Origin of the sequence: Microtetraspora glauca, assembly GCF_040656155.1 — a bacterium.
GTDB lineage: Bacteria > Actinomycetota > Actinomycetes > Streptosporangiales > Streptosporangiaceae > Microtetraspora > Microtetraspora glauca.
Genome location: NZ_JBFALK010000011.1, coordinates 57,672 through 102,715 on the forward strand (window position 1 = coordinate 57,672; position 45,044 = coordinate 102,715).

The 45,044-nt window shown below is 67.1% G+C and carries 41 protein-coding genes, 1 pseudogene and 2 CRISPR repeat arrays (1 of these 44 only partly in view); of the genes and pseudogenes, 17 read left to right on the forward strand and 25 right to left on the reverse strand.

Features of this window, described 5'->3' with window-relative positions; all coding sequences use genetic code 11:
• From AB0I59_RS20570 to AB0I59_RS20590, 4 genes are all read left to right on the forward strand, one after another.
• Positions 1–5,224: the final stretch of a DNRLRE domain-containing protein gene (locus tag AB0I59_RS20570; protein WP_358134955.1), read on the forward strand. The gene continues 5,894 nt to the left of window position 1, outside the view; only the last 5,224 of its 11,118 coding nucleotides appear in the window; its start codon lies off the left edge, out of view; its stop codon occupies positions 5,222–5,224.
• A 28-nt stretch (positions 5,225–5,252) separates the two neighbouring features.
• Positions 5,253–5,783, forward strand: a complete 531-nt coding sequence (locus tag AB0I59_RS20575) for a hypothetical protein (RefSeq protein ID WP_358134958.1) — start codon at positions 5,253–5,255, stop codon at positions 5,781–5,783.
• Positions 5,784–6,355: 572 nt separating this feature from the next.
• Complete coding sequence (locus tag AB0I59_RS20585; protein ID WP_358134961.1) at positions 6,356–6,577, forward strand: hypothetical protein; 222 nt, start codon at positions 6,356–6,358, stop codon at positions 6,575–6,577.
• Between the two features lie 133 nt (positions 6,578–6,710).
• A complete protein-coding gene (locus tag AB0I59_RS20590; protein ID WP_082777438.1) occupies positions 6,711–6,917 on the forward strand; it encodes a hypothetical protein in 207 nt (68 codons plus the stop codon).
• A 22-nt stretch (positions 6,918–6,939) separates the two neighbouring features.
• Here AB0I59_RS20590 and AB0I59_RS20595 read toward each other — a convergent pair whose 3' ends face one another.
• From AB0I59_RS20595 to AB0I59_RS20605, 3 genes are all read right to left on the reverse strand, one after another.
• Positions 6,940–7,932 (reverse strand): phosphotransferase family protein, encoded by a 993-nt coding sequence (locus AB0I59_RS20595; protein ID WP_061259764.1) that lies wholly within the window; start codon positions 7,930–7,932, stop codon positions 6,940–6,942.
• On the reverse strand, positions 7,932–10,484 hold the full coding sequence (locus AB0I59_RS20600; protein ID WP_358134964.1) for a tetratricopeptide repeat protein: 2,553 nt from the start codon (positions 10,482–10,484) through the stop codon (positions 7,932–7,934). The genes AB0I59_RS20595 and AB0I59_RS20600 overlap by 1 nt, the downstream gene beginning before the upstream one ends.
• 95 nt (positions 10,485–10,579) lie before the next feature.
• The gene (locus tag AB0I59_RS20605; protein WP_061259762.1) at positions 10,580–11,119 is read right to left on the reverse strand and encodes a flavoprotein; all 540 of its coding nucleotides are present in this window, start codon (positions 11,117–11,119) and stop codon (positions 10,580–10,582) included.
• Positions 11,120–11,231: 112 nt separating this feature from the next.
• On the opposite strand from AB0I59_RS20605, the gene AB0I59_RS20610 reads away from it, so the two are divergent.
• The 5 genes from AB0I59_RS20610 to AB0I59_RS20630 all read left to right on the forward strand — a co-directional run bounded on the left by AB0I59_RS20610 (position 11,232) and on the right by AB0I59_RS20630 (position 15,247).
• The gene (locus tag AB0I59_RS20610) at positions 11,232–12,482 is read left to right on the forward strand and encodes a helix-turn-helix domain-containing protein (RefSeq protein ID WP_061259761.1); all 1,251 of its coding nucleotides are present in this window, start codon (positions 11,232–11,234) and stop codon (positions 12,480–12,482) included.
• 58 nt (positions 12,483–12,540) lie between these two features.
• The gene (locus AB0I59_RS20615; protein WP_061259760.1) at positions 12,541–12,894 is read left to right on the forward strand and encodes a hypothetical protein; all 354 of its coding nucleotides are present in this window, start codon (positions 12,541–12,543) and stop codon (positions 12,892–12,894) included.
• Positions 12,891–13,250: a hypothetical protein gene (locus AB0I59_RS20620; protein WP_358134969.1), complete on the forward strand. Its 360-nt coding sequence runs from the start codon at positions 12,891–12,893 to the stop codon at positions 13,248–13,250. Before AB0I59_RS20615 ends, AB0I59_RS20620 begins: the two co-directional genes overlap by 4 nt.
• 41 nt (positions 13,251–13,291) lie before the next feature.
• Positions 13,292–14,041, forward strand: a complete 750-nt coding sequence (locus tag AB0I59_RS20625; RefSeq protein WP_061259759.1) for a hypothetical protein — start codon at positions 13,292–13,294, stop codon at positions 14,039–14,041.
• Positions 14,042–14,191: 150 nt separating this feature from the next.
• Positions 14,192–15,247: a hypothetical protein gene (locus AB0I59_RS20630; protein WP_061259758.1), complete on the forward strand. Its 1,056-nt coding sequence runs from the start codon at positions 14,192–14,194 to the stop codon at positions 15,245–15,247.
• 194 nt (positions 15,248–15,441) lie between these two features.
• Here the strand turns inward: AB0I59_RS20630 and AB0I59_RS20635 are convergent, their stop codons facing one another.
• Entirely contained in the window at positions 15,442–16,959 is a 1,518-nt protein-coding gene (locus tag AB0I59_RS20635; RefSeq protein ID WP_061259757.1) for a carboxylesterase/lipase family protein, read from the reverse strand.
• 338 nt (positions 16,960–17,297) lie between these two features.
• Positions 17,298–17,633: a helix-turn-helix domain-containing protein gene (locus AB0I59_RS20640; RefSeq protein WP_061259756.1), complete on the reverse strand. Its 336-nt coding sequence runs from the start codon at positions 17,631–17,633 to the stop codon at positions 17,298–17,300.
• A gap of 123 nt (positions 17,634–17,756) precedes the next feature.
• Between AB0I59_RS20640 and AB0I59_RS20645 the strand changes: the two genes are divergently transcribed.
• Complete coding sequence (locus tag AB0I59_RS20645; protein WP_061259755.1) at positions 17,757–18,071, forward strand: hypothetical protein; 315 nt, start codon at positions 17,757–17,759, stop codon at positions 18,069–18,071.
• Between the two features lie 138 nt (positions 18,072–18,209).
• Here the strand turns inward: AB0I59_RS20645 and AB0I59_RS20650 are convergent, their stop codons facing one another.
• Positions 18,210–18,464, reverse strand: coding sequence for a hypothetical protein (locus tag AB0I59_RS20650; RefSeq protein WP_358134974.1), 255 nt, complete (start codon positions 18,462–18,464; stop codon positions 18,210–18,212).
• A gap of 6 nt (positions 18,465–18,470) precedes the next feature.
• Here AB0I59_RS20650 and AB0I59_RS20655 point away from each other — a divergent pair, with 6 nt between their 5' ends.
• Positions 18,471–18,917: a hypothetical protein gene (locus AB0I59_RS20655; protein ID WP_358134977.1), complete on the forward strand. Its 447-nt coding sequence runs from the start codon at positions 18,471–18,473 to the stop codon at positions 18,915–18,917.
• A gap of 141 nt (positions 18,918–19,058) precedes the next feature.
• Entirely contained in the window at positions 19,059–19,598 is a 540-nt protein-coding gene (locus AB0I59_RS20660) for a GNAT family N-acetyltransferase (RefSeq protein ID WP_061259753.1), read from the forward strand.
• Positions 19,599–19,652: 54 nt separating this feature from the next.
• Here the strand turns inward: AB0I59_RS20660 and AB0I59_RS20665 are convergent, their stop codons facing one another.
• From AB0I59_RS20665 to AB0I59_RS20705, 9 genes are all read right to left on the reverse strand, one after another.
• Entirely contained in the window at positions 19,653–21,158 is a 1,506-nt protein-coding gene (locus tag AB0I59_RS20665) for a hypothetical protein (RefSeq protein WP_061259752.1), read from the reverse strand.
• Positions 21,155–21,583, reverse strand: a complete 429-nt coding sequence (locus AB0I59_RS20670) for a hypothetical protein (RefSeq protein ID WP_061259751.1) — start codon at positions 21,581–21,583, stop codon at positions 21,155–21,157. The genes AB0I59_RS20665 and AB0I59_RS20670 overlap by 4 nt, the downstream gene beginning before the upstream one ends.
• 78 nt (positions 21,584–21,661) lie before the next feature.
• Positions 21,662–22,039, reverse strand: a complete 378-nt coding sequence (locus AB0I59_RS20675; protein WP_082777437.1) for a DUF4913 domain-containing protein — start codon at positions 22,037–22,039, stop codon at positions 21,662–21,664.
• On the reverse strand, positions 22,036–23,664 hold the full coding sequence (locus AB0I59_RS20680) for a type IV secretory system conjugative DNA transfer family protein (protein ID WP_358134982.1): 1,629 nt from the start codon (positions 23,662–23,664) through the stop codon (positions 22,036–22,038). Before AB0I59_RS20680 ends, AB0I59_RS20675 begins: the two co-directional genes overlap by 4 nt.
• 101 nt (positions 23,665–23,765) lie before the next feature.
• Positions 23,766–25,145: a putative type IV secretion/conjugal transfer ATPase gene (locus tag AB0I59_RS20685; protein ID WP_358134985.1), complete on the reverse strand. Its 1,380-nt coding sequence runs from the start codon at positions 25,143–25,145 to the stop codon at positions 23,766–23,768.
• Positions 25,142–26,590: an SCO6880 family protein gene (locus AB0I59_RS20690; protein ID WP_061259748.1), complete on the reverse strand. Its 1,449-nt coding sequence runs from the start codon at positions 26,588–26,590 to the stop codon at positions 25,142–25,144. Before AB0I59_RS20690 ends, AB0I59_RS20685 begins: the two co-directional genes overlap by 4 nt.
• Positions 26,587–27,831 carry a hypothetical protein gene (locus tag AB0I59_RS20695; RefSeq protein WP_061259747.1) on the reverse strand — a complete coding sequence of 415 codons (1,245 nt, stop codon included), beginning with the start codon at positions 27,829–27,831 and terminating at the stop codon, positions 26,587–26,589. Before AB0I59_RS20695 ends, AB0I59_RS20690 begins: the two co-directional genes overlap by 4 nt.
• 6 nt (positions 27,832–27,837) lie before the next feature.
• Positions 27,838–28,449, reverse strand: coding sequence for a DUF8175 domain-containg protein (locus AB0I59_RS20700; RefSeq protein WP_358134989.1), 612 nt, complete (start codon positions 28,447–28,449; stop codon positions 27,838–27,840).
• Complete coding sequence (locus tag AB0I59_RS20705) at positions 28,446–28,736, reverse strand: hypothetical protein (protein ID WP_285705294.1); 291 nt, start codon at positions 28,734–28,736, stop codon at positions 28,446–28,448. Before AB0I59_RS20705 ends, AB0I59_RS20700 begins: the two co-directional genes overlap by 4 nt.
• Positions 28,737–28,913: 177 nt before the next feature.
• Between AB0I59_RS20705 and AB0I59_RS20710 the strand changes: the two genes are divergently transcribed.
• From AB0I59_RS20710 to AB0I59_RS20725, 4 genes are all read left to right on the forward strand, one after another.
• On the forward strand, positions 28,914–29,192 hold the full coding sequence (locus tag AB0I59_RS20710; RefSeq protein ID WP_061259744.1) for a helix-turn-helix domain-containing protein: 279 nt from the start codon (positions 28,914–28,916) through the stop codon (positions 29,190–29,192).
• Positions 29,193–29,207: 15 nt separating this feature from the next.
• Positions 29,208–30,116, forward strand: coding sequence for a C40 family peptidase (locus AB0I59_RS20715; RefSeq protein ID WP_358134992.1), 909 nt, complete (start codon positions 29,208–29,210; stop codon positions 30,114–30,116).
• The gene (locus AB0I59_RS20720) at positions 30,113–30,334 is read left to right on the forward strand and encodes a helix-turn-helix domain-containing protein (protein ID WP_061259742.1); all 222 of its coding nucleotides are present in this window, start codon (positions 30,113–30,115) and stop codon (positions 30,332–30,334) included. The genes AB0I59_RS20715 and AB0I59_RS20720 overlap by 4 nt, the downstream gene beginning before the upstream one ends.
• Before the next feature lie 241 nt (positions 30,335–30,575).
• Positions 30,576–31,511 (forward strand): DNA-processing protein DprA, encoded by a 936-nt coding sequence (locus AB0I59_RS20725; protein WP_082777435.1) that lies wholly within the window; start codon positions 30,576–30,578, stop codon positions 31,509–31,511.
• Between the two features lie 1,018 nt (positions 31,512–32,529).
• Here the strand turns inward: AB0I59_RS20725 and AB0I59_RS20730 are convergent.
• A complete protein-coding gene (locus AB0I59_RS20730; RefSeq protein WP_358135310.1) occupies positions 32,530–33,021 on the reverse strand; it encodes a hypothetical protein in 492 nt (163 codons plus the stop codon).
• A 265-nt stretch (positions 33,022–33,286) separates the two neighbouring features.
• Positions 33,287–33,526: pseudogene (locus AB0I59_RS42115) on the reverse strand (methyltransferase domain-containing protein); the annotation flags it as partial.
• On the opposite strand from AB0I59_RS42115, the gene AB0I59_RS42120 reads away from it, so the two are divergent.
• Complete coding sequence (locus tag AB0I59_RS42120) at positions 33,440–34,042, forward strand: hypothetical protein (RefSeq protein WP_435831031.1); 603 nt, start codon at positions 33,440–33,442, stop codon at positions 34,040–34,042. The pseudogene AB0I59_RS42115 and the gene AB0I59_RS42120 sit on opposite strands and share 87 nt — an antisense overlap.
• A 114-nt stretch (positions 34,043–34,156) precedes the next feature.
• A CRISPR array of direct repeats spans positions 34,157–35,365; the repeat unit is 30 nt; unit sequence GTTGCGACCCCTCGTAGGGGCGATGAGGAC.
• 130 nt (positions 35,366–35,495) lie between these two features.
• On the opposite strand, the gene cas2 is transcribed toward AB0I59_RS42120, so the two are convergent.
• From cas2 to AB0I59_RS20775, 8 genes are read right to left on the reverse strand one after another with little or no spacing between them, the layout of a single operon-like run.
• Positions 35,496–35,759 (reverse strand): CRISPR-associated endonuclease Cas2, encoded by a 264-nt coding sequence (cas2, locus tag AB0I59_RS20740; protein WP_061259739.1) that lies wholly within the window; start codon positions 35,757–35,759, stop codon positions 35,496–35,498.
• Positions 35,760–35,765: 6 nt separating this feature from the next.
• Positions 35,766–36,746: a CRISPR-associated endonuclease Cas1 gene (gene cas1 / locus AB0I59_RS20745; protein ID WP_061259738.1), complete on the reverse strand. Its 981-nt coding sequence runs from the start codon at positions 36,744–36,746 to the stop codon at positions 35,766–35,768.
• The gene (locus AB0I59_RS20750; RefSeq protein ID WP_061259737.1) at positions 36,747–37,244 is read right to left on the reverse strand and encodes a CRISPR-associated protein Cas4; all 498 of its coding nucleotides are present in this window, start codon (positions 37,242–37,244) and stop codon (positions 36,747–36,749) included.
• Positions 37,241–39,577 (reverse strand): CRISPR-associated helicase/endonuclease Cas3, encoded by a 2,337-nt coding sequence (locus AB0I59_RS20755; protein WP_061259736.1) that lies wholly within the window; start codon positions 39,575–39,577, stop codon positions 37,241–37,243. Before AB0I59_RS20755 ends, AB0I59_RS20750 begins: the two co-directional genes overlap by 4 nt.
• Before the next feature lies 1 nt (position 39,578).
• Positions 39,579–40,244 carry a CRISPR-associated protein Cas5 gene (gene cas5 / locus AB0I59_RS20760; protein ID WP_061259735.1) on the reverse strand — a complete coding sequence of 222 codons (666 nt, stop codon included), beginning with the start codon at positions 40,242–40,244 and terminating at the stop codon, positions 39,579–39,581.
• Positions 40,241–41,284, reverse strand: coding sequence for a type I-B CRISPR-associated protein Cas7/Cst2/DevR (gene cas7i, locus AB0I59_RS20765; RefSeq protein ID WP_358135000.1), 1,044 nt, complete (start codon positions 41,282–41,284; stop codon positions 40,241–40,243). The genes cas5 and cas7i overlap by 4 nt, the downstream gene beginning before the upstream one ends.
• Entirely contained in the window at positions 41,277–42,710 is a 1,434-nt protein-coding gene (locus AB0I59_RS20770) for a hypothetical protein (RefSeq protein WP_061259733.1), read from the reverse strand. The genes cas7i and AB0I59_RS20770 overlap by 8 nt, the downstream gene beginning before the upstream one ends.
• Complete coding sequence (locus AB0I59_RS20775) at positions 42,707–43,435, reverse strand: CRISPR-associated endoribonuclease Cas6 (RefSeq protein WP_061259732.1); 729 nt, start codon at positions 43,433–43,435, stop codon at positions 42,707–42,709. Before AB0I59_RS20775 ends, AB0I59_RS20770 begins: the two co-directional genes overlap by 4 nt.
• Before the next feature lie 295 nt (positions 43,436–43,730).
• Positions 43,731–45,008: direct repeats of the CRISPR family, unit length 30 nt; unit sequence GTCCTCATCGCCCCTACGAGGGGTCGCAAC.
• The last annotated feature ends 36 nt before the right edge of the window (positions 45,009–45,044 follow it).

Here is a 45,044-nt window from a genome sequence, read left to right on the forward strand (position 1 = left end):
GGTCCGCTGGCGGACCCGGGCCGTGGCGGAGGGCACGAACACCTCGGCCTGGTCGGCGTGGCAGACCTTCACCGTGGACGCGCCCAAACCGGTGGTCAGCCAGCAGCAGGTCACCCCCTCGCAACTGGTCGACGGCAATCTGGTGACCCCCAGCTTGACGCCGGCGCTGGCCGTGATGGTCACCGATCCTGCTGGTGCACCGCTACGCGCCGAGTTTGAGGTCGAGCACGACCCGGCCGACACCGCGCACGGCAGCGGGAGCATCTGGACCGGATCGGTGGACAACGCCGCCTCCGGCACCAAGGCCTCCGTGACGGTACCCGCGGACAAACTGTCCGATGGGTGGAAGGTCCGCTGGCGCGCCCGCGCGACCAATACCGGCCAGTCGCTCTCATCGCCGTGGTCGGCGTGGCAGACCTTCACGGTCGACGTGCCCAAGCCCACGGTCGGGCAGCTCCAGGCCGTTCCCTCGACTCAGGTCGGAGGAGAGACGGTCACCTCAACGCTGACCCCCGAGCTGCGCGCCACCGTCACCGAGCCGGGCGGAGCCAGTGTGCGGGCCGAGTTCGAGGTGGAGCACGACCCGGCAGCTCCCGGCGGGCAGGGCTCCGGCCAGATCTGGACCGGCAATGTCGACAACGTCGCCTCCGGCAGCCAGGCCACGATCTCCGTACCGGCAGGGAAGCTGACCGACGGGTGGAAGGTCCGCTGGCGGGCGCGCGCGGTCAACACCGCGACGACGACAGCCTCGGCCTGGTCGGACTGGCAGAATCTGACAGTCACGCTCGCCCCGAGCGGCGACGAGCCGGGAATCGACCTGCTGCAGGTCACCCCCAGCACCGTGCAAGACGGCGTCACGGTCACCTCTTCGGTGACGCCGTCCCTTGCGGGCCGGGTGGTCAACCCGGCGGGCGGAATGCTGCGCGCCGAGTTCGAGGTCGAGCACGATCCGGCCGACACCGCGCATGGGACCGGCAGCATCTGGACCGGTGCGGTAGACGATGTCGCCGCCAACAACCAGGCCGTTGTGGCCATCCCTGCCGGCAAGCTCTCGGACGGCTGGAAGGTGCGGTGGCGTGCTAGGGCCGTGGCTGGCGCGACCACTTCGGGCTGGAGTGACTGGCAGTCGCTGACTGTAGACGTGCCGGACCCGGGTGTCTCCCAGGTGCACGTCACCCCGGCCAAGGTCATCGATGGAAACACGATCACAAGCACGCTTACGCCGACGCTGCACGCCACGCTCACCGATCCCAGCGGCGGCACGCTGCGCGGTGAGTTCGAGGTCGAGCACGATCCGGCCGACACCGCGCATGGGACCGGCAGCATATGGACCGGCGCGGTAGACAACGTCGCTTCCGGCGGGGACGGCACGGTGATTCTTCCTGCCGGGAGGCTCTCCGATGGCTGGAAGCTGCGCTGGAGGGTCAGAGCCGTCGCTTCCGGGGGTACGTCCGCGTGGTCGGGCTGGCAGACATTCGGCGTGGACCTGCCAGACCCGGAGTTGGGTGCCCTGGAAGTCATCCCCTCCGAGGTCGTCGATGGGGTCAGGGTGAGCTCCACCTTGACGCCGCAGCTGCTGGTCCACGTCACCGACCCGGCAGGGGGAGCGCTACGGGCCGAGTTCGAGGTGGAGCACGACCCGGCCGACATCACGCACGGCACGGGGGCCATCTGGTCCGGCGCAGTCGACAACGTGGCGTCCGGGACCAAGGCGGCGATCGTAGTGCCTGCCGGGAAACTGGCCAATGGCTGGAAGGTCCGCTGGAGGGTCAGGGCCGTCGGTTCCGGGGGAACGTCCGCGTGGTCAGGCTGGCAGGCGCTGACCGTGACCGACGTCCCGCAGGTTCCCACCATCGAGAATCCCCGAACCCAGCCTGCGTCAGGTGGTGTAACCATGACGCTGACACCGGCACTGATGGCAAAGGTGACCCTGCCCCAGGGCGGACAACTCGGTGCCGAGTTCGAAGTGGAGCATGACCCCACCGACACCCAGCACGGCAGCGGACAGATCTGGACTACAGCCGTCGAGGGTGTCACCTCGGGCGCCAACGCCGCGGTCACCATCCCAGACGGGAAGCTGAGCGACGGATGGAAGATCCGCTGGCGGGCGCGTGCGGTCAAGGGCTCGAACCGCTCGGACTGGACGCCGTGGCAGGTTGTGACCGTCGCCGCCCCTGACTTTCACAGCACGACATACGAGTACGACCTCAAGGGCCAGTTGATCAAGCAGACCGATGCGAACGGCAACGTGCGCACCTTCACCTACGACCTGCTCGGCCGGAAACTGACGACACATGACCCAGACGCCGGTGACGGTCAGATCAGCTATGACGAGGCCGGGCGGGTGACCTGGTCAACTGACGGACGCGGGCAGAAGATCTCCTACACCTACGATGATCTCGATCGTAGGACCGCCCAGTGGGCTGGCGAGGCCAGCTCTGGCACCAAGCTCGCCGAATGGGTGTATGACACTCTGGCCAAGGGAGAAGTGACCTCAGCCACCCGATTCACGGGCGGCAAGGCGTACACCACCAGGGTGACCGGCTACGACGCCATGACGCGGCCGACCGGGTCCACGCTGTCCATTCCCTCAGTCACCGGTGAAGAGGCACTGGCCGGCGACTACACCTTTACCAGCGAGTACAACACCGCCGGCATCCAGTACCAGATCGGCATGCCGGCCGCGGCCGGTCTCCCGAGTGAGACAGTCACCTCGAGCTTCACCGACCTCGGCTACGGGTTCGGGCTGACCTCCAACCTTGGCGGCGGGACCACCTACGTCAAGAGCACCAGCTACTCGGCGACCGGGCTGCTCAACGGCCGCTCATACGGCCCCAATGAGCAGGTCAAGCGGAGCATGTTGTGGGACATCACCACTGGTCGGCTGATGAATGTCACCACCCTGGCCAAGGCTGACACCGCGACTCCCGTCACAGCGCAGAACGACGAATTCTCCTACAACATCGACGACACCATCAATCGAATTCTTGACAAGACGTCCGCGGTGAGTGGCGGCACCCCTGGCCAGGCCGAGTGCTTCACCTATGACGGGCTGCACCGGTTGTCGGCCGCCTGGACCACCACCGCCGAATCGTGCGGCACCAGCGCGGCTTCAGGTGACGGCCTGGGCATCGACCCGTACGCCCATTACTACACCTACGACGCGGTCGGCAACCTCCTCACGCTCACTGATGACGGTCAGACCTCGACCTACCGCTACGCATCGGCGGGTGCTGCTTCCGTACGGCCGAATGCGGTGACCTCCATCGATCGACCGGGTGGAAGCGACACCTACAGCTACGACGACTCAGGTCAGATGACCGGCCGGATCGTCGCAGGGAAGGATGCCACCCTCCAGTGGGACGAACTCGGCCAGCTCACCAAGGCAACTGTCGATGGCAGCGACACCACCATGGTGTACGACGCGGACGGCAACCGCTTGATCCGTCGTGACGGCGCCAAGACCGTTCTCTATCTAGGCTCTATGGAGCTTGAGCTGGCGGCGGGAACGCTCACGGCCAAGCGCTACTACACCGCACCGGACGGCTCCGTGGTCGCTATGCGCAGCGGCAGCGGCTCTGGTGGCCTCACTTGGCTCGCCTCCGGCCTCCATGGTTCCGAACAGATCGCGGTGAACGATGCCGACGGGCAGGTCAGCCGGGAACGCTATCTCCCCTTTGGGCGGCGTCGTGGAGCGGACGACCTGCCGTTCACGGATCGAGGATTCCTCGGGAAGGTCGAGGATGACTCGACCGGTCTGAGTTACCTCTCCGCCCGTTATTACGACTCCTCTATCGGCAAATTCATCTCTACTGACCCGCTTATGGCCGTTATGGTCCCCCAGATGGCCAACCCGTACAGCTATGCGGCCAACAATCCAATCGGTATGTCGGACCCGACAGGTCTCATGCCCGAAGATTACGGGCGCGGCCAAAACGGCGGAGTCAAGGGCTGGCGAGAAGACACTGCCGCTGCCAAGGCCGGACGCAAAATTCGCCCCCACGACCACTACAAGCCAGTGGGGAAGCATTCGGCAACTAAGCCAAAGCGGCGTGCCAACGCAGCGGGTAACTTCGCCGGCGGTGCCTTCAAGGCAGGGTGGAGTATGCTTTGCATTCTTTGCCAGGCAATTCTGGGTGATCTTAACGATCGCGGCGTTGGCCCCACGTGGGATGGGCTTGCTGATAAGCCTTTGGAGGAGGCTGGTGTCGACAGCGGATCGGGCTGGTATCAAGCGGGCTACTGGGGCACGACTATTGGTTCGTCTTTCATCGGAGGGGGTGCTGCAGCAGGCGCAAAGGCCGCAGGGGCAGGCATAAAGGCTGCAGGGGCAGGTATAAAAGCCGCAGGGCGAGGCATAAAGGCCGCAGCAGGCAGATTGTTCGGTCGGGGATGCCCGGGCAATAGCTTCACGCCTGACACCGAGGTCGTGATGGCGGACGGTGCTGGCAAGCCGATCGAAGAGGTCGAAGTCGGAGACGAGGTGATCGCCACCGATCCGGAGACCGGCGAGACGGCGGTCAAGCCTGTGATGGCATTGATCACAGGTGAGGGTGACAAACATTTAGTCCAAATCACGGTTGACACAGACGGTGATCAGGGTGACAAATCCGGCCTAGTCATCGCTACCGATGGACACCCTTTCTGGGTAGCCGAACTGGGTCAGTGGGTCGACGCCAAACATCTCGACCCCGGCATGTGGCTCCGCACGTCCGCTGGCACCTACGTTCAGGTTGAATCGATCAAGAAATGGACCGCTCACCACCAGCGTGTCCACAACCTCACGATCGCCGACCTCCACACGTATTACGTGCTAACTGGGGCCGCGCCGGTCCTGGTCCACAACTGCAATGGTGCCGAAATAGCCCTCAAATACAAGAACGGTTGGACAGCTGAACAAATGGCAGCTGCTGATGCGAAAGTTGCCGCGCTGAACCATCAGGCCAATAATGGAGGACTCTTCGTGACGGACGCCGCTTCGGCACGCGGCTCGACCAGTGCAGCTGACCTGTGGCGGGGGGCGGGTAAAAATATCCCCGAGAACGCGGACATTGACCATCTCGTCGATCTGCAACTGGGTGGGGCGGACAATGTTAGTAATCTGTGGCCGCTAGACTTCTCTGTGAACAGAAGCCTTGGCCCGCAGATTGATCGTCAAATCAAGAGGCTGGGACTAAGGATCGGTGATCAGGTCTGTAAGGTAACAATCGCCCCTAGGTGTTAGAAACGTAGATTTGGTAGGGTGATTTGTAATGACGGAACGCGAAATATCACGTTTGGTGCGGACTAATGCGGGAATGTGTGCGCTTTGGCGGCCCGAATCATTCGAATTCGAAGAATTTGAGGAGTGGGAAGATTGGGCTACGGACAATCGTAATCTCGTTGATTCGATGATTTCTGGGGATTTCGTCCCGATAAATGTCGGCGGTGATGGTGTGTTTCAGGTTTCCGTTCGCTGGGGCGAGAACGTTCGACTCGCGGAAGATGAGCACCGATGCCTTCTTGTCTCATCTGATCCTTACCTGCTCTTGTCCGAGGGCTGGTTTGTGGTAGGCGGGCTGGAAGATGTGGGAGACGTTGCTTTTAGCTCGGCCAACAGGGTCTATTTGCCTCGGGGCCGGTATGCGGTCAGAGTCCATCTGATCGACTGGAAGATCGATCCAGCTTCAGTGGATGCCGGAGGACAGCCTACGCAGGCAGCCCTGCCCGACTTCGTAATCCTGATCGCATCAGAATCGGGTGGGCCTTACCGAACTAAAGTGCAGACCTTTGAGAGAAGGTAGCAACAACATTCGGCGAGCAGCGCGGAGCCGTGTTCGTCAGGGCTGGGAGGGTGTCTGGCGGCGATTTAATGGTTTCAGTGGCGCTCCGGCCAGGTATGAAGTGCTTCGATTGGCGTTTTCTCAGCGTGATCTACTCGGACAGTAGGGCTTTCCTGGGCAGAAACGATCACACGCGGGCAGACACGCGGACGAACAGAGGGCGCCGGAAACAGGCGTGGAGCCTTCGGTAGAAGAGGTCTCACCACAAGATCGTCCGTCTACCAGAAGGCTCCACGTGATCACCTATCCTGCCATGCTCGGGGAACCAAGAAGTGCACCAGGGCGCTGACCTGCTGGTTTCAAGCCGTCTTCGTCGTCGCCTGGTTCCGGCAGCGCCCCAACCTAGCCCTGCACGGCAAGGCGTTCGGCCTCTCCCAGGCCACCGCCTACCGATACTTGCACGAGGCCATCGACGTCCTGGCGGATCAGGCACCCGACCTGCACTCCGCCCTTCACCGTGCCGCCGGCGAAGGACTGCCGCACCTCATCCTGGACGGAAAAGTCTTCGACGCCACCGATGCTGCATCAAGACCATGAAAGGCGCACAGATCGACGCCTGGTATGCCGGGAAGACCTCCGATTTCGGCGGCAACGTTCAGGCGCTGTTCGCCCCAGACGGGTTCCCGCTGTGGACCTCCGATGTGGAACCCGGCGGCGTCCCGGACATCGACGCCGCCCGCACACACGTCCTACCCCTACGCCCAAACCATGCCGATCCTCGCGATCCCGGCTACCAATGCTCGCTAGGTGTCTGAGCGAGCCGACCCTATCCGCCTGGCGCGCCGCGCGACTGCAGGCCCGCGCACAAGCCGGCATCAACGTCGCCGACCCACCCACCATCTTGCGCCACATCTTCGACGCGATCATCTTCCTTGAGAGGATCGAGTCATGGCAGCCAAGTCCCCCTATCCCGCAGAGCTGCGTAAGCGCACGGTGCGGATCGTCGCCGAGGTCCGCCCGGACCACCCGACCGAGTGGGCCGCGATCAACGCGATCAACGCGGTCGCCGCGAAGCTCGGCATCGGCACCGCCGCTGACCTGTCCGACAGAAACCACTCCAACCTGGCGAGACGCGTAACCGACAATCAATCATGAACTACGCTTTTCGGACGCCCTCTCAGATTCTTTCTTCCGGCCGGATAAGGGCTTCGACGTGGACAGTGCTGACGGGCTTGGTCCAGTGCCAGACTTCTCCGGCCGCGTTGAGCTTGCCGGTGAGCTTGCCGATTAGGTGGTGCTCTTCGGCTGGGCTGAGTCGTTTCCCTGCGATGAGCTGGGTGTACCGCACGGTGTCGACGATGGCCGACTTCACGCGCTCGTGTGCCAGGTAGATGTCGAGGTCACGTTCCCAGCCCTGCGTATATCGTGGCGGCATGGCGCTCACCCAGCCGTCGAGCACGGCCTGGCGCTCGTCGTCGTAGTAGCTCATCTTGTGGAAGTGGACGGCGAGCTCGTAGACGGGGTCGCCCCACAGGGCGAGTTCCCAATCGAGGAAAACCACATGTCCGTCGCGAAGGATCATGTTCTTGCGGTGGACGTCTGCGTGGACCAGCACGAACGGCCGTGGCGTGAGTTCCGACCAACGCGCGAGCACCGGGGCCAACGGGTCGTCAGGGATGCCAAGCGCGGCGAACAACGAGCGATAGGGCTGGCGAAAGGTGTCGTAGACCCGTTCCGTCACGTCGGACAGCTGTCTCGCGAACGCGGGTGTGTCGGCATCGGCCGGCCACGACGGTGGCAACCCCGGCAGCCGCTCCAGCGGGACCTCGGCGAGCTGGGCGAACAGCTTGACCACGTCACGCAATACGGCAGGTGGGACGCGGCTACCACGTGGGGCGATGTCGTCGAGGACGTCTCCGGCGATGAACTCGTGCACCTGGAAAGGCGGTTCGGGCGAGACGTGCAGCAGCTTCGGAACATGGGCGACATGCGGAGCGATGGCGGCCAGGACATCCTGCTCGGGCCAGATTCGAAGATCCATGCTGTCCGCTCCGGCGATCGGGATGCGAACGATGACCGGCCCGGTTGCGGTCTCAACCCTGATGTTGTCGTTGTAGAAGCCGCTGGCCCCGTTCCTGGCCTGGACAGCGGTGTTATAGAGGTCATTCATCACGTGAGCAGCCCCCGCAAGTGATGCTTCATCCGGGTCTCCAGCATGTCCAGAGAGTCCATTGCCTCGATGGAGGCTCGGGCTTCCTGGGCTGCCAGGCTGACCGCCTCATCCTGGTGTCCGAGTATGTCGAGCAGGTATTCGGCCACGATGAGCAAGGTCGGGTAGACCTCGACGGCCACCAGTTCCTCTACGGCCCAGCGGAGTGAGCTGACCGCCGCGTCGGCTTGATCCAGTCGAGTGTGGAGGCTGGCCCGGATCAGTTCGGCTCTGGCCCGTCCGGATCTGTAGCCTGCCGTTTCCAAAGCCCGGCATGCATGGTCGAGCGACGTATGCGCGTGATCGAAGCGTCCGAGCGCCAGTTGCGCCTGGCCGAGGGCGGTGAAGGCTTTGCCGGCCTCGTGCAGGGCGCCCAGGTCGGTGTTGGCCTCGATCGCTTCCTGCGCCACCGTGATGGCGGAGAACGGGTCGGTCCAGGCGAGTAGTTCGGCCCGGTTGGTCTTGATCAGGGCTGCGCCGACGACCGTTCCCGCCTGCCGATAGCGCAGCTCCGCGTCACGGAGGTGCCGTTCTGCCCGCTCGAAGTCATAACTGAAGCGCGATGCCAGGTGCAGCAGTCGTGCCAGGTCTCCTCGGAGAACATGGGCGTCGGTAGGGCTGTCCGCGATCACCTCGTCGGCCAGGTGGAACGCCCTGCGGAACCTGCCCTGGGCCATGTGGAGGTCCGCGCTCCACAGACCTGCGGGATAGCGCTCGGGGCCGTCGCGACCTTCCCAAACGGTCGCGTAGATGTTCAACGCCTCGGAGGTGGCTCCGCCGATGCGACGACCGTGACCTGCCGCTACGGCAAGACGTGCGCCGGCACGCGTGGTCAGTGACCACGATCTGTCCGGCGTCAACTCGTTGATCTTCTCCGCGTCTCCCAGCAGCACCGCCGCCTCGGCGGCCAGGCACCGCGCGGTCTGATCCAGAAGATCGTCGGGGTCGCCCTGATCGAGGAACTCCTTGAGATCGCTGACCAGGCCGGACACCCCTTGGGAACCGCCTAAGTCGGCGATCTGGTCGGCGTAGTCGAGTAGCCGGTCGCTGGACAGGACCCCTGCGCCGAGGCCGTGGTAGGCCGCCTCCCGCAGCGCCGTCGGGGCATCGCTCTCATGAGCGCGCTCGCTCCACAGGTCATGCAGGACCCGGTGGGTCTCCCGGGTGACCGTCGGCGACAGCCGTACCCGCAGGACACTGGCCATGAGCTGGTGCAACTGGTGACGGTCCTCCGGCGCCGGATAGACGAAGGAGTACGACGTCAGCCTCTCCCAGGCGATCTGACCGGCAGGAAGATGGAAGGCCTGGGCCAGCCGGTTGAACAGCTCGAAGTCGAAGGTGCGCGCGATGCCCAGCAGCTCCAGATAGCGGCGCTCGTCCGGGTCGACGTGTTGCAGGAAGCGCTGCATGATCTCGTCCTGAGAGACCACCTGCCTTTTGCTCTCGCTGTCGACCGCGAGATGCAGATAGAAGGGCACGCCGATGCTCGCCTGTGCGATGACCTCTCGCATGTGGGGATCGGTGACGCCGCCGTCAGTCAGCAGTTCCATCCGGGCTTCCATCGGAAGCCCTTCCAAAGGGAGCTCACGGATGATGTCTCCCCAGTCGGAGGCGTACTGCTGCCAGGGCAGCGGCTCCCGGCTGGCCACGACGACGAGGCCGCGGTCGAGCTGGGCCACCAGATCCCGCAGCCACACATCGGAGGCCGCCTGGCCGAGCGCGTCGTAGGCGTCGATCACGATGAGGTACGGCCTGCCCTTGCGGCCGGCGCGCAAATCTTCAGCGAACAGGTAGGTGACCGCGTCGACCAGATCCGCGCCGGGAAGCTGGTCGAGCTGGCTCAGCGTCTCGTCGGTCCGCAGGTGACGCCGTCGCTTGCGCGCGTCAGCTCCTCGGTCCAGCAGCTTGACCAGGCCTACCGCGGTGGCGAACACCGGGACCCCGGCGGCGGTGTCGAGCACCTCCGTGAGGACCTCGCTGGACTCGACGAAGGGAAGCTCTCGCCTGGTCAGCCCGAGGTGCGGGTGCAGCCGCTGCCACAGCACCGCGTACGCGATGTCGTATCGGTCGAACCGTACGCCCTGGCGGCCGAGTTGCATGCGGAGCACGGCCAGAGCGTCCTCCTGCTGGCGGTGTGCCGGGACCTGGAGGTCCAGCGTGGCCACCATGCAGGTGTCCTGCGCGCGCTGCTCGAACTCCCGCAGCAGGCGCGACTTTCCGATCCCGCCCACACCGGTGACGTTCAGGACCCGCGGGCCGTGGCCGACCTTGCCGAGCTCCTCATCGAAGATCGCCCGCTGGTCCTCGCGGTTGACGAAACGGCGATGCAGCGCCGCGACCCGACGGAATCGGGGTTCGAGGGCCATCCGACCTCTTCCTGTGAGCACGACCATCCCGGGCACACTCTCGCCCGGTACGCCGAGAATGTGGTGGCACATGCGGCGCCGCCGCTCAATTCCGGGCAGCGGAAGACGCCGATGACTATCAAAGATCGGCTCATCGCCCGAGGTCAACGAGATCGTGAATTAGGACATCCGAAAGTGGCTCGACCGGGATGCATCACGCGAATAATTCCTGGCTTAATTGCCTTCGGGATGGATGGTCGAGGCTATAGACCGAGGCGAATCTTGTGGAGTTCCTTGTGCAGGTCCTGCCAAGGGAAGGTGGCTGCGCCGGGCGCGCCGGAGTTGGGCGCGGGGAGCCGATCGGGGTCGAAGATGATCGACACGCCGCAGCGGCGCAGTACGGCAATGCTCGTGGAGAAGGCGGGGTGGCGTGCGAGCGCTTGGTTGGGCCAGGGGACAGCCACGATCGGCAGTCCGAGTCCGATGGCCTCGTTCAGCAGCCCGAGTGCCAGGGTGTCGCTGATGCCCTGGGCCCACTTGTTGATGGTGTTGAAGGTCGCCGGTACGACGGCGATGGCGTCGGGCGGAGGCAATACGTCGGGTTCCTCGGGGCGCTTGTAGTCGCTGCGTACCGGGAAGCCGGTGGCCTCTTGGAGACGCTCGGCGTCGATGAACTTCGTGCCCGAAGGCGTCGTGACCACGCAGACCGTCCATTGATCCGCCTGGGCGTGCTCCACGAGGGTGGGCAGGTCCCCTGCGGGACGACCACCACATGCGATCACGTACAGCACGGGCTTCGCCATATGTCGCCGATCTCCGTCCTCTGACGCTTACCGAGAGCTACGATCCGTTGACTATCGGGTGAATCTGACGTGTTCTGAGGCGAACACTACGTCCCAGGTGTGAGGTCGTGCCATGGCGACTGAGCCGATAGAAGACCGCGGGCTGGACCGGCGCGTCGGGCAGCGCGTTCGAGCGCTGCGGCTACGCAAGGGGCTCGGGCTCCGAGCGTGCGCCGAACTGTGCGGGCGAACCGAAGAGTGGCTCCGGCAGGTGGAGAGAGGCGAGCAACGGCTGGACAAGCTCTCCACCTTGGTCAGCCTGGCGGGTGTACTCGGAGTGCGGGACCTCGGGCTCATCGTCGAAGAACGTCTCCAGGGGATGACGTGCGTGGTCAGCGACGGCAACCGGCTCCGGCATGAGGCCGTTCCCGCCATTCGCAAGGTGATCTCCACGCCTATCTATCCGATTGAGACGATCAGCGAGACACCCGCCAAGATCGAGGGCATACGGCATCGCCTGACCATGGCCTGGTCGATGTGGCACGTGTCCGCGCGGCCGTACACGGCGCTGGGCGGGGTAGCACCCGGGCTACTCACCGACGCGCTGGCCCTGCACCGAACGGCGGAACCCACGGAACGCCGGAAGACGTGGGCCATTCTGGCCGAGGCGTTTCAGCTGGCCCAGCGTTTTCTCTACTGCGTCGGTGAGCCGGAGCTCGCGGCGCGAGCGGCGGATCGGGCGTTGCTGGCGGCCGACGAGACGGACAATCGCGTGTTGATGGCGCTCTCCGCGTGGACGTCCACCATGGCGGCCCTGGGCCGTAGCGAGATCGAAGAAGCACGAGACGTAGCGGAAAGCGCCGCGCACCATCTGGAACCGGAACTTCCCTCGTCGAAGGCCGCCTTGTCAGTGTGGGGCTCCCTGCAGCTGTTCACGGCGATGGCCCATGCGAAGAGCCGGCGACCCGCGGACGCGTGGCGGCATTGGGATCGGGCCAATGACGCGGCGACCGCGCTCGGGCCCGCCCACCACAACCCCTTGACGATGTTCGGCCAGGCGAACGTGGGCATCTACGCCGTCGCCATCGAGGTGGAGACGGGGCGTTCGGGGGCGGCGGTCGACCGGGCCAAGGCCATAGAGATTTCTACGATTCCCTCCTCCAACCGGCGGGCACAGCACCTGCTCGACCTTGCCCGCGGCCAGTTGCGGCACAGGGACTCCGATGGAGCCCTGGCATCACTTCGGCTGTCCGAGACGTATTCGGTGGAAACGCTCATGTTCAGCCCGCCGGCCAAGCAGACGATCGTTGAGATGATCGAGGCGAGCCGTCGGCCTTCCCCCACGTTGCTGGATCTGGCCGTGCGAGCCCGCGTGATCGCGTAGCCGGCACCCCCAACCGCTGCTTGGGTTCGCGCTCCGCGGGTGGACCTACGGTCACCGCATGAACCGAGATCTTCCCGATCCGAGAGCCATAGATCGAGCCCTGAAGACCCTCGCGTCGGAACTGGAGGCCCGGCGGTTCGCCGTACGGGTTCGCATCCCTGAGGGGCGTCCGCCGCACCTTCTCGTCATCAATCCCGAGGCCCCCGTCCTCTCGGAGAACGTGCTGGTCGCTCCGGACCAGGCCGGGGAGCTGAACTACTGGTTTCCCTGGCCGGCACGGATCGCCTCGGTCACGGATGTGTCCGATGCCGCAGACCATGTCGAGAACGTCCTCGCCGAGGTGGGGCGGGGGACGGGCGAGGTGGCCCGCCCGGGGCCGATAGGCGGTCGTGCCGTCAGTGAGTCGCCATGATTCTTCACGAGACGGAGACACCCGAGCCGGTACGCATCCGTGACGGCGTACGCGTCGCCCCGGGAGAGACGGATCTTCCACCGCCATTCCACGGCGTCCATGTCGCTCCCTTGCAGAGGGAACGTGACGAGATCCACTGGCTCCAGCCGACTCCGCGCTGCACTCGTGTCCGCGTTCACGAGCACACCTGCGAGTGCAAGGCGACGATCTACGAGCTGTGCCAGGCCGGCGGCCTGACGTTCATCCGCCGCACCGTCCGAGGACCTGATGGTCCGGTCGTCCACGAGGGCCCCTGGCTCATTGCCGCGAAAGCCGAACGGCTCTGGCAGCACCTGCTGCTGGGCCAGGCCCGATAGCTCCCCTTTCACCCCCATCACCACGCGAAGGAGTACGAGCAATGTCCCCGAACACCCAAGCGCGCACCGGGTTCGGCGTGGAGCTGCCGGTCGCATTCGACCCGCGCTGGAACCGCATCCCCGGCATCACCGTGAACGGCACCGCCATCGAGATCGAGCCGGAGAAATACTTCTTCCGCTTCGAGACCTCCACCTGGCTGCTGTGTGACTGGCGGATCGTCAGCAGCGAACTCCTGCCCTCCGAGGAGACCTTCGAGACGGCCGTCGAGCAGCTCGCGCTGGACTTCGTGAAGACGTACGGATTCTCGACCTCCGACGCCGGACTCGTGCTGTCCACCGCCTGGGACGTCTACGACTACCTCTTCCGCGACGAGCACCTGCCCGCCCTCGGCCTGCCCCACGTCACCACCGACCACCTGCGGATGCTCCGCGAGGCCGCGACCTTCATGGCCCTGAACAAGGTCGAACTTGACGGGCACATCTCCAACGTCGGCCCGTGCTGGTTCCTCTCTGCCGTCACGAGCGTCGTCTTCGACCTGTCTGAGGAAGAGGCCAACATGCTGGACAGGGTCGGCACCTGGTTCAAGGGGGACCTCCGCATCGAGTCCATCAAGGCCCACGCCGCCCTCGGCGTCCTCGGCGGGCGGCTCGTCCACGGCCGCCATCTCCTTCCCGGCCAGTCCGGCGGAGCTTGCGTGCCGTACGGCGCCTCGATGGAGACCTTCGGCGCCGAGCTGACCGGCGTCCGCCAGGAATGGCTCGCCAGGGCCTTCGACCGCGGGGTCACCTGACCGGAACTACGAGCCCGTGCGTGCGCGCAAATCCGAGACGCAGCCCAGGCGACTTCATGTAGCTCGGGTCGCATCAGAGCCTCCACCGAACCCGGGGGATTCAGTCGATATTCGGATGCGTTCGTAGGTTGTGAACCGGACAATGCACCGGTGGGTGACCTCGACTTCTTCGTCGATCTGATGATCACGGGTACGGTGCTGGGCGTTGACCACACCAGCGAACTCGCAGACGTTGAGGAGGCACTCGGGCACGGCCACACATTCGAGGCGCCGTCGGGGATGCTCTCCGACTTCGGTCTGGTCGAGTTCGGCTGGTGGCGGGACCGCCCACAGGACGAGTGGGCGGTCACCTACTTCGGAGCCCAGGCCCACCGGCTGCCATGGCTTACCAGTGGCAACCAGGTCGAGACCGCCCTCGTGGACGGCTACGGCTGTTTCCGGCCCCGGCTTGACCTCGGTGAACTGCACGATGCCGTACAGGCGCGTGGGTTCACGCTCCAGGAGCGCCCCTCCTACAACGAGGGCTGCGTCGAGTACTGGGAGCCCTCATCGAGGATGGGACTCGTCGCGGTGTCGGACCCTGACGAGTGTGACGAACTGCCGGGGACCGTACTCACGATGCTCGGACCAGGAGGCCCGCATGAGTGGCTGTCCTTTCAGGGACGTGAGCAGGCGTTCAAGAGCTACGCCGTCCACGTGCTGACTCTGTCCGAACCGGAACTGGCCGCCTGGCTGGACAAGCGCGAACCTGATGCGGAGCCCTCGCGAACCGACTGGTGGACCTGTCTTCGAAGCGTGGTCGCTCGGCGTATTGGAGGGACCACTGCGGAGAACGCGCGGTGGCGGCGCCTCGGCATCCTTCTCGATCGTCATGCGGCCGAGCGGGGTGTCGACGCTGCGGACGAGGCGGCCGTCAACCTGATCACTGCGCTCGCTGAGGCTCGGAACGTGAGCGTGGCGGATGGGCTGCCGACGATGGATGAGGCGATAGAGCATTGGCTGGCGGCCACAACGACTCTGGCGAATGCCGCACGCCTGTGCACTGATCGGCCTCTCGACCCGACCGGCATTCGGCTTTCCCGCCGCCTGCGCAACCAGATTCACGTCGTCCAGCCCTGCGTGCCTGCCATCACCTCCACCGTCCTGGCTGACGAACTCCGGGGCTGGGTCGAACTCAAAAGCTCGCTGCTCCGGCTGCCTGTCTAGGACAGCGGGATATGACGGCAACGCCAGTCACGTGAGCCTCTCACCCGGGAAAGGCTCTCCAGCGGCATGCCATGGGCGGACAGCATGTTCTTCCTCCCGCGAACCGGTCTTCCATCGGATTGATCGCCTTAGTGGTCGGCTCCGGAAGTCCTTCGGGGGTTGACTCCGGAGCCGATGGTGTGCCTGGCGTTTGGTCATGAGCTGAGGGGCATCAACGGGGCGAAGGTGTGGTGCTGCCACACGAGCCGTGAGGTCTCCTCCGGGTAGGGGGCGACCTTCGGCTGCGCGTCGTAGACCTGCGCCAGGCGCTGTTCCGAGTCGTACGCGGGCCACCCGGGGTCGCCGTCGACGGCGAACTGCGTCCATGCGGCACGCATCTGTGCCGACAACGCTTCCGCCTCGGGGGACGGGCCGTCGCCGATCAGAGCGGCGGGCTGCCCGCGGTCCAGGTTGCCGAAGACAAGCGGTACGTCGAGGCCATGACAGGCGCCGAGGATGCCGCCCATGCCCGGGGCGGGCCAGGTCAGCTCGTAGACGTGCGCCCGGCCGCCGGCGTCGTGGTGCGCCTGGGCGAGGTGGAGGCTCGGCATGCGGAACAGCCAGTCCGAGTTGACCACTTCGTGCAGCTCGTTGGGGCCCGCGCCGGGAAAGCCCTCGCGGTAGCAGCGCGCGCCGTCCGGGCCCGGGGCGAGGATCCGCAGGGCCTGTTCCGCCTGCTCTCGCGTCACCTGCCCGAGCAGGCCGTCGAGCAGGCTCAGCAGGCGATGCTCGTCGCGCGTGTGCCCGACGAGGAGATCGATGCCCCTGCCCGCGCCACCGGCCAGCGCCTCCCAGGGCGTTACCGGCAGGGAGTGCCCCTCGACCACGGGCGCGAACGTGATCGACCGGTACGCGACCGGGCCCCAACGCTCCACCAACTCGGGCAGGCGCGCGGTGACCGCGTACCCGGCAGCGGCCAGCACAAGCGGGTCCACCGAGGACAGCTCGGCGGCCGTGGGCTGCAGGCCCACCTCGGACGCACACACGGAGGCGATGTCGGCGGCGAGTTCCGGCGTGAAGAACGTGCCCGGCACGCTCTGTGCGACGGCTCTGCGAAAGAGCCCGGTCGCACTGGGCATCGCCAGCAGCGCGGCGACGGAACCGGCGCCCGCCGACTCGCCGAAGACGGTGACGCGGCCGGGGTCGCCGCCGAAGGCCAGGATGTTGTCGCGCACCCACTCCAGAGCCGCGACCTGATCGAGCAGCCCCCGGTTGGCGGGCGCCCCCTCGATCTGCGCAAAACCCTCCATCCCGACGCGGTAGTTGAAGGTCACCACGACGACGTCGCCTTCCCCGGCGAGACGGGAGCCGTCGTACTCGGGGAGGCCGGACGTGCCGATCATGTAGGCGCCGCCGTGGATCCACACCATCACGGCACGCCCCGCACCCGGGTCCGGCTCGGGCGTCCAGACGTTGACCGTCAGCCAGTCGTCGCCCTGCGTGTCCTGTGCCGCACCCATGGCCTGCGGGGGTGGCGGGCCGAAGTCCAGGGCGGGCCGCACGCCCTCCCAGCCCTGCACGGGCCGCGGCGCGGCGAAACGGAGCGCACCTACGGGCGGTTCGGCGAACGGGATGCCGCGGAAGACGGCCACACCGTTCTCCTGGCTGCCGCGCAGCGTTCCGGCGGTGGTGTGGACGAGCAGGGGGCGAGGCTCGGACGAAGTCTGGGGCATGACCGGATCATCCCCTCGGGCCGCGCCGCGTGCCATGCATTTCTATTTATGGCCCGAGCAGGCCACTAAGTGGTCGCGTCCGTAAATCCCTCGGGGGTTAAGCAGCAACGTTGAGTACGTCAGGCTGTCGCTCGCAGTGATTGTGCTGCTGGGAGTTGAACTCTTTCTGTTCGTGGCGCTCGATCCGGGCCATCAGGTCCTCGAGGTCGGCTGGGGAGGACGCTCTCGGCGGCCAGTTGCTCGTGGGGGTATTTCCTGGGGGCTGGCATCGTGTCGTGATTCTCCCTTCCGCCAGCAGATGATGCTGGCTTCGGGGCCTCCACGAAAGCCGGAGCGGTTCACACTCCGGTCTCGTCGGGTAGCTGGCAGGCCAGGGCCTTGATCTCGGCGCGTTGAACCGGGATGAACGTCGACGGCCGGCCGGAGCGGGGCCGATCAGCCAGGCTTTTGAGCCCGTCGCCGCTGTTGTAGCGGCCTCGCCAGAGTCGGACCGTGTCCACGGTTACCCCGCGCCGCCGGGCGATTTCAGCATTGGAGTAGCGGTGGCCGGCGTCCAGGACGATCCGTACGCGGATGACCTGCTGGCAGGGGGCGGTGTGGGAGTAGGCGATCTGTTTGAGCCACCGCCGTTCGGAGGCGGTCAGGGTGATCGGGCGGGCGCGGCAGACGGGCAACCGGGGGGCTTTCTACGGTGGATCGTCACGATGACCCGTCGACTTTGCCCGGTAACCCGCCGATTATGGGCGAACGACACGCCGAGCGGGCAAGGAACTGGACACGCTGGCACGATAGCGGTCATGCCCGCCATCCCCGCCTCCACCGAGACCTCCCTGGCCCAGCGACTCGCGCTGCACGCCAAGCAGCGCTGGCCGCAACTGACCGGGATACATGTGTGCTACCACGGCCAGTTCGGCTACGTCGAGGGTGAACTCGCTGACAGAGAGCGGCTTCCGCTGATGCGGCTGCGCTACGGCGGCTTGGCCCACCACTGGGGGCTGGCCATCCACGCCCCCAGCACCGGCGGCTATGAAGCCGCGATCTGGTTCACCGGTAGTCCACAGGAAGCCTTGGACCTGGTCTGCGACCTCTACGTCGCCAGCACCGACTCCTGATCATCGATGTACGACCAGGGCCGAGCCGTCAACCCCCGAGGGAATTCCGGCGGGGACCACTTATGGAACCGCCACGTACGTGCATCGCACAACCGGGTTTTCCGCCCCCGAGAGAACGCGTCCGGGCGTCCTTGATCATTAGTATGGGCGGGTGCGTACGGTGGACGATCTGCGGCGGCGGTGGCTGGATGAGCTGCCGAAGGTGATGACGAGGCCGGGCATGTGGGCCGCGCTTGCGGCCGTGAGATGGAGACCGTCGCCCGGACGCTCCTGGGGAATCTCTGTTTCCTCGACGAACGTGATCAGGAGTACGAGGACGTCAGGGAAGAACTGCGTAGGTATGGCCAGGTAGGCGTGCAGGGGCCCTTCGACGCTCGCTTCGGAACGGAGCACAGTTGCGTGGATGAGGTCGCGTCCGTCTTCGCCGAGCGTTTTCACCGGCTCGGCTACCTCACCGTCGACCGGACGCTTGAGGCGCCGGAGTGGGGCGAGCTGATCGGCCAGGTGCGGGATCGGTTCGATGGACGGGACGTGCGGCGCGGTGAGGTGGAGGCGGCCTACGGTAGGCCGAGCCTGGTCATCGGAAAGCGGGTGCTGTGCTACGCCTCGGCGGGCTCGGACGGGTGGGTGTTCTTCGACTGCTTCGCCGAGAGCCAGGCCGCGTACGTGCCCGGAGTCGGGCGTTACGAGTACTCGGCCGATGAGGATCCGCTGGTGCGCGACGTCAGGATCCCCGCCGGTGACTTCGAGAGCGGGCTCATCCTGACCTTGTACGGGAAGGTGCTCAGGTGGGGGCCGGGTTGGTGGATTCACCACCCCCAAGCCGGTGCCTCACCGACAACCTAGTGTTAGTGACCGCATAGGTTCGCCGGGTCGGTGGTCGCCTCGTCAGCCGGGGAGCGAACGTGCAGGTGCCTTCTGCGTGGCGGTGTCGCCCTAAAGAACAGGGATTGCTTCGGGGTGCATGGCTCAGGTTGGCTGGACCGCGTGGCTGAACTGCGTACCGATCGCCTTACCCTCCGTCGATGGCGCGACTCTGACCTTGAACCGTGGGCGGCGATGAATGCCGATCCTGAGGTTCGGCAGCACTTGGGCGACCTGCTGACCCGCGAGCAGAGCGATGCTTCCGTGGCTCTGTTCCAGGCCGAGTTCGATCAGCGAGGCTACGGGTGGTGGGCGGTTGAGGTGCAGGCCACGCGCGAGTTCATCGGCTTCGCGGGCTTGGACCAGGTGGATGACGGCATGCCGTTCACAGGAGTGGAGATCGGCTGGCGGCTCGCCCGCTCGGCCTGGGGGCACGGCTACGCGACCGAGGCCGCGCTGACAGTCCTGGCCCACGGCTTCGACACCCTTGAACTTCCCGAGATCCTCGCTGTCACAACAGCCACCAATCTCCGTTCCCAGGCGGTGATGCGCCGGATCGGCATGACCCGGGACCCGGCCGACGACTTCGACGACCCCACCGAGCCCGAGGGGCCACTGCGTCCGAACGTGCTGTACCGCATCGCCCGTAGTACGAGGATCTGACGTTCTCCGCCAAGGCGGCGTCTGGGTTCCATGGCGAGCCGGTCTCACCGCGCGTCAACCTGGCCGACTTCCCGGAGCACGGCTCGTGTCTCGTCCGATGGACGATGACCTGGCCGAGGTAGTGGCGGGGGCCATGGCCGGGGCGATGGAGAGGTCGAGGCGAGATTCGGATACGGCGTCGCGGGTGCTCAGCCACCTGAGCCATAGTCGGGCGCCTTCGCGTTCCCGGAGGGTTTGCCGGGAGTAGGTGGCCGGGTCGCGGCGCATCTCCAACAGATCGACTTCTTGCCACAGTGCAGGCCGCTGGCTGGGATCGGCGGCGTGGAAGAGGGCTTCGCCAAGTGCCCAGGAGGCGCGGACTCTTGATGAGGTCAGCCATCCATAGGATTGCACCAGATCTTGGGGCAGCCGCTCGGTTCGCATGGCGCGGGTGACGTCGCGCCGGTCGTGTTCGGCGATGACGGTGAGCGCGTCGAAGACGCGCAGTACGGATCGGAGGGCCGGCACCATGTCCCTCGTGGTTGGTGCGATCACTTCGGGCGTCTTCATCGGCATGGCGTTGCGTCGAGCGGGAGTCCACATCGAATCGGCGTAGAGCAGCCGCCCGAGGCGTACGACCACCTGGTCCAGGTGTTGCTGGCGCGTTGACCCGTTGGCGGTCTTGGAGGGAAGGTGTCCCTCCCAGGCTTGCCGTACGCCCTTCCACATGGCGTGCATGCCGTCGATGCCGTTGGTGGCGCGCTGCAGTGCCTTCCCCAGGCTGTGCTTACGATCCGGGTTCAGCTCGTAGGCGCGGCGAGTGAGCTCGGTGAGAAGCCTCGTCCCGATGTGGGTGATGACCGAGGCGGCGAGAGCCGTACGCTGCCACTCCCGCGGGCCAGGCTCGCTGCCGGCGTCGAGGTGGCAGAGGGCGCGCAGCGCATCGGTGTCGGCGGTGATGCCCGCCCGCAGCTCGTCGGGCGTCTCTGGCTGGTGCGGGAGCGGCTGGACGATGGCCGGGCGATTGAGCGGAATCTCTCGCAAAGCCGCTGAGCCGTCCAGCGTGGATGCCGCGATGAGAACGGGTGCGCGGAGCAGCCCTGATGCGAAGCGGACGTCGGCGGCGTGGGCGAGAGCCGTACGGTCCAGGATGGCCGACAGCGCCAGTGCATGACCGGCCACGTCGCGCACGAGCCGGTCTCGGACCTGCTGACTGGCGATGACGGTGGTCCAGTCGGAGCGTGCACCGGTCCCGTCCGCGCTGAAGTGCGTGGCAAGCACGTCTCCGGCGGCGCCCCAGGCGGTTGCAGCGGCCGATAGATGCATCGGGAGCGGGTGCGAGGAGGCCGCGTGGTTCGGCTCCCACCGGGCGAGCAGGTGAGAGGCTTCGCGGATCGGACGCGCGACCTCATCGGACCGGGCGAAGTCGCGGGCGCAGCGCGTCAGCGTCGCGGTGAGCGACTGGGCGGCGTTGAAGACGCCTGTGGAGACGGTCACGTCGACCTCGCTACGTGCATGCAGATCGGCGATTTCCATGTGGGTATGGGCGCCGTCGATGAGGTCGCCGAAGGTGACGGTCATGCCGCCGTCAGGTCCCGGATCCGGCCTGCGTTCGCCGCGGCGTTGAGCAGGGCGAGCTTCGCGGCTGGCTCGGGGTACCGCTTGACGACGTCAAGCAGCAGTTCGCACGTCAGAGCAGCGAGTCTGTTGACCCCGTCGAGGTCGGCGTGATGGCTGCCGTCGTCCTCGATCTCCAACTGCTCGGTCCACGTGGCGATGAGGCTGGGTACGTCTCGTTCATCGATCTGCGCGGTGAGTTCGGCAAGCCCCTCGATGGCTTCTTGCCCCGCATACGCGTAGCAGGCGTGCAGCTCGGGTGGGCAGCTGTCCTCCTTCGCTTTCAGGGTTGCGGCGATGATGGCGAACGTGTCCGCCGCCGCGGCGGTGACCGACGAGCGGTCCGCGTAACGCAGGGTGCCGAGGCCGTCGTAGTAGTGGTTGAGCACGTCTCTCTCCTTCCGCTGCTGATGATGCTGGCGGCGTTCACCGCCTGTACCTGTCGCAGAACGCGGTTCTGTGGACGATCAGCCGATTGTGGACAAGCCGTCACTGGACGGGACCTCCGCAGGCACCGACCACCATCCCGGAGGGGCGGGTTCGACGGTGGCCAGGTGCGGTTCGAGGTGCTCGTCCTCACTGCACTGGTAGAAGGGGCCGCGTGCGCCGAGCAGGATCGGGAGCTGGTGGTCGAGGTGGTCGCGATACCAGACGCCCATCCCGGTGCCGGGTTCCAGTCGCAGCGTCTCCCAGGCGTGCCAGAGCGCGGTGAGGCGCGAGATCGCTTCGGCGTGCTTCCACCATTGGGCACACCATCTGAATTCGCCGCCGAGCGTCCGCCGGTACATCGGCACGAACCGCTCGGTCACCCACTCCTCCACCGAGCCGTACATCGGTTCGTTCATCTGCCCGCACCTTCCATGATCAACTGTTCGAGCGAGTCCCGGCAGGCCTGGATGCGCGCCGCGTCGCGGCTTCGATACCAGGGCAAAAGCGAGATCAGGGCCGGACGGCCGCCGGTGGCCAGCAGCAGCGCCGTACCTGGCGTCAAGGCGCGGATCGCGGCCGGTTCGAGGATGTCCTGCCGCCGCAGCGAGACCTGCTCGGAGGCGCGCCCGTCGCCGTACGAGACCGAACGCACCGGTACGTCGTGCTGGCCGACGAGAGTGGCGAGGTCGCGAGCGAGGCGAGGGGAGTCCACTCCGGCTCCGATGACCTTGCAGGTAGCGGCGCCCCACAGGGCGGCCATGCCCGCTTCGCCCCACACCGTGACGCCCTGCTCGTACGACTGGAGGATGGTCACCGGCACGATGCCCCGGGAGCCGAGGTGGCTGTACAGCTCGGGCAGGTCGGCGATGCGGCAGATGTTGGCCGCCTCGTCCAGCGAGACCACCATCGGTGGGTCGAGTCGCCCGCCCATCCGCTCGGCCCGCCGCTCCGCCGCGCGCATCGCCGCGTCGGTCAGCGCGGCGATCAGTGGAGCCGCCGCCGACCGGGACTTCGACAGCAAGTACAAGGTGTCGCTTCCGCAGGCCAGGCCGGACAGGTCGAGGCTCGGGAGCGACGACGGTGTCACCCAGGAGATGATCGCTTCGTCGCGCAGGGCCTTGGTCGCCGTGCGCGCGGTCTGGTAGATGCCGTCCCGCGTCTCCACCGCTCCGTTCTGCGCACCGCGCAGCGACGACGCGAGCAGCGCGAACCCAGCCGCGTCCAGCAACTCGACCGGGGTCGGTACGGCCGGCGCGTCCAGCCACCTGGCGACGTCGCGGAGCGTACGCCCGGAGGTGGCGGCGGCGAGGAACAGCGTGCAGAGCAGGTCCTGAGCCGCCGGTCCCCACAGGTCGCGCTTCTGGCCGTCGTCGACGGTGAGCACGAAGTGCCCGGCCAGCCGGTGCGCGTCCTCCACATTGCGGAGATCGCGGAGCGGATCCCACCACCAGGCCTGCTCCTGGTAGGTGATGCGCTGCGGGTCGAACAGCCACGTCGTCCCACGCTCGGCGCGCAGTACGGCGGTCGCCGCCCACAGGTCCGCCTTGTTGGACGTCGCGATGACCGGGCCCGGAGCCGACAGCACGTACGGGATGCTCAGGCAGGTCGTCTTTCCCGACCGCGGCGCCATGAAGGCGACGATCGTGTCCTCCCACGAGGCGTACAGCGTGGGGCCGCCCCGCATCAGGTCGCCGAGCGCGAGACCGATGTCTCCCGGAGCCGGCGCGCCCGTCAGCGTACGGCGCAGCTCACGCGCCTTGAGGGCCGCGGCCTCTGGTCGCAACGAAGCCAGACCCGGATTGTCGGCCAGTGCGGCGACCGGGTCGCCGGGATCGGGAAGGCACCGAACGATCAGCCACCAGCCGCCCACGACCGCGGCCACCGCCAGCGAGACCAGCAGTACGGAGACGACCACCACGGCGGCGGTCGGGGTTCCGGGCCATGCGGCAGCCGTGCGGCCGGCGACCACGTCGGAGACAAACGCGAAACCGAAGTCGCTCACCCGGCCGCCGAACAGACGACTCCCGATCCAGGCCGCCATCCAGATCAGCCAGAAAAAACCGATGACGCCCCAACAGGCGAGCAGAAGCGCCCAGCCACCGGTCGCCCCATGCAAGCCGGCGCGCGGTCCGATCGCGCGGGTCACCGGATCGCCTGGTCGGTGTCGTAGAGCTCGCGCTCGATGCCCACGAGCGACAGCTCGACCGGGATGCCGAGCCGGTCGCCGGTCTTGATGAGGTACTTGCCACGTCCTGGGTGTCGGGCTCCGGCCTGCCAGGAGTCCGGCGCGGACCACGAGGCCACCAACTCCTGCTCGGGCCGGGTCAGCCGGGTGATCTCGCTGACCCGAGCCAGCTCGCGCGGTGGCAGTCCGGCCAGAACGGTGATGGCGCTCCGATCGATGAAGCCGCGCGCCTTGGCCCGATCCTCCTCGGTACGGAGCGCGTCGAGGTCGGCCAGCGAATGAGTGATCATGATGGACGCCATGCCCTTGGCGCGGTTGAGCCGGGTCAGGCTGTCGGCGTACTCGACCAGGCCGGGTGCTCCGCGCAGAGCTCGCCACAGCTCGTCCATTACTCCGAGGTAGGAGCGTCGTGGCCCGCCCGCCGCTCCGTCGACCATGGCGAAGCCGTACGCCCAGGTGCACAGCATCGCGGCGGTGAGCAGTTTGTCGCCGGCTGCGCCGACGCGGGAGATATCAACGGAGACGGCGGGCGCGTCGAGGTCGATCGGGCACGTGGTCGGCCCGTCGAAGACGCCCGCGAGCGAGCCGGTGCACAGCAGTTCCAGGGTGAAGACCAGGTCGCTGACGCGGTCGCGATATCGCTCCGGCTGCTCCGCGCGTGCGGCCGAGCGGATAGCCTCTGGTCCTTCTTCCAGTACGGCGAGCACGTCGGGGATCGTCGGTTCGGCCAGGCGCTCGTCGAGCAGGTCGATCGCGCGGCCGAGGATGACCTCCTCGGCGTTGCTGACCGGGGCCTCCCGTACCAGCGTGCAGAGGGCCATGAGCAGGGAGAGCCGCCGACCGCGGACCTCCCAGCGGGTCCGCTCGGCCTCGGCTCCGCGCAGGTTGCGCACGGCGGCGCTGAGCGGGCCGGTGTCCAGTGGGTTGATCCGGTCGAGCCCGCGCCCGACCCGGATGACCTGCCCGCCGACATGCTCGACGAGCATCGTGTAGTCCGGCTTGGTGTCGCCGAGGATGAGCGCGGTCGAGCCGAAGGCGATCGAGCCGGTGATCAGCCGCTTGACGAACGTGGACTTGCCGGTGCCGGGCTGGCCGAGCACGAAGACGCCCGGGTTGGTGACCAGACCTGCGCGCAGCCAGGTCAGGGGATCGAGGCAGACGACCTCGCCGAAGAGCTGGTGGCGGCCGATCGGGGTGCCGACGGCGGGCGAGCCCGAACCGGCGACGAACGGGAACAGTCCGCAGACCTGCGTCGTGGTCGCCTGGAACTCCGCTCCTGCCTCGACGTGCACCGCGCGCCCGCCGTACGGCTCCCGCCAGCCACGCGACGACGTCATGATGACCTCCTCGCCAGCTCGGCGGGGCACACGCCGCAGGGCAGCGTGGTCGCGAACCCGGCGGACTGCCCGGCCCACAGGCGGCGCAGGCGGATACGCGATCCCTCGGCGGCCGCTTCGGTCGCCGAGACCGCGCGGGGCAGGTCGCCGAGGTTGGTGACCGTGGTCGTGACGTAGAGGGTGACCAGCGTGACCCCGGCTCCGGTGGCCTCCTCGGCGGCGGCCTGCCGGGCCCGTGCCTGGTCGAAGGCGTCACGGGCGGTCTCGTCCCGGCCGGTCCTGCGGCGGTAGTGCTCGCGGAACGCGGCGGCGTTGACCTCGTCCTCCAGGACACGGGTGGCCTCGGCGGCTGGTAGCGGCCGGTACTGCACACTCACCCGCTTGGGGAACGGACCGGGGGCGACCAGGCGGCTGAGCACGTCGGCGGGGACGTTCTGCCGGGGCGGCTCATGCCAGGCCCAGCTCACGCTGACACCGCTGTCGTGCCGGTAGTGGTCCATGTGCTCTTCGGCTCCGATCGGACCGGCGTCCGCCCAGGTCAGGTCTTCAGCCCGTACGGCGTCGGCACGGGCGGCGGGGTCGAAGGCGCAGCGGATGACCCTGGCCAGTTCGGTGGCGGTCGCTCGTCCGGTTACTGTCACGCCGCAGGCGCCGAGCGCGGAGGCCAGGCCGTCCAGGGTGCGGCTCAGCTCGCCGATCGCGGAGGTGAGGTCGTTGACGGAGGTGGGGGAGCGGGTCGGGTCGAAGGTCACGCTGACGTAGGTGTTCACGTCGGCGGCGGTTCTCGGCGCGGTCTCGACGAGCTGCTCGATGAGGCGGACTGCGGCGGCGGGAGCGCCGGGGGAGAGGGCCTGGCCGACGGTGTCGGACAGTGTGGACCCTGACTCGGGCGCGGTGTAGATGGTGACGGTCACCCACCGGACCGCGGGCAGGTGGCCGAGCGAGGCGAGCCAGCCGCCCCAGTTGGCGACCCAGGTGTCCGCATCGCTCCGCTCCGCCAGCCAGGTGGACGCCGGGACGACCTTCAGCGTCGCGGTGAACAGGCCGGTGCGGCGGTCCCAGACGACGCCGTAGTGCTGGCCGAACCCGTCGTCGGCCGACAGGAGCTGCGTGGTGGCCAGCACTCCTGGGAGCCGGAACGCGCGCGGGTGCGCGACGATCGCACCTGACTGGTACGTCGTGTGGCCGCGCGCTTTGCCGTACGACCAGCGGATCTGGCGGAGGATGAGGTGCCCGACCGGCGTGCCACCCACACGAAGCAGGACGAGCGCTCCGGCGAGGATCGCGGGCGGCCCGGCGTAGAGGGTTATCCGAGGATCGATCGAGACGGTCAGGATCAGGGTCGCGACTGCTCCCAGCAGGATGAGCGTACCCGTCGTGCCCAGGCCGAGCAGGCCGAGGCCGCGCCGCCTGCGCCAGCCGCCGTACGTGCGGACCTCCGTCATGATGTCCGGTCCTCTCGCATCGTGGCCGCGGCCTTGCGCGCGCCGGTGGCCAGGCCGTTCACCACGGTGACGGCGGCGGCACCCGCAGGTCCGGCCGCGCTTCCCGCCGCTGCTGCGCTCCCGCCTGCCTTGGCGCTGGTCGCGGCGGTGGTTCCGGTTGTCGTGCTCGGGCTCGCCGTAGCGCCGGCCGCCGGTGTCGCGCCACTGCCGCTCGCCGTACTCCGGGAGTCGCCTGGAGGCGGAGTGGGCGCGGCACCGCGCGTCGCTTTCTCGCCGCCGAGCTGGCTCGCCAGGAAGCTCGCGTGCGCGTTCGCGTCCGCCGCCTGCGCCGGGGCCGCCGTGCGGAACGCGCCGACGGCCACCGCTCCGGCGACGCTCGCGCCGAGGATGCCGCCGCCGCTGCCCGCTGCTGCGAGGGAGCCGGTCGTCCAGGTGAAGAACTTCATCAGCACCGGCATCGCGATCAGTGACATGAGCATCATCGCGAACCCCATGAGGGTGGTTCGCGGGTCCTTGCCGTCGCCGATCATCGTGAACGTGGTCGCGTACACGGCGGCAGCGGCGGGCTTGTAGAAGATGAGTGCCAGCATCCAGCCGGTGACCTTACGGAACCAGGGCTTGGTCAGCGTGGTCATCGAACCGGATGCGGCGAGGGGCAGCAGTCCGGCGAGGATGATGAGCGCCGCTTCCCGGAACAGCATGAGTACGGCCTGCAGTGCGGCGACAAGGATCGCGATGATGCCGAGTACGACCACGACCCCGGGAGCTGCCGCGCTCAGGCCGAGCACGGTGGTGAGGCGCTTGCCGAAGTCGCCCTGGGCGGCGGAGTCGAGCACCCAGCTCGACCACGAGTCGCCGGCACTTACGAGCATCGAGGCGGTGAGCACGCCGACCGTCGAGGTCGCCGTGAGGACGACCAGACCGGAGCCAGCGTCGACGAGCGGGCTCGCCTTGCGGGTCAGCGCCATCTTCGCGCCGGCGCTGATCAGGCCGAGTACGGCCACCGCCGCGGTGATCGGGAGCGTCCACTGGCGGATGCGGTCCACGGCGGATTCCGTGGCGAGATCAGGTGAGGGGATCTTCACCCACCATGAGACGGTGTTGCCGACCACCCACGCGACGGCGTCCTGGATGGACTTGGCGATTTCACCGAGTACGCCGTTGGCGGCTCCGGCGGCGAGTTGCCCCGCCACCTGTTCGCCGACGACGCAGACGGGAGAGATCAGGGAGGAGCACGGCATGATCGGTCACTCCTCGAACATGGTGTAGCCGTCGAGCTGCTTGAGCTCGGATGCCGCGTTGCCCCAGTCGCCACCGAGTGGGGCGATCACGCGCCAGTCGCCGTCGCGCCAGATGAGCTGGACGCGGGTCGAGGCGCGTACGGTCGTCCCAGCGGCCGAGGGCCCGGCGCTGACGATGTCCACCGTTGCCGCGTCCGGGGTGTAGCTCTCCCAGCGGTACGCCTCCTCGGTCACGTAGGCCTGCCCGAGCGGACTCCCCGCCGGGAGGCCGGCTTCGCGGCGGCTTTCCTCGTACTGCTGGCGCGTCTTGTCGAGGAGCTGAGCGGCGTCGGAGCCGGTGACCTGTCGTGTGATGGTGGACTCGAAGACGTCTGGTCCCCATTGGGCGTTCGCGCGTACCGCGATGTGCAGCGCGGCGAGCAGCGCTCCCTGCCGGGTGCGGGCGAAGCCCTCGGCATGGTCGTTCTTCAGCGTGTGGGGTCCATCCGCGCTGGACAACGGGAGCCGTACGCCGTGGAAGTCCTGCCAGGTGAGCGGGGCCGTCGGCGCCGGAGTCGAGGCAGTGTGAGAACACCCGGCGAGCAATACGGCTGCCGCAGCCAGGGTCGCGGCCCTCATCCGAGGAACATTCCGACGATGCCGGATGCGGTGGCGGCCAGGCTGAGCCCGCCGAGCACCCAGGGGATGCCGGAGGCCCCGTCGGCCGCGAATGAGGAGCGGTTCTTGCGGCCGATGGCCATCTGCGCGCCGCAGATGAGCAGACCGGCGACGCCGGAGACGATGACGCCCCACTTGCCCCAGCCGAGGATCGTGTTGATCGGCTTTTCCAGGCCGGGCGGCGCGATCGGTTCCGGGTTCGGGACGGGCACGGCCTGGGCCATGTCGAGCACCGTGTGGATCAGCATCACTCGCCCCCGAGACATCTTTGACGTTGAGTAGCGTGATCGACACGTTACGTGGGCAAGATGTGGAGCGCAAGCAATGTCAAACAGCTTCATCAAGCGTCAGATATTCACATGGCGTGCTGTCGTAGCTTCGCTGGGGGAGACTTGTCGGGGAACCGCCGACCAGGAGGAGTGACCATGACCGAGCCGCTCGGCCGTGACCCGGATGTGCTGACCACCAAGGAACTCGCCGCCAAGCTCGGCCTGTCGGCTCAGACGGTCCGGCGGATGGCGAACGCCGGTCAGATCCCCGCGCTCCGGACCGGAAAGGACTACCGGTACTCCTGGAGTGCGGTCCTCGACGTGCTGCGACAGCCCCATCCGGTAGTTGGGGGCGACGAAGATGATCAGCAGGGCAGGCCGGGTGCCGGGCGGGTCGCCGCACGGCAGGCACGGGAGCGCGCCGAGGAGCTGTGATTCCGGGCGGTCCCGTTGATTGCGCGGCTTGCGGCCGGTGGCCTGTGCCTCGCGATTGGGCTGCCGCTGGGGTTGGTCCTGTTGGTGACGGCGGTGGGCGGCTCCGAGGGATGCGGAACGGGTTCGTCGGGCGACATCCCGCCTGATTATCTGCGGCTCTATCGGCGCGCCGGCGAGGCGTACGGGATCCCGTGGCAGGTGCTGGCCGCGATTGGGAAGGCGGAGAGTGACCACGGTCGGGCAGTTGCTGCTTCTGGTGTGAACGCGGCAGGGGCGATGGGGCCGATGCAGTTCCTTGGCTCGACCTGGTCGGCGTACCGGGTGGACGGCAACGGCGACGGGCGGGCGGACGTTTACGATCCGGCCGACGCGATCCCGGGGGCGGCGCGGTACCTCAAGGCGAACGGCGCTCCGGAGCGGATGTATGGGGCGATCTGGCGGTACAACCACGCGGACTGGTACGTGCGGCGCGTGCTGGGCTTCGCCCGCCGATATTCGGCTGACGTGGGGGAGGAGTTCTGCTCGCTTCCTTATGCGCCGAGCGCGGTCGCGGGCCGGGTCATCGCTTACGCGCGGACGCAGCTCGGCAAGCCGTACGCCTGGGGTGCGGAGGGGCCTGGAGCGTTCGACTGCTCGGGGCTGACGATGCGCGCCTATCAGTACGCCGGGATCGCGATCCCACGGGTTGCCGCTGATCAATGGCGGCAGGGGCCTTCGGTGTCTCGTGGTCAGGAGCAGCCGGGAGACCTGGTGTTCATGCGCCCGGAGTCGGATGGCCCGGGGCACGTGGGCGTGGTCGTCGCACCCGGCCAGATGATCCACGCACCGCAGACCGGCGACGTGGTGCGTTACGCGTCGTATGCGGATCGGTCCGATGTCGTCGGGTTCGCCCGCCCGGCACTTCTTTCGGAGGAGAAGAGATGAAGGGTTTCACCCTGGCGGAGCTGCACGAGCTGCCGGCCACCGTCGATCTGCTCACCGCCGCTCGGGCGCTGGGGCTGGGCCGGACCAAGGCGTACGAGCTGGCCAAGAAAGGCGAGTTCCCGTGCCGGGTCATCCGTGTCGGCGTCGCCTATCTGGTCCCCACGGCTGAGCTCCTCAAGCTCCTCGGCGTCGACCCTCCTACCTCGCACAAGAGCTGAACGAGTGGAGCTCGCCAGCGGGAGGGGGTGTCAGATGGCCGGATTGGAAGCTCGGGCACGGCGGCACAACGACGTTCGGTCTCGTACGGCGAAACCGCGCCCCGCAGGGCCTATTCGATGCGGAAGCGAACGCCGCCACGCGCTTCTGCCGAGAACGTTGTGGGGCAGACTCGATTCGTCAAAAACGAGTATTTGATCACCTTCTGTCGGCAGGCTCGTCTCTACCCCCTGTCTACGGGCTATGTCGGATCCGAACGTCGGGCTGGTGAAGATCATGTCATTCGCCAAGGAACAGGCTGCAGTATTGGCGCTTACCAAGGCCACCCCTGGGCCTTGGCATCACACTTCTCGCATCATCCAGGCCAGCCGCAGCGCTCTGCGCCTGATGGAGGGGGACTTCAGCGGCCTGGACGAGGACGGGCTCACTCACGCCGCTGCTGTCGTCTCCCGGATCCAGCCCGGTGACCTCGCACGGGCTGAAGCGCTCATCACTGAGATGCGAGCACAAGACGTGCACTTGGTCACTGTCCTGGAGCAGGAGTATCCGTGCAACCTCGAGTTCACTTACAACTTCCCGCCCTTCCTCTGGACGCGCGGGCAGTTCATGAGTGACGATCGCCGATCGATTGCCGTTGCCGGCGAAGGCAAGCAAGTCCTTGATCGGGCCCGTCATGCGGCCCGTGCCGTGGCCGAGGCGGGCTTCACCGTCGTGGCCGGCATCTCGTCAGAGATTGAATCCGCTATCCATAGATCGGTTCTCGCCGTCGGCGGCCGTAGTATCGCGACCTTGACTCACGGCATCACAGCACCGATGGATTCGCCACCGAACGCAACTGTGGCAAAGGAGATAGCCCGCGCAGGCGTATTGGTCTCGCGGTTCTGGCCCACGGCCGAGCCGACCGCCGCGGCCATCTCGCTATCGCGCATCGTGACCACCGGATTGGCTGCAGCCGTCTTCATCCTGAACGGGGAGGAGGGGAGTGGAGCGGCTATGCAAGCCGAGATCGCGCTCAATCATGGCAAGCATGTGTTCGTGCCCCATTCGCTTCACCAGGAACAGCTATGGGTTCGCCGTCTGGCGTACCGGGGAGGGATCACTGTCGTTAAGGGTATTGACGATCTGTTGATCGAGGCTGTCAATCTAGTAGATGTGACTCGTCAACCAACCAGATTCTGACTATGGGTGACCCCCGAGTGATAACGGATCGGTTCACCCATCTGTATCGGAATGTTCCGGCAGCGCGCCCCGGAGTCTGCCGGATCTGCCACTCGGGGCCAAGTGACTGCTATACCACTGGCGAGCCCTATCCTATTTGTTTGAGCTGCCGTCGAACCACGGCGGGGCTTTACCGCCACACCGATTATGTGGTCCCCATCTCCTTGTGCGTCAAGGAAGAAGATCAGCTATACGACATTGTGTCCCGATACCGAGATCCATCTCCTCAGAGCAGTGTGGATCGAACGATATTCTTGGCTGCCACAGTCGCTCGCTTCTATCAGGTTCACCGCTCCTGTCTGGCCAGGCTGGCAGGTGGCGGCTTCACGCTGGTGGCTACGGTCCCCAGCATGCGATTGGAACGGCAGGCCCAGGAATCAGCCCCCATGGCGCGGGTTGTCGAAATGGTCACCGCCCTACAAGAGCTTCACAAGACCATCCTGATGCCTGTCTATGGACGCGCACCGTTTCTTGCCGCTAGAGAGTCCGACGACCGCGCATTCCAGACCACCTGTCGTATCGATGGTGAGAGGGTGCTATTGCTGGACGACCTTTTCGTCTCCGGCGCACACGTCCAAAGCGCTGCTTCGGCGCTGTATCGGGCAGGGGCTGCAGCCGTGGTCGCGCTCGTTATAGTACGGTTAGTCGATCCAGGATCTAATGGAAACGCCAGGCGAATTTGGGAGCAAGCCGCGGTGGAGCCGTTCAGCTTCGAACGTTGCTGTGCCTGCGATCTGGCAGCGGGACCGTTCGCACAGCCTGCGTAAACCGGCTCGTAGACGGTTTCCACCTCAGGAGATGTCATTGCCGTTCATGGCCTGCCACGTCGACGGAACGCTCGGTCGCGGAGATCGGCAACGTGCTGCCGGGTGGGCTGGGAAGGTAGCGGGCTCGGGCTTTGCTCGGCCCAGTCTGCTCGTGCTCGATTCGTTCCGGTAGCGAGCCGTCGGCAATCTCCAGCGCCCAGGTGTGTACGGCGTCAAGGTGGGACGGTTCCAGACCGGTCATGGGGTCGGGCTGGATGAGGAGCGTTGGGGTGCCGAACTGGGTACGGTGAGCGGCCCAGGCGTGGTCGGTGGGAGTGAAGTCGTCGTCGATCCAGGCGGCTGGAGCGGAGCCATCGGGTGACGGGGTCGCGTTTCCAGAGGTAGCCGTTGGGGTGGCTGGTGGTGATGGCCGGCCGTCCGAGCTCGACATGGGGTAATGGGGGAAGTCCGAGTTTGGGGCCGATGAGGGTGCTCGCGTCGCCGTGCCAGCTCGTGCACCAGACCGGAGTGACAGGGACTTCCTGGAACAGGTTCGTGAGCATGGGGCCGTGGGCCGGGTTGAGCCAGATCGGGACCGGCTTGGCGGCGTCGTACCCGGTCGGGATGACGAGGTGTCGGACGTGGGTGGCGGGGCCGTTGCCGCGCTGTCGGGGGAAGGGGATGAGGACGCCGTCGATGTCGATCAGCAGGTAGGCGATGGTCATGGGGGAACTCCTGGCGGACGTTTCCGTGCGGCGATGAGCAGGGTTGCCGGGCCTTCGAATGGATTGGTGAGGTGGTGCTGGGTTTCCAGGTCGAGTCCGGCTTCGGCCAACAGGAGCGGCCAGGCGGACGCGGGCGGTTCCCAGCGCTGGATGGGCGCCCGGTCGCCGAAAGGGAGGGTGAGCTGGTTCGAGCGAGCCCGGCGGTCGGGTGCGGGACGCTGAAGGCGAGCAGCCCACCCGGCCGGAGCGCTGCGGCGATCGCCGGGAGCAGACGCTCAGGTGGTGCGAACCCCACCGCGCCGAAGACGGAGTAGCAGACGTCGCACCCCACCTCGCCGAGGAAGTCGATGGCGTCGGCCACGTGAAGCTGATGCCGACCAGATGACCGTAGCGATTGCGGGCCCGTTCGATCTGCGCGTTGGGCGATGTCGACGCCCGTCACGATGGCGCCAAGCGTGACGAGGTGAGCGGTGTGGTGGCCGGGGCCGCAGCCGAGATCGATCACCGTGCGGCCGGTGAGATCACCGAGGATCTCCGCTCCCGGCCCGACACCGGGATGCTGGCCCCAGTGCATCTCCAGCGGCGGTGGAAACGGTCCGTGGGGTTCGGTGGCCTGGCGCTGGCGGGCGTGTTGCTGCCAGGCGGCCCGGTTCATGGTGTCGAGCAAACGTACGGCGTCTGCGAGGTGGCGGCGGACGGCCTTGAGGTAGGCCGGGTCGGTGGCAGGGTCGGCGATCCAGTGCACGGCCTGGTCCATGAACCATTCGGTGATCCAGACGCGGTGCCAGCCCAGGGCCCAAGCTTCGGCGCTCAGCCCGCCGCGTCGCGCCTGAGCGTCCCGATGGCCGCCGGCCGCTATGTAGGAGTCGATCAAGCCGCCGACCCGTGCGGGATCGGCCGCTTCGAGAGTGCCGGGCCAGGAGGCCAGGTCGAGCAGGCCGGGGCCGTTGAACGCGCGGGCGAAGTCGAGCAGCCGCCATCCGGGCTCCCCGGTGTGCAGCGATGTTGCCACCCCTCGTAGGGGCGATGAGGACCACCGTCACCGCCGTCATAAAGCCGTCCGAGCACTAGTTGCGACCCCTCGTAGGGGCCGATGAGGACCGGGAGCGTGCCGCGTGAGCCGGACCGCCGTCCTGTTGCGACCCCTCGTAGGGGCGATGAGGACACAGGTATGGCGGCCTGCCTGGCGTCGCCTGGTGGGAGTTGCGACCCCTCGTAGGGGCGATGAGGACCGGGAGCGTGCCGCGTGAGCCGGACCGCCGTCCTGTTGCGACCCCTCGTAGGGGCGATGAGGACTTCCGCCCTGATCAGCCGCGCTATGAACAATCGCGTTGCGACCCCTCGTAGGGGCGATGAGGACGGTGGACCCGGCCGATGCACTCGAACGGGGCGCGGGTTGCGACCCCTCGTAGGGACGATGAGGACACCGGACCTTCACCGCCTACGCCAAGGACATCTACGACAGTTGCGACCCCTCGTAGGGGCGATGAGGACACTGCGGACGCCGGGCAGCTCGGAGACCAGAGCGGCAGGTTGCGACCCCTCGTAGGGGCGATGAGGACACAAGGGGGAGACGGACCCCCTCGGCCGGCAGCCCGGGTTGCGACCCCTCGTAGGGGCGATGAGGACTAGCGCTAGCCACACAACAGGGCACACACCCCAAGTTGCGACCCCTCGTAGGGGCGATGAGGACGCTCCACGCCGTACGCGGCCCACCAGCCGACCGAGCGTTGCGACCCCTCGTAGGGGCGATGAGGACCGCGTACCGGATCGGTGACATGTGGGTTTATCCGGGTTGCGACCCCTCGTAGGGGCGATGAGGACAAGGTGCAGTTGTGGGGTGGCGAGCCGTTCAGCCTGTTGCGACCCCTCGTAGGGGCGATGAGGACGCGCGGGCGCGGGTGCGCCTGCTCGCCGGTCCCCAGTTGCGACCCCTCGTAGGGGCGATGAGGACTGTACTCACGCACGAAGCTACGGAAGCGGGGCAGGCGTTGCGACCCCTCGTAGGGGCGATGAGGACTGGTGGGTATCGTAAGCCAAGTGCTCCCGCTCCCGGTTGCGACCCCTCGTAGGGGCGATGAGGACAAAGCTCAAGCTGACACTCAAGAATGGCGCCCTGAAGTTGCGACCCCTCGTAGGGGCGATGAGGACTTGTCCTCTCGAACGCTTGCAGGTGTGTCACACCGTTGCGACCCCTCGTAGGGGCGATGAGGACATCGTCTCGTCTGGCTGCAATTTGCAGCAGAACAGTTGCGACCCCTCGTAGGGGCGATGAGGACATCGGCAATCGCGCTCGCCGTGCCGTTGAGCTGCGGTTGCGACCCCTCGTAGGGGCGATGAGGACCCCACGGTAAAGGCGCAGGTCAATGGCCTGGTTACCGTGCGGTTCGAGCGGTGGTTTGCAGTGAACCTCCGGTTGCGCAGGAAACCCGCGAGGTCTGCTGCAAATTCCATGATCGACAATGTCGTGCTGGTCAGAGAATATCGCTGGGAGCGGGCTGGGCGATGCCCCATTCCTGGCGTTCCGGAGTCGTTCCTGGCGGGAACGTGAAGACGAGCACGCTGTCGTATCCGGCGTCGATCACATCCTCGACCGCGTGGCGGAACCGCCGTAGCTGTGCCGGGCTCAGCGCGCCCTCGAACACGCTTCGCTGCACATGGTGGAGATACTGGCGGCACAGTCGCAGGATGGCGGCGTTGCGCTTCGCCAGGGTGTCGTAGACGACCACGACGTACACGTGACCTCACCACCAGATTTTGAACGGCTTGTACGGCGTGCCTTCCAAGCACGTACGAGTGAGCTGGAGGGCTTCGAGATACAGCAGCTCGTCGTATGCCACGTTCCGGCCGAGAGAGCGGTGTTGAATGGTCACCGCCAATTCGTCACGGACGGTCTGCACTACCAGCTTGCGACCCGATTCACTCAGCATCGCTTGGTTGACATCGACATCGAAATGGACCGGTTTGAGTTGGCCGCGCCCGGCGAGCCGGAGCAGCAGCCGTTCGGCGAAGAGAGGCTTGAACACCTCGGAGAGGTCGAGCACAAGGGAGTGCCGCTGGCGTTCCATGGTGCTGTGCAGGAAGGCCACCCCGGAGTGCAGCGGAGTGAGCCGGATCGCCGACAGCAGCCGAGCGTAGACGATGCCGTTGACGTAGCTGATGAACGCGTTCCCGGCGTTGAGCGGTGGGCGGCGGCTGCGGCCGTCGAGCCGGAGCCAGTCGGGAAGCCGGGTGTCCAGCACCGCCCACGCCGCGCGCCGGAAGGTGCCTTCGGCACCCATGAGTTCCTCGCGGGTCGACGATGCGGCGACGGAGGTTTCCAATACCGCCATCGGACGGGTGAGCAGCTTGCGATCGATCACCCGGCGCACATTCGCCGCCGCACTCACCACGATCGTCCGGGCGACGTCCAGGGAGGCCACGGGGTCGCCGGCCAGCTTGGCCTGGGCGATGACGGTCTGGCCGGAGGTGCTGCTCTCGGAGGTCAGCAGCGAGCCGGCGTAGTCGCCGTAATGGCTGAGGAAGTGAACGTTGACGCGGTACTGGTTGAGCAGGCTGATCACGGCGGTGTTGATGTCGACCGGCTCGCACGCGACGATGTCGCGGACATCGGTGATCGGGATATGCACGGGCGAGCCGTCGACCCGCTCGATTCGCAGGGACTGGTCCTTGCGCCGGATCCGGCAGGGAGTGGTGAGCCAGTACGTACGGGAGGCAGTGGGCATCTACTCGTTCCAGCAGTAGTCGATGTAGGAGCATCCCCGGCAGGCCGAGCGGGCGAGAAGCGGTGGTGAGGAGACCGCGGAGACCACGGCCAGCACCTCCACGATGTCGGCCTCGGCCTGTTTCGCCGTCTCTGCGGTGTAGGGCAGGCGCCGCGTCCGGCGGGTCTTCGGGTAGTGCAGGACCCCGCCTTGGGCGGCGATGCCGACGGCATGCAGCCGATAGCAGTAGTGCATGGCCTGTGCCTCGTCGGCCTGGCTGGGCTTCGATGACGACTTGACCTCGTGTACCCAGGCAGCTCCGTCGAGGTGATCCAGCTTGGCGGCGCCGAGATCGACCGGAGAACTACGGGTGTAGGAGGTCTCGTGGACGGCCTCACCCATCTGCACCGCGGAGTTGAGATGCTCGGGGCGAACCCCGCGTGCGTAGAGCCAGAGCTGGCGACGGCAGTGGTAGAGGTATTTGATGTGCACCCCGCCCACGTCTTCGGCTCCGATCACAGCACCTCACCCGCCTGGTAGACCTGGGCCACCCGCCCGTGGACCTCGCCCAGCCCCAGCCGCTCGTCGTACTCCGCGTCGATGATCCGTACGCCGAGCCGCTTCTCCCAGGTGGTGAGGGGAGCGGCCCAGTGCGGCATCGGGATCAGGTACCGCTCGGCGAGCAGGCGTCCCGCTGCCTTGTGGCCGGTCGCCAGATCCGCCTCGTACGCGTCGCGATCCCGGTCCAGGACCGCCTCCGTGCCGTCGAACAACTCGTCGAACCGCTCGGCGAGCTCGTCCCGGCTGACGAAGGGGTGGGCGAAGCCCAGGAACGCCTCCGTGAATTCCGTCTGGTGCCGCAGCACCTCGTCATGCCATTCCTGGCCCCACACGGTGTCGTACACCTCGTCGAGCCAGAGGCGGGCATCCGCCTCGTCGACCGCGCACCCGTCATGACGGGTGAGGATGTGCCAGCCGGTCTCGACGGGAGTCCTGGGATAGACGCCGTCGGCGAACTCCTCGCCTCCCTTGCGCCGCGGAGCGAAGGCGGCCGCGTGCACGATGACATCAGCGGGTGGTCGCGCGGCGATCCGGTTGACTCGGCCGAATCGCTGTAACAGAGCCTCCAACGGCGCCGCCGACGTGAGCAGGCAGTCGAAGTCCACATCCAGGCTCACTTCGACGACCTGGGTGGCCACCACCAGTCCCGGCAGGCGGTCCCGGCCGACGCCGAATCGCTCGGCGATGGCCTGCTCCAGAGCTGATCGGTCCATTCGGCGGAACCGCGAGTGCAGCAGGAAGGCGGCGTCGGCTTCCGGTTCGAGTTCGGCGAACAGACGCTGGGCGTCCGCGACGTTGTTGGCGACGACGAGCACCGAATCGCCGGCCGCCAGTCTGCTCCGGATCTCCTCGACCGACTCCGGATCGGTCAGGTGCCGCTCCCGAAGGCCGAGCCGATGCCGAAGCGGCGCGCCAACGGCGGAGGCTTCGATCAGGCGGACGTCCTGATCGAGCAGATCGCGGAACAGCCGGGCCAGCACGCCGGGAAGCGTGGCCGACAGTACGGTGAGGCGCCCACCGAGCCGTTCCCACAACCGGGCGCTCGCGAGGATGTACCCGAGCCGCCGAGGATCGTAGGCGTGCAGCTCGTCCAGGACGAACACCGAGTTCGCGGCGTCGATCAGTGTTCCGGAATGAGCCGGTCCCGCCAGCACGCCACGCAGGATCTGGTACGGGGTGCCGACCCGCACGGTCTCCCGGAACAGCCGGGTCGCCGCTGCCCGCGACACGGCCTTCTTCGCCGCCTCGGCGTGCTCGTCCTCGCCGTCTTCCGGGCAGATGGCCCTCGCCAGGTGGTACGACGCGGCCCGTGAGTGCATGACCCCCACCAGCGTGTCGTCCTCCAGGAGCCCGCCGAGTCGTGCGGCCATGGCGTTGATGGACGCGAGATAAGGCAGGGTGAAGAAGACTCTCGGGACGCCGCCCGTACGACGGGTGATCTCGGCCGCCTGCGTCGCCGCCCAGAGGAGTCCGGCCTCCGTCTTTCCCGAGCCGGTCGGGGCGCGGAGCAGGAGGTGGCCACCTGTCTCCGCCGCCTCGGCCTGGTGCGGGCGGAGGCTCTGCCCCTTCTCGGTGAACGCCTTTTCCAACAGCGCTCGGAACCGGATGCCGATGGGCTGGCGGGTGTGGAGAGTGCCGTGCGCGGAGGAGACATGGTCCGCCAGCGTGACGGCACCCTGCAGAAGAACCGCCGCGAGACCTTCGTCGGGGTGCGCCGGAAGCTCCCACCTGTCCAGCAGCAGGTCGAACATCCGCCGGGCCTCGCCGACCACGTCGAGTTCCTCCGGCGAGAGGGAGGCCGCCGGGAGCCCGGCCCGTTTCGCCGTACGGGCCAGCCAGCCGATGAGTTCGACCGCGACGGAGTCAGGGAGGGGTCGCAGGCGGTCGCGCCACTCCGCGTCGGGAGCGCCGCCGTACAGCTTGATCACTGGACCGCGTCCGCCTTCAAGCGACCGATGGTGAGTGGCCACCCCGGTAGCGACCCAGGTCAGTAGCCGCTCATCCTCGATGAGACAGGGAAGGAAGCCCAGGGAGACGACCTCGTGCCGCTCGCCCCACGACTGGGTGGTTCCCCTGAGCATGGCCTGGAAGCCGTCCGGGATCTTCCCGGCGTCGTGGCAGAGCGCGGCCAAGGACACCGCGGTCCAGAACTGGCCCTGGGTTACCTGCTCCACAACGGCGATGTCTCCCACCCGCCGCCGAAGTGCGAGGGCGCCCTCCAGGGTTGCGGCCAGATGATCGATGAGTCTTTCCACCGGGTTGCTTTTGGCCAGCATGTCCCGCAGCTCCATGTCACCCGCTTCCCATGAGTTGCTCGGGATGGACCGGGGGCAGCAGAGCCACTGCCCTGCCGTCCTCGTCCGCCCAGGTGGAGGCGACCATCACGTCACTTCGGCCGGCCGCGTCGAAGTGATAAGCGTCCCAGCGGGTCCGATGCCGGTTCAGCGAGACCGCGGTCGGCAGCCGCAGCAGCGTTCCGGCGGGCAGGGGAGTGGTCCCCTCTGGAAGTACGGCGTCGCGCTGGCGGCCGGGGCCGTGGCGAAGGACGACGCGGCGGGTCATGAGTCCGACCAGGTCCTGGCTCCTGCCCAGACGCAACGGCCAGACCGGCCTGCGGAGCCTGCGCTCCCACACGTCGAGGTCTTCTATGAACCAGGCTGTGAGGGTGACGTCGGCCAGGAACTCCCGTTCGCGAGGTGTCGGATCGGCCTTCTTACCCGTGGCGTCCAGCGGATGGTACGTCTCCAGGTCGACTCCCTTGCCGCGCGCGTGGAAGGCCATGGCGAACCGTGTCTCCACATCGACGGCGTGCCAGCCCCCGGCCGCCGCCGCGAGCATGCCGCCCACGGTCGCGGGCGGTGGGCAGGGCAGCGCCACCTGCACTCCCGCGTACAGCGGGTTGCGGAAGGAGACGATCGGCGCGGTGACCGTCACTCGCAACGCCTCGGTCGTGGTCATGCCTTCGGATCCTCGAACCAGGTGTCCCGCTCACCCCGCTCGATCTGCTCCGCCAAGCCACCGAGCAGCACACGAGGGTGGTCGATGACCAGATTTCCGGCGGTGATCAGATCGGCGAGATCCGCGCGGGTCCGATCCCGCTGTTCGCCGAGGAAGCCCGGCGCCCAACCGAGCAGCACCGGCCCGTCCAGCTCGTCGGACCAGGCCTCGATCTCGGCGCGCAGGACACCCGCGTCGAACAGCGCGCGCTCGCCCCGGACACTGAGAACTCGGGTGAAAGGATTGATCCCGCCTTTCACCGGCGCGAGGAGGATGATCGCTGGGGCGCGGTCACCGTAGTGCATCGACTGCTTGGCCCCGCCACGTATGGCGGTCAGCGTGCGCAGCAGCAGAGCGGCCCGGCGGCGTCGCTCCTCGATCGTCAGCCGCAGCGCGGAGCAGCCGCGGAAGGTGACCGGCTCGGCTCCGTTGTCCGCCGCCTCCTTGGCGGCAGGCTCGGGCAGGGCGATCTTCAACCCGGCGCCGTCGATCTCGAACACGCCTATTCGAGCCAGGTCGAGCAGCACGTCACCGGCCAGTTCGGCACTGTAGAACTCGTGGCCGTGCAGCACCGGGTTCTCCCCGGCCGCGAAGCCGCGGCTCATCGTCCCGAAGTCCCGCTCAGGGCGGCGCGGGGCGACCGACACGAACGTTCCCGTGGCGAGGACCGTGTCCCGCTGGCACGTCTTGGTCTTGTCGCCCTTGACCGCGACCATGTAGCCGAACAGGTCGTCGTCGAGGTACAGGTCAGGGCGGCCCTGCGTGTACGCCTGCTGCTTCTGGCCACTGCCCGACCGCACTACTGGTGAGACCGGTTCCGAGGCGGGCAGCGAGTCCCGCAGCCAGCGGCGGAACGCCTGCGCCGATACGTACGGATGGGTGTCACGCCCGACGCGCAGTTGCTTCACCGTGGCGACGTTGTCCTCGCCGAGGCCGTTGTTCGGCGCGCCGGCCACAATATCCAGGACGACCTTACCGACCAGGTAGCTCATCTCACTCATCGCCCTTCATGTAGTCGATGTCCTCGGGGTGCTCTTTCTCCTCGTCCGCCATCGCGGCGGCGACCTCGGCCCGATCCGCGGGCGTGAATCCCAGCTCGTGCAGCCGCTGGACCACCGAGACGATGAGCAGTTGCCGGTGGAACCACGCCTGCTCCACCTCGGGGTCGAAGAGCAGCCGGAACTGGTTCTCGGTGATCAGCGGGCCGCCGATCCCACTGTCCTGGTCCAGCAGGGCATCGACATTGCGGCGCATCAGCCAATGCCGCATCCGCCTGGGTTCCTTCAACGTCGCGTTGAACGCCCGGAGCTGCCCCGCGGAGTTCTCCGCGTTCAACCAGGCCGCCACCTGGGCTCCGGCGGCCTTGATCTCGTCGATCTCGTTCTGGTTCATTCGCATCACCTCGATCACGAAGGAGAAGCACAGCTCGGCCAGCTCGGCGGTGTCCGTACGGATCACGCCACGGCCGAGATGCGCGGTCAGATATCGGCTGCACGCCTGGGCGATCTGCTCCGGCGCGCGGAAGGCGTTACGCGCCAGGCCGAGGGCGCCTGGCCGGTCCCCCGTCGCGTGGGCGCGGAGCAGCGCCGGGAAGCCGCGTTTGCGCGGAGGCCGTGACGACCGCCGCAACCATTCGGCGATCGGCCGATCCAGTGACTGGATCTCCAGCGTCTGGCCGCGGTTGTTGTTGCTGAAAACCAGCAGCTCCACTCCGGCGGTCAGCCGATCCTCGTAGTGGCGCAACGCCTGGAGAGCCATCACCTCGTTCGAGAGCACCTTGCGGGAGTCGGCCCTGCCCAGGGCGATCAACTGCCGGTTGCGCTCGACTCGACGGGACAGCGTTCGCGCCATGAATCGCTCGTCCCAGCTGTGGAGAGCGGTGGACGGCCCACCCGTCAGGCGGCAGCCGTACGGCAGGGCGTAGAAACTGCACAGGCACGGCCAGCACAGCGCCATCCCGGCGTGCCCGCGTGGCGTGTTGTTGCGGTAGAGATCGCTTTCCGCCAGGGGGACGTCGACCTTGCCGTAGTACCCCACCGCGTCCCGCCCGCACAGCACGCATGCCGCCTCCGGCCAGGCCGATGGATCCGGACGCTCACGCCATCGCCGTACGGCATCACGGATTGTGGGGTCGTCCTTCTTCGCGTTGCTGAGATGGTTCATCTTCGAGTTCGGGAAGAAGGACATGCTCGTCTTGAGCCAGAACCCCTGGTCGCTCTTCGTGTCACGCACGAGGGCAGCGGCAACCGCGTCCCGGGTCACCGTTTCCACCGCTGTGGCGAAGCCGTCTGATGTGAGGCCCTCGACAGATGACGCCTTGGCCAGGGCCGCCAGGGCGTACGCGCCGATCCGCTGAAGGGGATGCGCGGTCAGCCTGAGCCGCGCCTGATCGCCTGCGTCCACATCCCGTGGATCGGGTTCGTTCATGCGGCGATCCAGCCGAAGCCGGCGGCGTTGGCCTGTCCGAGGCCCCAGCTCCAGATCGCCTGGAGCGTTTCCGGTGGCCCGCTCAGCTCTACCTCGACGGGCGCTCCGGGCTTCGCCCCGTGGCCCACGGAGAACGACCTCTTGGAGCCGATCCAGGTGATCGCCGTCAGATATATCTCCGGGTCGAGACCGAGTGTCTCGGCCTTCCGGCGGAGGTTGCGCTGGAAGAACACCGGAAACTCGGGATCGGTCGGCATCAGCCATGCCTGCCGGGTGCTCCGCGTCCCGTCGGTGTCGCGTCCGGTGCCCTTCATGACCACGGGAGTGGTTGTACGGAACCGGCCCCGGCCTGACCGGAACTCCGGAGGCTCGGCGATGGCCACGTTCAGGACGCGGAAGGCCGCGCCGCCCCAGTCGAGCAGCTCCCGCTGCTTGACGCCCTGAGCGAGCGCCGTCACCACCTCGAAGAGCGGGCTGCCGAGCTCCACGAAGCCTCGCCCTCCCGCGGCGTACGCCCCCCTGCGTCGCGTGGCTTTCGGGAACACCGGGGCGCCATGCCCCAGCGGCACCATGCCGTACGGCCCGGCCCCCTGGTGATGCAATTGCCGTCCGATGTCGGGTGCCGTGTGGGCCAGCAAGTCGTACGCCAGGGACCGTCCCGGTGCCAGCACCTTCGTCCACGCGAGCTCGGTCGCCGCTGTGGTGACCTCGATCCGCAACCTCACTGCTCTGCCTCCCGCCTGCTCGCTATTCACCCTGTACAGATGGACGACGACTTCGGAGCGAAGGCTGACACCTGTTAACGCAGGTCAGGACATTGGGGAGTCGAGGAGCTGTCGAGTGGTGGTCTTGAGCGAGGGCCTCGGGCTAACCTGTGTTCGAGACGTTGCCAGTCTGGTTTGTGATCATGTTTTTGCAGCAGACCTCCCGGGTTTTCCGCACGACCGGAGGTTCACTGCAAAACGCCGATGATTCTGGCCATTCTCATGCTCGTTGACCTGCGGCTTTACCGTGGGGGGGGGCCTCATCGCCCCTACGAGGGGTCGCAACTTCGCCAGCTCGGGCCGGTCGGCCGGTACCGAGCGGGGGGTCCTCATCGCCCCTACGAGGGGTCGCAACCTTGAGTATCATCACGCGGGCGGAGTGGGGCGCGTGGGTCCTCATCGCCCCTACGAGGGGTCGCAACTCAAGGTGTGGAACGCCGCGGCTGACGCGCTCGGCGGTCCTCATCGCCCCTACGAGGGGTCGCAACTCCATGTCCGGCCAGGAGATGTCGATCGTCGTGTCCGGTCCTCATCGCCCCTACGAGGGGTCGCAACCACTCAACAGTGCGGAAATACATGCCTTCAGGCGTCCTCATCGCCCCTACGAGGGGTCGCAACTTTCCGGGTCTGAGCAGGGTGCAGGGCACGAACTTCCGTCCTCATCGCCCCTACGAGGGGTCGCAACTGGTCACGGTGATTTCTCCGATTCGAGAGGTGGGGGTCCTCATCGCCCCTACGAGGGGTCGCAACGTCAGACGTGGCTGGGCCTCACCGGCATTGCGACGGTCCTCATCGCCCCTACGAGGGGTCGCAACAGCGTGAGCCACGTCCCGGCCCTGCTGGCGCTCTGGTCCTCATCGCCCCTACGAGGGGTCGCAACTACAGCCACAGCCGGACCCGCTGCCGGTCCCGGTCGTCCTCATCGCCCCTACGAGGGGTCGCAACCCCGCGCGCTTCGGTCCCTTCGGCTCCCGCTCGGTCGTCCTCATCGCCCCTACGAGGGGTCGCAACCGGCCCATCGTCAAGTCGCTGATGTACCGGCAGGAGTCCTCATCGCCCCTACGAGGGGTCGCAACCGCGCGAAGCGGATCGCCCCACCTACATCTCGGGTCCTCATCGCCCCTACGAGGGGTCGCAACATCCATCGGGAGCGGTAGTAGCGGGTGTCGGCTTGTCCTCATCGCCCCTACGAGGGGTCGCAACTCGAGCTTCTTGGACTTCTGGAACGCCTTCACCTGCAGTCCTCATCGCCCCTACGAGGGGTCGCAACCGCCTCCGCCGGACTTCATCCGGAACCAGCCCGCAGTCCTCATCGCCCCTACGAGGGGTCGCAACATCCGCCGGTTCGGGATGGGCGTCCCGAATGTCGAGGTCCTCATCGCCCCTACGAGGGGTCGCAACGCGAGGACATGTTGGAGCGGAACAGTTGAAGGAAGGGTCCTCATCGCCCCTACGAGGGGTCGCAAGGTGAGCGCCGGGGCGGCCAGGAGCGTGGCGAGCTCGTGTCCTCATCGCCCCTACGAGGGGTCGCAACATGCGGCAGCACACTTTCCCCTGCCGCTGCTCGCGT

What these genes read in the sequence shown, in the direction of transcription:
- AB0I59_RS20770 (WP_061259733.1), bottom strand. Translation starts at nt 42,710, where the DNA reads ATGAACGAACCCGATCCACGGGATGTGGACGCAGGCGATCAGGCGCGG.
- AB0I59_RS20620 (WP_358134969.1), top strand. Translation starts at nt 12,891, where the DNA reads ATGATTCTTCACGAGACGGAGACACCCGAGCCGGTACGCATCCGTGAC.
- AB0I59_RS20590 (WP_082777438.1), top strand. Translation starts at nt 6,711, where the DNA reads ATGGCAGCCAAGTCCCCCTATCCCGCAGAGCTGCGTAAGCGCACGGTG.
- AB0I59_RS20635 (WP_061259757.1), bottom strand. Translation starts at nt 16,959, where the DNA reads ATGCCCCAGACTTCGTCCGAGCCTCGCCCCCTGCTCGTCCACACCACC.
- AB0I59_RS20685 (WP_358134985.1), bottom strand. Translation starts at nt 25,145, where the DNA reads ATGACGTCGTCGCGTGGCTGGCGGGAGCCGTACGGCGGGCGCGCGGTG.
- cas7i (WP_358135000.1), bottom strand. Translation starts at nt 41,284, where the DNA reads ATGAGTGAGATGAGCTACCTGGTCGGTAAGGTCGTCCTGGATATTGTG.
- AB0I59_RS20720 (WP_061259742.1), top strand. Translation starts at nt 30,113, where the DNA reads ATGAAGGGTTTCACCCTGGCGGAGCTGCACGAGCTGCCGGCCACCGTC.
- AB0I59_RS20695 (WP_061259747.1), bottom strand. Translation starts at nt 27,831, where the DNA reads ATGCCGTGCTCCTCCCTGATCTCTCCCGTCTGCGTCGTCGGCGAACAG.
- cas5 (WP_061259735.1), bottom strand. Translation starts at nt 40,244, where the DNA reads ATGACCACGACCGAGGCGTTGCGAGTGACGGTCACCGCGCCGATCGTC.
- AB0I59_RS20615 (WP_061259760.1), top strand. Translation starts at nt 12,541, where the DNA reads ATGAACCGAGATCTTCCCGATCCGAGAGCCATAGATCGAGCCCTGAAG.
- AB0I59_RS20755 (WP_061259736.1), bottom strand. Translation starts at nt 39,577, where the DNA reads ATGGAGCTGCGGGACATGCTGGCCAAAAGCAACCCGGTGGAAAGACTC.
- AB0I59_RS20680 (WP_358134982.1), bottom strand. Translation starts at nt 23,664, where the DNA reads ATGGCGGCCTGGATCGGGAGTCGTCTGTTCGGCGGCCGGGTGAGCGAC.
- AB0I59_RS20705 (WP_285705294.1), bottom strand. Translation starts at nt 28,736, where the DNA reads ATGCTGATCCACACGGTGCTCGACATGGCCCAGGCCGTGCCCGTCCCG.
- AB0I59_RS20675 (WP_082777437.1), bottom strand. Translation starts at nt 22,039, where the DNA reads ATGAACGAACCGATGTACGGCTCGGTGGAGGAGTGGGTGACCGAGCGG.
- AB0I59_RS20730 (WP_358135310.1), bottom strand. Translation starts at nt 33,021, where the DNA reads ATGACCATCGCCTACCTGCTGATCGACATCGACGGCGTCCTCATCCCC.
- AB0I59_RS20725 (WP_082777435.1), top strand. Translation starts at nt 30,576, where the DNA reads ATGTCGGATCCGAACGTCGGGCTGGTGAAGATCATGTCATTCGCCAAG.
- AB0I59_RS20700 (WP_358134989.1), bottom strand. Translation starts at nt 28,449, where the DNA reads ATGAGGGCCGCGACCCTGGCTGCGGCAGCCGTATTGCTCGCCGGGTGT.
- AB0I59_RS20595 (WP_061259764.1), bottom strand. Translation starts at nt 7,932, where the DNA reads ATGAATGACCTCTATAACACCGCTGTCCAGGCCAGGAACGGGGCCAGC.
- AB0I59_RS20645 (WP_061259755.1), top strand. Translation starts at nt 17,757, where the DNA reads ATGCCCGCCATCCCCGCCTCCACCGAGACCTCCCTGGCCCAGCGACTC.
- AB0I59_RS20625 (WP_061259759.1), top strand. Translation starts at nt 13,292, where the DNA reads ATGTCCCCGAACACCCAAGCGCGCACCGGGTTCGGCGTGGAGCTGCCG.
- AB0I59_RS20710 (WP_061259744.1), top strand. Translation starts at nt 28,914, where the DNA reads ATGACCGAGCCGCTCGGCCGTGACCCGGATGTGCTGACCACCAAGGAA.
- AB0I59_RS20610 (WP_061259761.1), top strand. Translation starts at nt 11,232, where the DNA reads ATGGCGACTGAGCCGATAGAAGACCGCGGGCTGGACCGGCGCGTCGGG.
- AB0I59_RS20605 (WP_061259762.1), bottom strand. Translation starts at nt 11,119, where the DNA reads ATGGCGAAGCCCGTGCTGTACGTGATCGCATGTGGTGGTCGTCCCGCA.
- cas1 (WP_061259738.1), bottom strand. Translation starts at nt 36,746, where the DNA reads ATGCCCACTGCCTCCCGTACGTACTGGCTCACCACTCCCTGCCGGATC.
- AB0I59_RS20585 (WP_358134961.1), top strand. Translation starts at nt 6,356, where the DNA reads ATGAAAGGCGCACAGATCGACGCCTGGTATGCCGGGAAGACCTCCGAT.
- AB0I59_RS20690 (WP_061259748.1), bottom strand. Translation starts at nt 26,590, where the DNA reads ATGACGGAGGTCCGCACGTACGGCGGCTGGCGCAGGCGGCGCGGCCTC.
- AB0I59_RS20665 (WP_061259752.1), bottom strand. Translation starts at nt 21,158, where the DNA reads ATGACCGTCACCTTCGGCGACCTCATCGACGGCGCCCATACCCACATG.
- AB0I59_RS20575 (WP_358134958.1), top strand. Translation starts at nt 5,253, where the DNA reads ATGACGGAACGCGAAATATCACGTTTGGTGCGGACTAATGCGGGAATG.